Below are 57671 nucleotides of genomic sequence, written 5' to 3' on the forward strand. Positions count from 1 at the left end.
GTGACCTGAGTAGCCGAACGCAGCCAACAACGCTGCGGCACAAAGTGTGAAGAGTATTTAGTCTTCTTTCTCTTTAAGAGGGAGCAAAGCCCTAATCGCAAACCCACCACGCTCACTCTTATGGATCTCAATGCTCCCTTCATGAGCATCGACAATTCGGCGAATAATCGCTAGCCCTAGCCCTGTGCCTTTGTTGCTACGAGCTTTTTCACCCTGTACAAATGGCTGGAACAGGCGATGAATGTCTTCTTCTTTGATACCTGCACCGTCATCTTCGACTTGGAACCAAACGGAGTCTTCCGTTTTTCCACTACTGACTTTGATCCAGCCATTACCATAGCGGTAAGCGTTAACAATCATATTGGTAATCGCGCGTTTAATTGCTAATGGGTTACCATTAACAATCATTGAGCCAGGCTCAAGTGCGGTTTCAATTTCACCGATGACATTACTTTCTGAGTTCACCGCTTCCATTAAAATAGCGTTAAGGTCACAGAATTCCATATCCATTTCTTGACCAGTTTTCAGATAAGACATGAATTGGCCGATGATCGCATCACACTCTTCTATATCTTTATTAATAGATTCAGCCAGATAGCTATCTTCTGGGCTCATCATTTCTGTCGCTAAACGAATACGGGTTAAGGGAGTTCTTAGGTCATGACTTACCCCTGCCATTAAGACAGTTCGGTCATTTTCTAAGGTTTTAATCCCTGCAGCCATGTGGTTAAAAGAACGAATAGCGGCTCTAACCTCAGTGGCGCCTTTTTCCTGCATTGGGGGTAAAATTACCCCTTTGCCGACTTCACCTGCGTGGTATTCCAATTCAAGCAACGGCTTGTTCTGGTAGCGTATATACAACCATACCCCTGCAAAAATGGTGAGAAAAATTGTTAATGTATAGCGAAAAACAAGGGAGAACTGGTTTTGGCCGATTTCAGTCAGTGGAACTCGCACCCAAATATCAGGTGCGAGATAAGACGTTAGCCATAGAATGGGGTATTCTCGGCCTAATTCAAGGTGAACACTCGCCTTACCACCAATATATTCCGACATATGTTCACTTAGAAAATCATACTCTTTTGCCCAATTCAGTCCTTCTTCCATCGCCGCTGAATGTGCATAAAAGGTAATTCCTAATTCATTGTAGATTTTCTTACGCAACGCGGGAGATACCCGCACTGAGGTTCCATCTTGTAGAACCATTTTCTCTGTCATTAATGTTCTTACTTCGTATGCCAGTACCTTGTTGAATTGCTGTAAGCTAGGCATTACAACAAAATTCAACACGACCATATAACTGGTTACGAGACTCGCAAACAGTAAGGCTACAAATAAAAATAACGAGCGAGAAAATGTACTACGCCTTGAGAACCTCAGTCGCTTCATGCTTTACTTCCATCAGGAACAAACACATAGCCCAAGCCCCAAACCGTCTGGATATAACGAGGGTGTGCTGGGTCTTCTTCAACCATGCGGCGTAAACGTGAAATTTGAACATCGATTGAACGTTCCATCGCACTGTATTCACGACCTCGCGCTAAGCTCATTAACTTGTCACGAGATAACGGTTCCCTTGGGTAAGAAACCAACACTTTTAACACCGCGAATTCACCGCTGGTTAATGGCATATTCTCATCACCTTGGAACATTTCTCGTGTCCCAAGATTTAATTTAAATTTACCAAAAGTAATTATCGCATCATCTTGAGATGGCGCACCCGGTAATTCATTAGCTTGGCGACGTAAAACCGCACGAATACGAGCTAGCAATTCCCGTGGATTAAAAGGTTTTGGAATATAGTCGTCCGCACCGATTTCTAAGCCAACGATGCGATCAACTTCTTCGCCTTTCGCTGTTACCATAATAATAGGAATTGGGTTATTTTGACTACGTAAGCGACGGCAAATTGATAAGCCATCTTCACCCGGTAGCATTAGATCTAAGACGATCAGATGAATAGATTCTCTTGTCAGGATTCTGTCCATCTGTTCTGCGTTCGCGGCACTCCTTACCTGAAAACCCTGCTCAGTGAGGTAACGTTCCAGCAGTGCACGTAAACGCATATCATCATCGACGACAAGAACCTTATAACTTTCCTGCATTTTGTAGCCCTCAAGATGTGCATCTTTCAAATTATTTTTTTAATGAATGTAAGTAAAACAATATTAATGCTCACTAATTTACCACTAACGTAGGATTTAATGAATCATTTTACACTTCAGGTGGTTAGTGGCTGGTAGCTTATTTCTAACACAAAATAAGTCACCTGCCCTCCTGGCGTATTTACTGTTATTTCATCATCAACCTGTTTACCTATCAAGGCTCGTGCTACGGGAGAATCAATTGAAATCCATTGTTTTGTAGGGTTGAATTCATCAGCACCGACGATACGGAATATTCTGATATTTTCATTTTCATCTTCTAGTTTAACCCATGCTCCAAAAAACACACGGCCTTCTTGGCGAGGATCAGGCTCGATAATCCTTAATTGATCCAATCTTTTGGATAAGAAACGGATGCGTCTATCAATTTCGCGCAACCTTTTTTTGCCGTAAATATATTCTGCATTTTCTGAGCGATCCCCTTGAGCTGCGGCCTCTGAAACAGATTGAGTAACCCGAGGACGTTCTTCCTTCCACAGGTATTTCAGCTCTTTATCTAATGCATCCCAACCTTCACGTGTAATTAAAAGACTTTTAGTCATAACCTTTGAATATTAATCAGTGAAACCATAATTATAGTATTTTATAGAACATAATCTGAGACTTTCCTACCAATAGGCTCAAATTCAGTCTGGAAATTCTCGTTACCACCAAGTATAACAGTGCAGTAAATTTTTTAACTGTTCTTTCAGTAGGTATTTAAACTCGACATGAATGAAACTCTAAGCCAAATTATTGCAGCGGAACTGCAAGCCCAGCCGAAACAGGTTTTTTCTGCCATCACACTATTAGATGAAGGGAATACTGTCCCGTTTATTGCACGTTACCGTAAAGAGGTTACCGGTGGGTTGGACGATACTCAGCTTCGCCAGCTAGAAAGCCGTTTAGGGTACTTGCGCGAATTAAATGACCGTAAACAAACCATTCTCAAATCGATAGAAGAGCAAGGTAAATTGACTCCAGAGCTTGCCTCCGCTATCAACACTACGCTTAATAAAACCGAACTTGAAGACCTGTATCTTCCTTATAAACCGAAACGTCGCACCCGTGGGCAAATTGCTATCGAAGCAGGGCTTGAGCCTTTAGCGGACACCTTATGGAATGACCCTAGCCAATCACCTGACGAACTTGCAAAAACGTATATCGATGCAGATAAAGGTGTTGCTGATGTCAAAGCCGCCTTAGATGGTGCTCGTTATATCCTTATGGAGCGTTTCGCCGAAGATGCGGCACTTTTAGCGAAAGTTCGTGACTATATTTGGAAAAATGCCCACCTTGTTTCTGTTGTTGCAGAAGGTAAGCAAGAAGAAGGGGTAAAATTTAGTGACTATTTTGAGCATCACGAGCCTGTTGCTCAAGTCCCTTCTCACCGAGCTCTTGCGATGTTCCGTGGTCGTAACGAAGGAATTTTACAACTTTCATTAAACTGTGATCCGCAGTTCGATGAACCGCCAAAAGAAAGTTACTGCGAAGAAATTATCACCCGCCATTTAGATATTCGTTTAAATAATGCTCCGGCTGACCAATGGCGTAAAGCCGTGATCAGCTGGACATGGCGTGTCAAAGTATTACTGCACTTAGAAACAGAGGTCATGAGCTCACTGCGCGAAAAAGCTGAAGAGGAAGCTATTAACGTGTTTGCTCGTAACCTTAGTGACTTACTGATGGCGGCGCCAGCGGGAATGCGTGCCACCATGGGCTTAGATCCAGGTTTACGTACTGGGGTGAAAGTCGCAGTTGTGGATGCGACAGGTAAATTAATTGCGACGGATACGATTTATCCGCATACCGGACAAGCCGCAAAAGCGGCAACCATCGTTGCGGCACTTTGCCAAAAACATAACGTCGAATTAGTAGCGATTGGTAACGGCACCGCTTCTCGTGAAACGGAACGTTTCTTTGCTGAAGTACAAAAACAGTACCCTGAAGTCACTGCACAAAAAGTTATTGTCAGCGAAGCTGGCGCTTCTGTTTATTCCGCTTCTGAACTTGCGGCTTTGGAGTTTCCTAGCTTAGATGTGTCTTTACGTGGTGCCGTATCTATTGCTCGTCGCCTACAAGACCCGCTTGCTGAATTAGTGAAAATTGACCCTAAATCCATTGGGGTTGGCCAATATCAGCATGATGTTAGCCAAACTCAGTTAGCGCGTAAACTCGATGCGGTCGTCGAGGACTGTGTAAACTCCGTTGGTGTTGATTTGAATACCGCTTCTGTTGCCTTACTGACTCGCGTTGCCGGTTTAAGCAAAATGATTGCACAAAACGTGGTGGACTGGCGCGACCAGAATGGCCAGTTTAGTGATAGAAAACAGTTACTCAAAGTTGCACGCCTTGGGCCAAAAGCCTTTGAACAATGTGCGGGCTTCTTACGTATCACCAATGGTGAAAACCCGTTAGATGCTTCTACTGTTCACCCTGAAGCTTACCCGATTGTTGAAAAAATTCTTGAGTCTGTCCGCCAGCCGCTCAAAGAAATTATGGGTAACTCACAGGTGCTTAATGCCTTGAGCCCACGTGACTTTACTACTGAGCAATTCGGGGTTCCAACTGTCACTGATATCATTAAAGAACTGGAAAAACCGGGTCGTGACCCACGTCCTGAGTTTAAAACTGCCACCTTCGCAGAAGGTGTAGAAACGATGAATGACCTGACTTCTGGCATGATATTAGAAGGCGCAGTCACTAATGTGACCAACTTCGGTGCTTTTGTGGATATTGGTGTTCACCAAGACGGTTTAGTTCATATTTCTTCACTTTCAAATAGTTATGTCGAAGACCCACACAAGGTGGTGAAAGCGGGCGACATTGTTAAAGTAAAAGTGTTAGATGTTGATATTGCACGCAAACGTATCGCTTTAACGATGCGTATAGATGAGCAAGCGGGGGATTCTAATAGTTCTCCTCGCCGTGCCGCCCCTGAACAGGAAAAAAATACGCGTAAAACACCTCAATCAAGAGGAAGTTCACGCCAAAACAACGCATCTTCAGGTAATAGTGCCATGAGTGATGCCCTTGCTGCTGCATTTGGCAAGAAACGTTAACTCTGTTAATAGGCATCGCAATGTACCTGTTGTGGTGCCTATTTCAATAAATAATGCTGTAATTAATTACCCCAGCCAATATATTAGGCATAATTAAACCCTCTCCCCCGTTTACCCCACCATTATTTTTGCTAACGAAACACCGCAAACTCAATGCTTCGTTGATCCATATCAAGTCAAATTGACGAAAAAAGAGGCTAAATATAATAAAAGGTGGATGATTATGATTCTCATTGTTAATTAGATTTATTGTTGTTTGGTGGTCTCGTTACCTGAGCAATTGTAATCATTAACAATTGTCATCGATATCATTATGAATTAAATGATTAGGAAGACACTATGGCAATACTTCCTCAATGCAGCTACAAAATACTTGGTTTCTCCCCAGAAATCAGTCCTGCATACCGACAAAAACTGCTTTCACTCGGTTTACTTCCGGGTTCTGTCTTTAAAGTGGTGCGTTTAGCGCCTTTTGGCGATCCTGTACAAATAGAAACTCATCGTGTCAGCTTAGTGCTACGCAAAAAGGATCTCGCCCTACTCAACCTAGATGAAGCGACCACCGCTTAAGTATTTCTTTTTTATTATTGGCAAACACTATGAAACGTTTAACCATCGGCTTAATTGGTAACCCCAATGCAGGCAAAACGACCTTATTCAACCAGCTCACAGGGTCAAGACAGCGTGTCGGTAACTGGGCTGGGGTCACTGTTGAACGAAAAGTCGGTCGCTTCCATACAGATGACCATAAAATCGAGCTCGTTGACCTACCTGGCACCTATTCTCTGACCACGATTTCTGAACAAACCTCTCTCGACGAACAAATCGCCTGCTACTTTATTTTAAGTGGTGAGGCAGACATGCTCATTAATGTTGTCGATGCGTCTAATTTAGAACGTAACCTTTATCTGACATTACAATTAGTCGAGTTAGGCGTTCCATGTATTGTCGCCTTGAATATGTTGGATATCGCTCAAAGCCAACATATTGATATTAATATCGCTGAATTAGAAAAACAGCTCGGCTGCCCTGTGATCCCAATGGTTTCAACTCGAGCAACTGGTATCGATAAACTGAAAAAAGCCATTGATACACATCCACAAAATAGCCAGCAAGCCCTTGTGGAATATCCACCCCAATTATTACAGGCAGTGGATTCATTATCTGAACAAATTTCAGCACAACAATTTAGCCACCAGCAACGCCGCTGGTTAGCATTACAGATCCTCGAAGGGGATATTTATAGTCGCCAACGCGCTGAAGTATCTGAAGGGCAATTACTGGCGATACGCCAAACACTGAAAGAAAGCTTAAACGAAGAACCTGAATTACTCATTGCCGACGCACGTTATCAATCTATTGCCACAATTTGCAATGCTGCGATTAACAATAGTGCCGCTGAACCAAATCGACTAACACAATCACTGGATAAATTTATTCTGAGCCGTTGGCTCGGCGTACCAATTTTCTTGTTTGTGATGTATTTGATGTTCGTCTTAGCCATCAACATTGGCGGCGCCTTACAACCCTTCTTTGAAGGCGCATCAGAAGCGATATTTATCCATGGAATTCAATGGTTAGGAGATTATTTCAGCTTCCCTGATTGGCTAACTATTTTCCTTGCTCAAGGTGTTGGTGGCGGTATTAACACGGTTTTACCGTTAGTGCCACAAATCGGGATGATGTACCTGTTCCTTTCAATACTGGAAGACTCGGGCTATATGGCGCGAGCGGCTTTCGTAATGGACCGCCTCATGCAAGCACTAGGTTTACCGGGTAAATCCTTCGTACCTTTGATTGTCGGTTTTGGTTGTAACGTACCATCCATTATGGGTGCCCGCACGTTAGACGCACCCCGTGAAAGACTAATTACTGTATTAATGGCTCCGTTTATGTCTTGTGGGGCAAGACTGGCCATTTTCGCCGTTTTTGCTGCCGCTTTCTTTGGCAAAAATGGGGCAAGTGTGGTCTTTTCTCTCTATATTTTAGGGATTGTTGTCGCTATCTTAACTGGGTTACTACTAAAACATACCCTCATGCGTGGCGAAGCCTCTCCATTTATCATGGAACTTCCGGTTTACCATGTGCCACACATCAAAACACTACTGATTCAAACATGGCAACGCCTCAAAGGCTTCGTGGTACGTGCAGGTAAAGTCATTATCGTTGCCAGTATCTTTATTGGTGCATTAAATAGCTTTTCTTTCTCTGGTAAGCCTGTTGATAATATTAATGACTCCGCACTGGCTTCTGTCAGTAAAGTCATAACCCCTGCTTTACAACCTATTGGCGTGCATGCTGATAACTGGCAAGCGACCGTTGGGTTGATTACCGGGGCAATGGCCAAAGAGGTGGTAGTGGGAACACTAAACACCCTGTATACCGCTGAAGCCATTACATCTGAGCCGTTTGATGCAGAATCTTTCAATTTATGGGAAGAACTGGGAGATGCGGTTTCTGAAACTTGGGATAGCTTAAAAGAAACCTTTACCTTAAGCGCGTTATCAAACCCTATCGAAGCTAGTAAAGGCGATGGAGAGATGGAATCCGGCTCAATGGGAACCATGGCAGCAAAATTTGGTTCAGGAATTGCAGCTTACAGCTACCTCATCTTCGTCTTGCTGTATGTGCCTTGCGTCTCGGTGATGGGGGCTATCGCACGTGAAACCAATAAAAGCTGGATGAGTTTCTCCATTCTGTGGGGTTTAAATGTGGCTTATAGTCTTGCAGCTCTATTTTACCAAACAGCGACTTTCAGCGAACACCCACAAAGTAGCTTGATTACCATTACTGCGGTTATCCTGTTCAACCTTGCCTTGTTTATATTCTTACGTCGCATGCGTAGCCGCGTAACCTTGAATATCAAGAGCAAAACCGCAGAGCAATGCTCTGGCTGTTCAAGAGATGCTTGCCACTAAGGAATGAAACGATGACCAGCTTGCTACAAATAAGAGATTTAATCGCCTTATATGGGCAAGCTGACATCGCACTACTTAGTGAGCAGCTAAATACGCCAATCCCATTAATTAAAGCAATGGTTGAGAAGCTAGTCAGTTTAGAAAAAATTGAACAAGTCGATATCAGTGCTTGTTTAACAGGCAGTAGCTGTAAAGGTTGCCCTGAAAGCACTGATTGCGCTCATTTTGTGTATAAAATCAAATAATAGAGACACCACAAAAAATCAGCCCCAAATTAGGCTGATTTTTTTTATTTATTCCTCGGTACGACTTTGAAAATCCAACAAGTATTCGCAAAACTCATCAGGATGAGAAATAAATGGCGCGTGAGCGCTATTGCGCATAATCACGGATGGCGAATTCGGATACAGCTCATCTAAAATAGGCACTATTTTGCGCGGTACCAAGCCATCGAGATAACCATAAATGCGCAAGAAAGGAATAGGTAACTGTTTTAATTCATCCCGCAAATCTTCGGTACGTAATGATTCAAGCCCTGCATTTAGTGTTTCAACAGTTGGAATAGGCTGCTCAAGTACCACAGATTTCAAAGTTTTTGCATCATTTCTTGCACTTTCAGTGCCTAAAGTTTGCAATGCTAAAAAACGCTCGACGGTGCGATGAAAATCAGCCGAAAGTTGCTGCTCGAAACCTAATAAAACCTCTGGCCGGATCCCTGCCCAACCGTTTTCTTCTGCTTTAAAGCATGGGGAAGAAGCAACGGTAATTAACCCTTTGACTTCATAAGGATGGTCAAGCGCAATACGGCTTGCAGCTAGCCCACCAAGTGACCAACCGAGCCAAATCGCGTTTTTAGGGGCTTGCTCCCACAAAATATTCGCCATCGATTGAATATTCATGGGGGAGAACCCTTGGCTACGTCCGTACCCCGGCAAGTCAACCAAATGAACCCGAAAGTGCGAAGCGATTCGCGGAATAATTGTTTGCCAGACTTGTGCATTCAATCCCCATCCGTGCAGCAACACAAGATCTTGTTTACCTTCACCAACGGTCTGCCAATATAACTTTGCCATCGTTACACTCTCTTCATTCATTTATTCGTCAACTCGTTTAACAGGACTCTACTATGCTAACAATGGAGGGGGGCTGCTGGCTATGCCATCAATCACTAAAATTACCTCATCAAGGTGTTTGTAGTTTTTGTCTCGAAGGATTGCCTAAAATGCCAACCTGCTGTTTGCGCTGTGCTTTACCCTGTGAACAGCCTACCATAGAGTGCGGTCGCTGCCTAAAAACCCCTCCTACATGGCAGAGAATTATCACTGTAACCCCATACCAAGCCGCTTTGCGCATGTTAATCCATCGGTTTAAATTTCAAAAACAACCTCAACTTGCTTTTACTCTAGCTCGTATCTTTGCGTTATTTTGGCTCACGGGTTACCGCCAACAAAAATGGCACAAACCGGACTTAATTGTCACAATTCCATTGCATCGCCGCCGTCTGTGGTGGAGAGGATTTGACCACATGGCATTAATAGGCGAAAATTTATCCAGATGGTTAAATATCCCCTATTCGCAAAATTCATTATCGCGTAGTCGTGCTACACTGGCACAGACAACACTAAAACGTGAGTATCGCCGAAACAACCTAAAGGGAGCATTTACCTTAAACGACTCGGTTTCAAACCTACATGTTGCTGTTATTGATGATGTTATTACAACAGGTTCCACGATGAATGCCGCAGCACAATTGTTGATTTGTGCGGGAGCACGTACTGTTGATGCATGGTCACTGTGTCGCACCTTGTAGGAAAGGGGTAAATGGGCGTATTATAACCAACTAAAGCAGTCAACTATTATTGAGCAAATGATTATGATTAATATTACTGAAGCAGCACAGGCTCATTTTGCCAAGTTGTTGGAAAATCAAGAGCCAGGAACTCAAATCCGTGTTTTTGTTATCAACCCAGGCACACCAACCGCAGAATGCGGTGTGTCATACTGCCCTCCGGGTGCCGTTGAAGCAACAGATAAAGAACTAAAGTTCGAGAAATTATCTGCTTATGTTGATGAAATTAGCGCTCCATTCTTGGATGATGCCGAGATTGACTTCGTTACCGACCAACTCGGCTCACAACTGACGTTAAAAGCGCCGAACGCCAAAATGCGTAAAGTCTCTGATGACGCACCATTAATTGAGCGTGTTGAGTATGTTTTACAGTCACAAATTAACCCACAACTTGCCAGCCACGGTGGCCGTGTTTCCCTGATGGAAATCACCGATGAAGGCTTTGCAATTCTGCAATTTGGTGGCGGGTGTAACGGTTGTTCAATGGTCGATGTCACGCTTAAAGAAGGTATCGAAAAAGAACTTCTCAAAATGTTTGAAGGTGAGCTAAAAGGCGTTAAAGACCTGACTGAACACCAACGTGGCGAGCACTCTTTCTACTAATCAATACCACGAATATTTGGCACTCTGTTTTTACGAGTGCCTATTATTTAACCTTTAATGGGTTGTTACCTACTGTATTCGGTATTTTATGGACCATTTTGAAACACTAACACCAGAACAAGCCTATCAACATTGGTTAGACGGCACGGCCATACTGGTAGATGTACGAGACCCACAAAGTTTCCGTGCAGGCCATGCGAGTGGAGCCTATCACCTCACCAATGAGTCACTGAGCCAATTTTTAGAACAAACGGATTACGAACAACCTGTTATGGTGATGTGCTACCATGGGCACAGTAGCCAAGGTGCTGCACAATATCTGATCAACATTGGCTTTGAATCTGTATATAGCATCAATGGTGGATTTGAAGCATGGTTAAGGGAATATCCACAAGCCGTTACGGCTCTCTAGATGAGAAAACGCATTCATGATCCACATCACCTCCTTTGCTAATCCCAGAATGGCGCAAGCCTTTGTTGACTATATGGCTAGCAAAAATATTCACTTAAAAATAAAGCCATCACAGGAACAAGCTGTCTTTGAGCTTTGGCTAGAAGATGAGCAACTTCAACCTCAAGTCCAAAAAGAATTAGATATTTTTCTACAAGACCCAAATCACCCTCGCTACCTAGAAGCCAGTTGGCACACGGGAAGCGCAGATACCCAGTTTCAATATCGCAATTACCTAACTTGGGGTTACCTTAAAGAACAATCTGGCCCTTTAACTATCGCTGTTATTTTGTTGTCGATTGTTGTATATCTTTGGGTAGAAATGACTGATGCACGAGAAGTTCTACGTTATTTGGCATGGCCTATTGGCGACCAACAAACGGAACTTTGGCGTTGGTTTAGTCCTGCATTGGTGCACTTTTCGCTATCACATATTGGTTTCAACCTTGCGCTCTGGTGGTTTTTAGCTGGGCAAGTAGAACGAAAGCTCGGAACGGGTAAATTATTCACTATCTTACTGGTCTCAGCGCTGTTTAGTAACTGGGGGCAGTCGCTGTTTAGTGAAAACAACTTTGGCGGCTTATCTGGTGTCGTCTATGCCCTTGTCAGCTATGTGTGGTTAACGGGTGAACGTCGTCCCGAAAGTGGCATCAGTGTTCCTCGAGGGTTAATGATATTCTCGATTATCTGGCTTTTTTTCGGTTACTTCGATGTTTTAGGTATGCATATTGCCAATGCCGCACATACTTCAGGGTTAATTATCGGCTTATTGATGGGAGTATGGGATAATAGGCACAGTTTTAAACACCAGAGCTCCAGATAAAACATTTTAATAATTAGAGGCTAACGCTGTGAAACAAACCCAGAGACATGATGCAATAGTTGAGCTTGTGCGTCTTCAGGGATATGTCAGTACTGAAGAACTCGTCGAACACTTTGAGGTTAGCCCTCAAACGATCCGTCGAGACCTCAATGACCTCGCTGAACAGAATAAAATTCAGCGGCACCACGGTGGCGCAGCACTGCCTTCAAGTTCTGTGAATGCAGCTTATAATGACCGTAAAATCATGTGGTCAGATGAAAAAGCGCGTATCGCGCAGCATGTTGCAAGCCAGATCCCTGATGGTGCGACACTATTTATTGATATTGGTACAACCCCTGAAGCGGTTGCTCATGCGCTGGTTAACCATAAAAACCTACGTGTGGTGACCAATAATCTTAACGTCGCTACCTTGCTGATGCCAAAAGAAGACTTCCGCCTAATTTTAGCGGGAGGTGAAGTACGATCACGGGATGGCGGTATTGTCGGTGAAGCGACCCTCGATTTTATTTCCCAATTTAGGTTAGATTACGGCATTTTAGGTATCAGTGGTATTGATATGGATGGCTCATTACTTGAGTTCGATTACCACGAAGTTCGTACCAAACGCGCGATTATTGAAAATTCACGTTGTGTCATGCTTGTCACCGATCATTCTAAATTTGGTCGTAACGCGATGGTTAATTTGGGTAATATGAATCTAATTGACTATTTATTTACTGATAAACAGCCACCAGACAGCATTCTCAAAGTGATTGAGCAACATAATGTTCAATTAGAGCTTTGTTAATCAAATAGTTACCTTCATGATGGTAGTCCCAGCTACCATCATGTTCATTAGTCCCCTTCCCCACCATAGTCCCCCACCTTACAGGTGTTTTTTTCTTTTTCGCGCGAAACCCTCTTTTCCCTCTTGTAAATAACAATACTTTATATGTGGGTATTGAAAAAAAATTGTTACCAATATCACGCAGTTGTTATTTTTTTCATTAATAATAGTTGGCATCACTATCTATTTTGACTACAATCAAATGAGCGAAAACGAACATTATTGAAAGCGTTTCGAACATCTCAGGGGGATGCATGGAAACTAAAGACTTGATTGTCATCGGCGGCGGGATCAACGGCGCTGGAATTGCAGCAGATGCTGCAGGTCGTGGATTATCGGTATTACTGCTCGAAGCTCAAGACTTGGCAAGTGCGACTTCATCTGCGAGTTCTAAACTCATTCATGGTGGCTTACGTTATTTAGAGCATTATGAATTTAGATTAGTCAGCGAAGCTTTGGCAGAACGTGAAGTGCTATTACGATTAGCACCGCATATTGCCTTCCCAATGCGCTTCCGCTTACCTCATCAGCCTCATTTACGTCCAGCTTGGATGATCCGTATTGGCCTATTCTTATATGACCATTTAGGCAAACGTGTCAGCTTACCAAGTAGTAAGGGGCTGAAATTCAACCAAAACTCTGTACTAAAACCTGAACTAACAAAAGGTTTTGAATATTCCGATTGTTGGGTTGATGATGCGCGTTTAGTTGTGTTAAACGCTCAAGAAGTGGTACGTAAGAGTGGTGAGGTTCGTACTCGCACAAAAGTGACTCGCGCTTACCGTGAAAACGGCTTATGGGTTGTTGAGGCTCAGGACTTACGTACAGGCGAAACCCATACATGGAAAGCAAAAGGGCTGGTTAACGCCACAGGGCCTTGGGTAAAAGAGTTCTTTGATGATGGGCTGAAATTAAAATCACCTTACGGTATTCGCCTAATCAAAGGGAGCCATATTGTCGTTCCGCGTGCTCATGATGAACCACAAGCGTACATCTTACAAAATGAAGATAACCGTATTGTATTTGTTATCCCGTGGATGGATGAATTTTCTATCATCGGCACCACTGACGTAGAATACAAAGGCGACCCGAAAGACGTCAAAATTGATGAAAACGAAGTTAACTATTTACTGAAAGTGTATAACGACCACTTCAAAAAACAGTTAACCGTGAGTGACATTGTTTGGGACTATTCAGGTGTTCGCCCACTATGCGACGATGAATCGGACTCACCACAAGCCATTACTCGTGATTACACATTGGATATTCACGATGAACAAGGCCAAGCGCCATTGTTATCTGTATTTGGCGGTAAATTAACCACTTACCGTAAATTAGCGGAAGCTGCTGTGAATAAGTTAGCGACTTACTATCCAAATGCAGGTGGCCCATGGACTAAAAATGGTCAGTTACCAGGTGGCGATATCGAAGGTTGTGACCGTGATGGTTATGCACGTGTATTGCGTCAACATTATCAATGGCTTCCTGAAGGTTTAGCGCTACGCTTTGCCAGAACCTACGGTAGCAACAGTAAGTTAATCCTTGAAGGTGCAAATTCACTCAGCGACCTCGGTGAAGCCTTCTCTGCGAATGTCTATGAAGCAGAATTACGTTACTTAGTCAAACATGAGTGGGTAACAGAATTGGATGATGCCATTTGGCGTCGCACTAAATTGGGTATGTGGCTGAATGAAGAAGAAAAACAGCGCATTGCTCAGTGGTTAGCAAAAAATGGGTTGTCAGAGCACACCTCTGCATAATCGTAAAAATCTCGTTGTTATAAAATCTCGTTGTTAATGGAAAAGGCCAGTTGCAATTGTTGACTGGCTTTTTCTATTTTTAGTTTGTACGACTTTCAGAAAAACCCCAATCACGATAATTTGCACAAATCAATTCCATCTGTTTATAATGTACGCGACCTTACTTCTCACCCAACTTCGCAGGTACGCCTCACGATGAACTAAGCACTGCCAGAAAATATTTTCTAATACCCTTTTGGTATTCATTTTTCTGTTCCTGGCAGGCAACCGCTTTCATCGACACTTCTTGATAAGTCAACGACGTTGTCTGTCCTCATTATTTTGGAGGTGCATATGACGATAGCTTGTCACTTTTCACAGCTCAATATTGAATTTAACCAAACCGCCCTTTTTCCACCGATAAGCGGGACGTTGTCATGCCAAAAAAATGCTCTAATTGGCCATAATGGCAGAGGAAAATCGGTTTTAATGCGTATTCTTGCTAACCAATTGCGCCCTACACAAGGGAATGTACATTGGAACCTCCCCTTTATCTATGTTGAGCAGTTAACTCGGCTAACGGGCGAAACACTCGTCGATGCCTTAGGCATCAAGGAACTTTATCATGCATTTTCACGCATTGAGGCAGGAAATGGTTCTTTGGCAGATTTTGAACTAACGGAAGATAAATGGCATTTACCTTCCCAATGGCAAAGTTTATTGGACTCTGCTGGGCTAGCTATCTCAATGGAAGCTCCTATCTCCCATTTAAGTGGGGGTGAACGTACCCGTCTAGCCCTTTGCCGTGCATTTCTTCATCAAGATCACTTTTTGCTACTTGATGAGCCGGATAACCATTTAGATACGCAAAGTCGGCAATGGCTCAGCCAAAAGCTTACTGAGCATCGGGCTGGCTGCCTAGTTATCTCTCACAACAGAACTCTGTTAGGCGAAATGGATGCTATTTTTGAATTAACGGAAAAAGGCTTACACGAATATGGGGGAAATTATGCGTTATACGATACCCAAAAAAACTTGGAAATTGCCGCAATTGATGCACAAAGTGAACGCTTAGAAAAACGTATTCACCAAGAGAAAAAGCAGCAACAGGCCACATTACAAAAAGCCGCTCAACGCAAGAAACAGGGGGAAAAAATTCGCTATGGTGGGTCGCAATCCTTACTGCTACTTGATATGCAAAAGAACCGTGCAGAGAAAAGGCAATCAAATGTCGCAGAACGGCACCAACGGGTTATGGATAATCTGCAAAGCCAACAACAGGAAAACCAAGAAAGAGCTCGCCATATCAAGCCGCAAAAAATGACGATTAACTATCAAAATGAAGGTAATAAAGTCACAATTTTTGCTTCTGACTTGCGTTTGCCCTACGGTTATTCATCACCACTTTCATTCACCATATACAGTGGAGAACATTGGCATATTCAAGGGCGTAATGGCTGTGGTAAGTCAACACTACTTAAAGTGCTTGCTGGCCTATTGCCATCATCTTCAGGAGAGTGCCGCCTAAGCGGTGAATTTTGCTATTTAGACCAACACCTCAACTTACTCGATAAGACATTACCTGTCGCTGAAGCACTTCATCAATACCAACCGTTGTTTACTGTAGAGCAGTGGCGCACGCAATTAGGTATGCTGCGAATACGAGGAGATAAATCATTACTGCCACTACAGCAGCTCAGTGGTGGTGAGCAGTTAAAAGCAACACTACTGGCGCTCACGCATAGCCCGAACCCACCCGCTATTTTATTACTCGATGAACCGGATAACCATTTAGACTTGGATTCAAAACAACTACTTGAAGCGCTATTGCAGGACTACCAAGGAACACTCTTACTGGTTTCTCACGATGACGCCTTTATTGCAAACTGCAATATAACCCATACGCTAAATCTTTCTGATAAATAACTGTCTACTAGGCCACTGCCTAATTAGGTGTGGCCATCTGCTTTAATGGATAAACGTATTTTTGACGCGATGAGAAACTAAAAAGTAGGGGATCCATAACACACAATAGAAGCTGCCATTTATAGCGGTAATAATATTTGAGTAGTTAATTTCCAAACCAAATATATATGGGAACACAAAACGAGCAACTAATACCATTAAAGTAAACAGTACCATGGTGGTGATAAACAGCCACTTCGCCTGTTTTTTCCATTTAACCGCAGCGATAAACGTCCAAAGAAATAGAGCAATTAAAACACCATAACCTAGTTGCAAGAGGTAAAAACCTGTCGCAAAGCCTGAAATATAAAAATCAGAATCCGCTTCAGTTGCCAATGACCATGCAGTTTGTACTTGCGAGATTTCTTGCAATAGCATCGTGACCGTTTTGTACAACATATAAAACAGACCAATAACCGGTAAAATTAACCATCCACTGAGTCCCTGTAACGGCTTTTTAACTACCGGCTGAGCCTCTGGTGATATTATTGCTGGCTCTGTTTGCGTGGTTGATTGCTGAATATCCATTCAAATAACCTTTATTTACTATTTACTTTGCATTTTTTCTTCAAGAAATGCCTTGAGTACAATTGCTTGATTATGTTCTGTATTTTTAGCACTGTATAACAGTGTTAAGTCACCTTGTTTTGCTTGTGAAACCAATACCTGCCAAGCTGTTGTGTTATTAAGTTCCTGCTGATATCGCTCGATAAATTGAGCAAACTGATCTGTGTTCTGATGAAACCATTTTCGTAACTCATTGGAAGGTGCAACGTCTTTATTCCAAGAGTCGTGGTATAAGTCTGTTTTTTTTATTCCTCTTGGCCACAGTCTATCGATAAGCACGCGATAACCATCATTATCGTCAACAGGGTCATAAACTCGTTTGCATTTAATCATCATTTACCTACCCAATAAGTAAACCGCAGCATTTTATTTATTAATTTACAAAAGTATTTTTAACACGCCTTGAAACTAAAAAATACGGTATCCAAATGGCACAAGCAATTAGAGCCCGAAAAATATCTTTGATATCGGAGGCTTCAACCTCTAAATCCAATAAAATACTTGCGAGTATAATATCCGTAACCGTCAAAACTAAAGAAAAGATCTGGAAAAAAATATAAATTTTAATTGTGAGTTTTTTCTTTGTAAAAAAGACATAACTTAGGAAAAGTAAGGTGGCGTATAAAATAACGTTACCTAAAACTTCAAAGTAGATTAGCTCTTTAAATAATGGAATAAATGAACTTGATTGTGGGTCTGTTAATTCAATCCAATATTCAATCACTTGAGCATTTTGCTCATAAATCGAAAAAGGCAAAATAATCAAGGACAATATTATCCCTAACATGGGTAAAATAAGCCATCCACCAATGCCTTTTAATTCCTGCCTTGGTTGTGGTGATGGTACCGAAGTGCCATGAGATGAACTGTGACCTTCAGTTTTCATTTACACTTCCTTATTAAACAGACAAATAATATCAATACAAAATAAATAGCCCTGTATAAGATAGCATACCTACTCAACAAAAAATGAGTAACTAAATGCGCTAATTCACAATTATATTGCTAATAAAGAACAATCTGACAAGGCCATCATTATGCAAATATTTACCGCACAGTTACCACTTCCTACCAATTACCTTTATGGTGATTTTTTTGCTTTTCATTTAAGAGATCAACACAATGTCGCGGAAATAGTAGAAGAAAATACATTACATAAAGGCATAATATGGCAACAACATGCAACAAAAATGACATTGGAACTTAAAAAACAACAAGCAACGATTTCATTAGCGATTGATTCTCCATCTATCATTATCAATGAGCAAGATTTACTAACGCTGGCACAGCATGTACTTGGTTTGAAACAAAATATTGATGAGTTCGAAAAACGCTACCTTGAAACCCCAATACTTGGACAGCTCATTGAAAAACAAAGAGGATTACGAATTTATCAATCTGCTAGTGCATTTGAAGCGTTAGTTTGGGCTATTATTGGGCAACAAATTAGTGTCCATGCAGCTATCGCCATTCGTCGGCGATTTATCCAAGCCGTGGGGATTCAACATGCTTCAGGTATTTGGTGTTTCCCCGATGTTCCACAAGTCAGGTTAGTTGATGACGAAATACTGCGCCAAACGGGTTTTTCAAAGGGAAAAATTATCGCCCTCAGAGCTCTTTGTGACGCCATCGAAAATCAACAAATTGATTTATCACAGCACGTGACTCATTCCAATGCGAATCAAATAACTGAACAATTATTACAAATCAAAGGTATTGGACCTTGGACTGTGAGCTATGCTTTACTTAGAGGATTCAACTATTTAGATGGCTCTTTACATGGAGATGTGGCGGTAAGACGTAATTTGCAAACATTACTTGCGAAATTAGAACAGCCCTCCGCCAAAGAAACGGAAAAATGGTTGGAACAATTTTCCCCATGGCGTGCACTGGTTGCCGCCCATTTGTGGCGTAGCCAGTCAGCCGCAGGTTATTGAATAGTTTTAAAAAGCCCACTTCAATAACCTGAAATGGGCTTTCCTACTATTCACAATAATGATTTAACGTAACCAGTTCGTTTTCACTAATTGAACGACTTCATCACCGCGACCACTCATAATCGCTTTTAACATATACAAGCTAAAACCTTTCGCTTCTTGTGCCGCAATTTCTGGTGGCATCGACAGCTCTTGTTTGGCGGTTAGGACATCAACCACCACTGGCCCATCATGGGCAAAAGCTTCTTTTAATGCACCGTCTAGATCTTCACTTTTTTCAACACGGATCCCTTTGATACCCGCAGCATTCGCAATCGCTGCAAAGTTAGGGTTATGTAAATCCGTTCCCGCTGTTAAGAAACCAGCCACTTTCATTTCCATGGCAACAAAACCGAGCACCCCATTGTTATGAATGATGATTTTTACCGGTAATTGCATTTGAGAAAGAGAGATAAAGTCCCCCATTAGCATACTGAAACCGCCGTCGCCACACATTGCAACCACTTGACGTTTTTTATCAACGGCCTGCGCACCAATAGCTTGTGGCATCGCATTCGCCATTGACCCGTGGTTAAAAGAGCCAATTAAACGGCGCTTACCGTTCATTTTCAAGTAGCGCGCAGCCCATACTGTCGGGGTTCCAACGTCACAGGTGAAAATCGCGTCATCAGCAGCTAATTCACTAATTTTTGTTGCAAGATACTGAGGATGTATTAACCCCTCATGACCCGGTTTAGCGAGGTCATCTAACCCTTTTCGAGCCTCTGCATAATGTTTTAAAGCGCCATCAAGGTGTTTTGTATCTTGTTTAGCCTCTAAATGTGGCTGTAATGCATCTAATGTTGCTTTGATATCACCAATCAGCCCCATATCAATATGGCAGTGGGAGCCCAAGCTACCTGCATTAATATCAACCTGAATAATTTTAGCTTCGCTTGGGTAGAAAGGACGGTATGGAAATTGTGTCCCTAACAAAACAACCGTATCTGCATTCATCATTGCGTGGTAACCTGATGAAAAACCTATTAAGCCTGTCATCCCAACGCTGTATGGGTTATCCCATTCAATATGTTCTTTACCACGTAACGCATGTACTACCGGTGCTTTTAGTGTTTCTGCTAGTTTAACCACTTCATCATGGGCACCTGCGCAGCCATTACCACAGAATAACGTGATATTCTTAGACTGATTCAGCAATTCAGCGAGTTTTTCGATTTCACTTCGCTGAGGCATAATCAGTGGCGCTTGTGGTTGATACCATGTTTCTTTCGCGGACTCTGGCGCATCTTTTAGCGCAATATCACCTGGTATCACAACGACTGATACCCCTTTATTCAGAATCGCTTTACGCATAGCGATACCAAGAACTTGTGGAATTTGCTCAGGGTTAGAGACCATTTCACAATAATGGCTGCACTCGCGGAATAATTCAGTTGGATGGGTTTCTTGGAAATAATTACTACCAATTTCGCTAGATGGAATATGAGCGGCGATTGCCAACACGGGCACTCGATTACGATGGCAATCATACAGCCCATTAATAAGGTGCATATTTCCCGGCCCACAAGAGCCTGCACATACGGCTAAATTACCAGTTAGCTGAGCTTCTGAACCCGCAGCAAAGGCAGCGACTTCCTCATGGCGAGTTCCTAGCCACTCAATAGCGCCTTGACGACGCAAGCTGTCGGTTAAGCCATTCAACGAGTCTCCTGTAACGCCCCAAATACGTTTAACACCTGCATTATCAAGTACTTTTGCAATATAGGATGCAACACTCTGTTTTTTCATAATGGCACTCTTTTAAGTCGGATGTGATACCCTTGATATCTTGCAGCTCAAAATATGAAAGGTACTTTTAGAAACATAACAACATTCAAAGTAGAATCTTGTCATACTCGCGTATATCAAACCCAATATCGATAATAGATTGATTGTAACTAAGTAAATTCCTCATTCCTACTCATCAAATTAAATATAAAATAGAACAGCACAATCCACCGTTATTATCAAAAGAAGAGGATAGCAACAAGATAAATAAATAGGCGAGTTATTAACAACTTAAGCAAAACAAGAACATCATAAAAAGATGGAGTTATCTACATATATTATTCATCACAGTCACACCATTGTTTCCACCATATTAAATCAATAACCTTATATATTTATGACAGACTAAAACTCACCAAAAAAACATATACTAAATTGATTTAAAACAATTTATATTCACCTAATTGATCCCCAAAGTTCTATTTTTTCAAGTATTAAATTCAATCGTTATATTACCAATATAAAATCCCAATAAGGCGCATGAATCAGTATAAAGCACCTGCATTTTACATTTGTTCGATATTAATGTAGTATTAGTACTGTATTTTTTAACTCAAGGTGACTTTTTTGCTGTATTTTAAAGACAGACACTCTCATTATTCTACCCATTACATACCTATTTTAGCCTGTTATTTCAGCGCGACATAAAAACACTAAAAACTTATCTATTGCGTAAACAACGTCTATTCTAAATAATAAGGTTTTATATTTTCCGATGTATGAAAACCCATATCTTAAGTGCTGTTGTTTCGATTATTGAAATTAAAATAAGAGGATGGTTTCATGAGATTCAAGAAGAAAAAAGAAAAACCGTTAAATATTAGTGATATTACTATTATTGATGACGGTAAACTCAAAAAAGCAATTACCGCGGCTTCGCTGGGTAATGCGATGGAATGGTTTGATTTTGGGGTATACGGTTTCTTAGCCTATGTTCTAGGTCAGGTTTTCTTTCCGGACGCATCACCGAGCGTACAGATGATTGCCGCATTAGCCACTTTCTCCGTGCCTTTCTTAGTTAGGCCATTAGGTGGTGTCGTTTTTGGTATTTTAGGTGACAAATACGGCCGTCAAAAAGTCCTTTCGATGACAATTATCATCATGGCAGTCAGTACCTTCTGTATTGGTTTGATTCCATCATATGAAAGCATTGGTATCTGGGCACCCATTCTGTTATTAATTGCTAAGTTAGCTCAAGGTTTCTCGGTAGGTGGTGAATATTCTGGTGCAGCAATCTTTGTTGCTGAATACTCACCAGACCGTAAACGTGGTTTTATGGGAAGTTGGTTAGACTTTGGCTCTATCGCCGGTTTTGTCTTAGGTGCGGGTGTCGTAGTACTCATTTCCAGTATCGTTGGGGAAGCTAACTTCCATGATTGGGGCTGGAGAATTCCGTTCTTCTTAGCATTACCGTTAGGGATCATCGGGTTATATCTACGTCATTCACTAGAAGAAACCCCTGCTTTCCAACAACATGTCGAATCGTTAGAAAAGCAAGATAAAGCCAATATTCAAAACCCACCAAAAATCTCAGTACGTGAAGTCGCAACTAAGTATTGGAAAAGCTTGATGATTTGTGTTGGCTTAGTTATCGCAACTAACGTCACTTACTATATGTTGTTGACCTACATGCCAAGTTATTTGTCACACAATCTGAATTACTCTACTGACCATGGCGTGCTAATTATTATTGCAATTATGATTGGTATGTTATTTGTTCAACCGATTATCGGTTTAACCAGTGATAAAATTGGTCGCCGCCCATTTGTTATTACCGGTAGTGTCGGTCTGATTTTATTGGCATACCCTGCATTTATGTTAATCAACAGTGGTTCTGTTGGCTTAATTTTCCTAGGTTTATTAATTTTAGCGGTGCTATTGAACTGTTTTACAGGGGTTATGGCTTCCATTTTACCCGCGATTTTCCCGACACATATTCGTTACAGTGCGTTAGCTATTGCCTTTAACATTTCAGTATTAATTGCCGGTGCGACACCGACTGTTGCGGCATGGTTGGTCGAATCAACCACTGACTTATATATGCCAGCTTATTACTTAATCGTGATTGCTTTAATTGGTTTATATACGGGTATCAGAATGCCAGAAACGGCGAATAAACCATTACGCGGGGCAACACCTGCTGCATCAGATAAAGCCGAGGCAAAAGAAATTCTTAGCGAGCACTTTGACAATATTGAGCAGAAAGTTGAAGATATTGACCAACAAATTGCTGAGCTTGAGAAAAAACGCCAATCCTTAATCAATCAGCATCCTAAATTAGATTAAATATGAAAGGGCCGTTTACCGGCCCTTTCAGGTTGTTGACAAAGCGGGATAAAAGCGTGGTTTTTCCCACTTTGTGTTATCAGCCGAAAATCAATAAATTGATTTTCCTAGTTTATTTTCAAAACCTATTGTTTTGATTCCAACAAAACTTCAACCAAGGAGGGAGGCGATGGCAGCCAAACAAGTTTGTCATCTTATCTGGTTTCGTAATGATCTACGGGTCACTGATAACAAAGCACTTTCCTCCGCCTGCGCAGACCCAAATGCAAAGGTAATCGCCCTTTTTACGGCAACCCCTAAGCAGTGGCAACAACATGATATGGCTGAACGGCAAATTTCATTCATTCACCAGAATCTTGTTGAACTGCAGAATTCACTCGCAGAGCTTGGTATTCCACTGGTTTGCCAAACAGTTAACCATTTCACCGATGCGGCACAATGGGTACTTGATTACGCAAAGGCGCAACAGGCTGATGCCTTATTTTTTAATCGGCAATATGAATGGAACGAAAAACAACGGGACGAATGGTTAATCAACCAGCCACATGGGTTACATATTCATGCTTTCGATGACTATTTATTACTGCCCCCCGGCTCCGTAACTACCCAAAAAGGTGAGATGTATCAAGTCTATACCCCTTTTCGCCGTGCCTTCCTCACCCAACTTACCGTGACAGATTGCCGTTCACTGCGAGCCCCTGAAAAACGAGCGGCCGCTATCAACATCGATAAGGCTTTGCCATTATTTCCGCACCAGCCAATTGAAGACTCCCAGCAATTTCCTGCCAGTGAAAAATCTGCTTTAACGCGACTCAGGCAGTTTTGTTCCCTGAAAGTCGGCGATTATCAAAACGATAGAGATATTCCCTCTATTGATGGTACCAGCCAATTATCACCTTATCTCGCGGTGGGGGTGCTATCCCCTCGCCAATGCTTCAACCGATTACAAGCAGAGAACCCCCAAGTGTTAGATCACCCTGATAGTGGGGCGTTCACGTGGTTAAATGAGTTAGTCTGGCGTGAATTTTATTCACATCTTTTAGTCACGTTTCCACGTCTATGCCACCACCAACCATTTATTGAATGGACGCAACACATTCATTGGAATGATTCTTCAACGGATTTTGCAGCGTGGAAAACGGGGCAAACGGGTTACCCTATTGTTGATGCAGCTATGCGCCAACTGAATGCAACGGGTTGGATGCATAACCGCCTACGAATGATTGTGGCTAACTTTTTAGTCAAAGACTTACTGATTGATTGGCGCAAAGGTGAAAAATACTTTATGAGCCAACTACTTGATGGCAGTCTAGCCGCAAATAACGGCGGTTGGCAGTGGTCAGCCTCTACTGGCGTTGATGCCTCCCCTTGGTTTCGTATCTTTAACCCAACCACTCAAGGGAAAAAGTTTGATGCGCAAGGGGCTTTTATTCGCCATTGGTTGCCCGAATTGCAGCAAGTCCCCGACAAATATATTCATACACCTCATGAATGGGCTGTGATCAGCAACACTGCGCTTAATTACCCAGAGCCGATTGTTGACCATAAACAAGCTCGGTTAGCGACTTTGGCTGCGTTTGAGGCAGGTAAACGTAATAGTTTGAAGCAATAAATCGTTTAAAATACGATAAATAGCAAAGTTATTATTTGCTTTAAGAACTACTATAACGCTTCAATCATAAGGAGCAGATATGAGCGTTATTTTACAAGTTGATTTTCCGTATCAGGGGCCATGGGGTGATGAAATGGCATCCGCAATGAATGATTTGGCGGAATCAATTAACCAAGAGCCGGGCTTTATTTGGAAGATTTGGACTGAAAACCAACAAACACAAATGGCAGGTGGTGTGTATTTGTTTGCTTCAGAAGCTGATGCACAAGCTTACCTCACCAAACACAGCGCACGATTAAAATCCTTTGGTGTTCCTGATGTTCGCGGTGAGATTTTTGCGGTAAATAACGCGCTTAGCCAATTAAACCAAGCGCAGTTTTTAGCGCAATAATTTTTAACGCAATAATTTTTAGCGCAATAAATAGCTATTGCCACTGAAATTCAAACAACATCACATCTGAGGTAAATGAGCCATCTGCTTGTACTGCAAAGTGGCTTTTTACCTCATCACTTAATGTTCCTTGGTAGTGGCGGATAGCCTCAACGAGTGCCTTTGGTGTACGCATCCGTTCGACCCAACTGGTAAATTCCAGCGCTAAACGGAAACTTTGTACTCGTTGGACAAATAGCCCTGCATTATTAAACATACCAGACCATTCTCCAGCGGAATAATCACGAATGTGTGAAGTATCCCGAAGCACTTCGACAGTTTGTAAGTAAATATCCAATAATGGATGCCCCGGTGATACCACATCAATAAAGATGCCTTTTCCACCCGCTTTGAGCACTCGGCGCACCTCACGTAGTGCTTGTTCCACATCGTGCCAATGGTGTGCTGAATAACGGCTAATCACTCGGTCAAAACAATTGTCATCAAACGGTAGAGACTCCGCAGTCCCTTTGCAGGTAGTGATATTGTTTAATTCACGTTCTTGTGCATTTTTAGCCACAACATTGAGCATTGAGTCCGATAAATCATAAGCCGTCACTGACTTTACCAACGGCGCTGCATGGAAACTGGCGTGCCCTGCTCCACAGCCAAGGTCAAGCACGTCCTCGCCCTGACAGCCTTGTAGCAATTGTTGCAAAACAAGTAAGTCCTCACCTTGTGCATGAACTTGGCTGGTTAAATACGAGTTTGCTTGCTGGTCAAATTGTTGATAAACCGCTTGGTGGTGCGTTTTCATCTTTGTTTCCCTACATTCAGTTGCTAGTAACTCATCACAACAGAAAATGATTGAAAATGCACCTATTAGCTCAATAATTAATTCATATCGTATAATGACTAATGAAAATCACCTACACGACGCTCCACCAGCGTTAAAATACTGTACAACGCCACAACGGTATCATCCTGATTAAACACTTGCACATCCCATTCAACAACACCATTGGGTTTATCTTCAGCAAGTTTTTGCGTTTTTTTGATCTTTTTCTTGCACGTTAGGCGAACTTGTATGGTGTCTCCGATTTTCACCGGTTCAATAAAACGCAAGCTTTCCATGCCATAATTGGCGATTACGGGCCCAACACCTGCATCGACAAATAACCCTGCAGCGGCTGAAACGACAAAATAGCCGTGCGCAATTCGTTCACCAAATAACGACTGTGCTGCGCCAATTTTATCGACGTGAACATAAAAATTATCACCGCTGAGACAAGCAAAATTAGCAATATCGGCCTCTGTAACGGTACGCCTTGCAGTCAGTAATGTGTCGCCAATCGCTAAGTCTTCAAAATGTTTACGGAATGGATGAACCACATCAGCGATAGTGTCTGCCCCGCGAATCCATTGCTTGGTAATGGCTGTTAGCATCGAAGGGCTGCCTTGGATGGCAGTACGCTGCATATAGTGTTTGACTGCTCTCAACCCACCAAGCTCCTCACCACCACCTGCACGACCTGGGCCGCCGTGTACCAGTAACGGAAGCGGAGAACCGTGGCCTGTAGACTCCGCGGCGGATGCTTCGTTTAAAATTAGCATCCGCCCATGTGCCCGCGCACTCGCACGAATGACCGTTTGCGCGACTTGTGCATCAGCAGTGACTAACGTCCCCGCAAGGCTACCTCCACCTAAAATCGCCAACTGCACTGCCTGTTCGATATTGTCATAGTTCATTAATGTGGCGACAGGGCCAAAAGCTTCAATTTCATGTACCGCAGTCGAATTAAAAGGCTCTGCACAATACAACAACGTTGGTGGATAGAAAGCCCCGTACTGGCTATCTGCTCCAATAACATCCAGCTTTTCGAATTGCCCACCACATAGGACTTCACAGCCATGGTCACGTAAATAATTCACCTTTTCTTGTACGTCTTGGCGCTGTTCTAAGTTAATCAATGCGCCCATTCTAACCCCTTCCACCGCAGGATCGCCCACTGTTGTGGCAGATAAACGTTTCAATAATGCCTGCTTCACATTTTCGAGCTGGTTTTTCGGCACAATAATGCGACGAATCGCGGTACACTTCTGTCCCGCTTTCGCTGTCATTTCACGAACGACTTCTTTAATAAATAAAGCAAATTCAGGCTGTTCTGGCTGGACGTCATCACCTAAAATTGCACAATTCAGTGAATCCGCTTCCATTGTAAAAGGCACTGATTTGGCAATGATACATGGATGCGATTTTAGTTTTTGCCCTGTACTAGCCGACCCTGTAAAAGTCACCACATCTTCAAAATCGAGGTGTTCAAACATATCGCCAACACCACCGCAAACCAGTTGAATTGCGCCATCAGGTACCAGGCCGCTATCCACCATTAACTTCACCATCGCCTGTGTTAACTGTGCTGAGGCGGTTGCTGGTTTGATAATAGCAGGCATGCCAGCAAGCCATGTTGGAGCCAGTTTTTCTAACATACCCCAGCACGGGAAGTTAAATGCATTAATGTGCAGGGCAACGCCACGGCGAGATGTTAAAATATGATGGCCAATAAATTGCCCTTGTTTTGATAACGGGATCATTTCATCTTCAGGCCAAATCGTGTCATCTGGTAGCTCACGGTTAGCGAGCCCCGAATAAGAAAACAATGTGGCAATTCCCCCTTCAATATCCACCCAGCTATCCGCTTTGGTTGCGCCAGTTTGTGCCGAAATCGCATATAACTGCGCTTTATGTTCCAATAGGTATTTTGCTAGGGCCTTAAGCATTTGCCCGCGTTGCTGGAATGTCATCGCTGACAATATTTCGCCCCCCACTTGGCGGCCATATTGCAAACTTTCTGCTAACGGCAACCCTTCAGTCGTCACCGTATATAAGGTTTCATTCGTTAGCGCATGGTGAATTTTTCGCCCTTCGCCCCCACCTTGTACCCATTTTCCCATAATGTAACTTGTTAAATGCTGCATATTCCTCTCCAGAAATAAAAAACATCAATTCAAATCAGATGACAAATATGTATCATAAAAATAATCATAGAAGCTAATTTAAATTTAACAAATTAAGAACAATTTTATATAAAATGCCTATTTTTATTAAAACCACACAAAAAACAACAAATATAACTCATTGTTTTTAATTTAATTTTACTTATTGATTGTGAAGTGCATCGCAAAACAAGGTTAATGAATATTGATCTTTATGTTAACAATTCCTAGCATTGATGTTAAATAAACATGATTCACTATTTTAATAAAAAATAACATTAACGAATCACTTAATGGAAAGATCAATGAGCGAGCATAATCAGGCTAACTTCGAAGCCAAAATCGAAGCAGATATTTCCATCGAGCCCAAGGACTGGATGCCCGATGCGTATCGGCAAAACCTTATCCGCCAAATTGGTCAGCATGCCCATTCAGAAGTCGTCGGCATGCTACCAGAAGCGAATTGGCTGACACGAGCACCGACACTCCGCCGTAAAGCGATTTTACTGGCCAAAATTCAAGATGAAGCAGGCCATGGTTTATACCTGTATAGCGCTGCCGAAACCCTTGGTTGCTCTCGTCAAGATATCTACCAAAAGCTACTTGATGAAAAAATGAAATATTCCTCCATTTTTAACTACCCGACATTAAGTTGGGCAGACGTAGGAGTGATTGGATGGCTTGTCGATGGAGCGGCAATTGTGAACCAAGTTGCATTATGCCGTGCCTCTTATGGCCCTTATGCACGAGCAATGGTGAAAATCTGTAAAGAAGAAAGTTTTCACCAACGCCAAGGTTATGAAGCTGTTATGGCACTTGCAGAAGGCACCGATGAGCAAAAAGCGATGCTGCAAGATGCGATAAACCGCTTTTGGTGGCCCGTTCTCACGATGTTCGGCCCCAATGATTCGGACTCCCCGCACAGCGCTCAAAGCATGGCTTGGAAAATCAAACGCTTCAGTAATGATGAGCTACGGCAAAAGTTTGTTGATAACACCGTTCCGCAAGTGGAAGCGTTAGGTATGACGATCCCTGACCCTGATCTGGTTTGGGATGAAGAACTTGGTCATTACCGCTTTGGTGAAATCGACTGGGAAGAGTTTTATCAAGTTATTAAAGGCAATGGCATTTGTAATCACGAGCGCCTTAGCGCTAAGCGCAAAGGGTGGGAAGACGGCGCATGGGTACGTGAAGGTGCAATGGCACATAGCCGCAAACAAAAATCCGTTAAAACGGCGGCTTAATCACTGACCATTTTACAAAAAGGAAAACACCATGAGCAATCAAGATTGGCCTTTATATGAAGTTTTTGTCCGTAGTAAGCAAGGGCTTGCGCATCGTCATGTCGGCAGTTTACATGCGGCTGATGACCAAATGGCACTGGAGAATGCCCGCGATGCATATACAAGGCGTAGCGAAGGCTGCTCAATTTGGGTAGTGAAGGCCGCACATTTAATTGCCTCACAGCCCGAAGATAAAAGCACCTTCTTCGACCCTGCGGATACCAAAGTCTATCGTCACCCAACCTTCTATACCATCCCTGATGGTATCAAAAACATGTAAGGAGCTTGCCATGAACCAACAAGAACAGCTCCACCATTACACATTACGACTTGGCGATACCCCCTTAATTTTAGCGCAGCGCCTGTGCGAATGGTGCGGCCATGCCCCTGAGCTCGAAATTGACCTTGCGTTATCCAATATCGGCTTAGATTTGCTAGGGCAAGCGCGTAACTTTTTGAACTATGCCGCGCAATTAAAAGGAACTGAGTGCGATGAAGACACCCTTGCTTTTTTGCGCGATGAACAAGAATTCAGCAATTTATTACTGGTTGAGCAACCCAACAATGGCTTTGATGACACTTTAGTGCGCCAATTTTTTATGGATGCTTATCATGTTCCATTATATGAAGCGCTAATTCATAGCCGTGATGAACAACTGTCTGCCATTGCTGAGAAATCCCTCAAAGAAGCCGTTTATCACTTGCGTTTTAGCCGTGGTTGGATGATCCGTTTAGGGGATGGCAGTGAAGAAAGTCATCAACGAATCCAACGTTCAGTCAATGAGTTATGGCGTTTTACTGGCGAACTTTTCCATGCTGATGACGTTGAAATCGCACTTAGCGAATTAGGCATCGCCGTTGACCCACGTTCTTTACAAGCCGCATGGTTAAACACCATTAACGAAACATTCACTGAAGCGACCCTCACTGTGCCGGAGAAAAAAGCGTATCGCTTAGGCGGCAAGCAAGGCAGCCATACTGAACATTTGGGCTTGTTATTAACACAATTGCAGTTTGTGCAACGCGCTTACCCGAACTGCCAGTGGTGATGCTATGGAACAGAGACTGCAACATTGCGAACTTCAATCGCCCCAGGTTCACCAGATCTGGCAACAGCTCCACCAAATACCCGATCCTGAACTACCCGCACTCTCTATTACTGATCTTGGCATGATCCGCAATGTGCTACCTGCGGCTCAGGGTTGGAAAGTTATTTTTACACCTACCTATTCAGGTTGCCCAGCAACTGAATTTTTACTCAATGAAATTAAAACTGTTCTAGGTAATGCGGGTTTTTCAAATATCGATATCGAAATTCTGTTAACCCCTGCGTGGACAACAGATTGGATGAACCAAGATGCAAAAAGACGCTTGCGTGAATTCGGTATCGCACCACCACAAGGTACGTCCTGCGAGCACCCAGAACACAAAGGTGCGGTTCGTTGCCCACGTTGTGACAGCGAGCAGACCGAAAAAATTAGTGAATTTGGTTCCACTGCATGCAAGGCATTGTATCGATGCACTGAATGCTTAGAACCGTTTGATTACTTTAAATGTATTTAGGGGCACCTATATGACTGTATTTCATCGTTTAAGTATTGCTGCCATTGAGCGTGACACCCCTGATGCTGTCGCCATTACTTTTAACGTACCCGATGCATTACGAGAGCAATATCATTACCGCCCGGGGCAACACCTCACATTAAAAGCCTCTATTAATGGTGAAAACCTACGTCGCTGTTATTCCATTTGCAGCTCACCGGATGAAAACACGCTAAAAATTGGGGTGAAAGCCATTTACGAGGGGCGTTTCTCTAATTTCGTTAACCAAGAGCTACAAGTTGGCGATAGCCTTGATGTGATGGTTCCGCAAGGGCAATTTGGCTATCAGCCAGAAGCAGATAACCACGCACACTACCTTGCCGTCGCTGCTGGCTCTGGGATCACACCATTGCTCTCCATTATTAAAGCCACATTACAAACTGAACCCAAAAGCAGTTTTGTGTTGATTTATGGTAATCGAAATAGCCGCTCAGTGATGTTTAAAGAAAGCATCGCAGACCTAAAAAACCGTTTTGCAACACGTTTCCAAGTTCTCTACTTATTCAGCCAAGAACAGCAAGATAGCGAACTACTCAGCGGCAGGATTAGCCAACAACAGCTCAGCGCCTTAAATAACACCTTATTAAATTTTAAACAATTTGATCGGGCGTTTATTTGTGGGCCCGACAGCATGATGGATGAGGTGCATGACACTTTAGTCGGCTATGGCATGCCAAAGGAATATGTTCACACCGAGCGTTTCAATACTTCAGGCGCTAAATTCAAACCCGCAACAGCTATGACTAGCGAAACACGTCAAGTCAGTATTCACCTTGATGGTAGAACGATGGATATCGCCATGGATAGCCAAGACGACAGTATTTTGGATGCCGCACTGCGCCAAGGTGCGGATTTGCCCTACGCCTGTAAAGGGGGCGTTTGCGCAACCTGCAAATGTAAATTGCGCTCTGGTGAAGTGGAAATGGGGGTCAATTACAGCCTCGAGCCCGACCAAATCGCTGCGGGGTACATTCTTAGCTGCCAAGCGTGGCCAAAAGGCGATGGTGTTGTTTTAGACTTTGACGTGTAGGAGCTGTAATGGAAAACCACTGGATTTTGTCACAACAACATAACCGCGTTTTGACACTCACGTTAAACCGCCCTGAAGTACGTAATGCCCTGAGCACCGCCTGCTTAGAGTTGCTCGTTCAGCACCTCGAACAAGCACAAATAAATGATGAGGTCGGTGCGATCGTAATCACCGGAAATCCACGTTTTTTCGCAGCCGGTGCCGACCTTAAAGAACTACAGCAACAAACCGTTGCGAATGCGATCACCGATAAACGCCCACAAGTTTGGCGCAGGTTATCCATGATATCAAAACCTATTATTACTGCTGCAAATGGTTATGCACTAGGGGCAGGTTTTGAATTATTACTCGCCAGCGACATCATCATTGCCGGTGAGTCCGCTCGCTTCGGCTTACCCGAAATTACTCTGGGTTTAATGCCAGGTGCGGGAGGAACGCAGCGTTTAATCCGCGCGGTGGGCAAATCCCTCGCCATGCAAATGGTACTAACGGGTGAACCAATCAGTGCAAAACACGCGTTGCAAGCAGGGTTAATCAGTGAGATTTGTGTGGATGAATTGGTGGTAGAACGCGCCCAAAAACTGGCAGAGCGCATCGCGATGCATGCACCTTTAGCCGTACAAGCCGCGAAAGCATCACTGGTGCATTCTCAAGAAAACCACCTTACTGAGGGGTTACAGCTTGAGCGCCAATATTTTGTGACTTTAGCGGGTACGAATGATCGACGTGAAGGGATCGAGGCATTCTTCGAAAAACGAAAACCCCAGTTTACAGGACAATAATCATGACCAATGAAGCAATGATCCTCACTACTTTAGAAAATGGGGTTCTCACCGTCACTCTCAACCGCCCCGATAGGCTGAATAGTTTTAACGATGAAATGCATCGTCAGCTCAGTGAAGCAATCAAAATAGCAGAACGCGATGAAACCGTACGCTGTTTAGTGATCACTGGCGCAGGCCGTGGATTTTGTGCCGGACAAGATCTGAATGATCGCAATGTGAGCGTAGGTAGTGAAGTTCCTGATCTCGGTTTCTCTGTTGAAACTTATTATAACCCCTTGATCCGTCGCCTAACCGCATTACCAAAACCAATTATTTGTGCGGTCAATGGTGTTGCAGCGGGTGCAGGCGCCGCCATTGCACTCGCTGGTGATATTGTCATTGCCGCAAAAAGTGCCAGTTTTATTCAATCTTTTTGCCGCCTTGGCTTGGTTCCTGACTCAGGGGGGAGTTGGTTTTTACCTCAATTAGTCGGCCATGCACGGGCAATGGGGATGGCATTATTAGGCGATAAAATAAGTGCGGAGCAAGCATTACAGTGGGGAATGATTTGGCAAGTCACTGAAAATGAAGAACTCACTAATACCACTCAACAGCTTGCGCAACACCTTGCGACCCAACCCACTTATGGCTTAGGGCTTATCAAAAAAGCCATTTATGCCGCGGCAACTAATACTCTTGATGAGCAACTCAACCTTGAGCGCGACTTACAGCGCCTTGGCGGGAGAAGTGAAGATTATCGCGAAGGAGTTAGTGCTTTTTTAAATAAACGTGAACCACAGTTTAAAGGAAGATAATCATGACCTTACCTTTGAATTTAGCCATCAATACCGTCGCCGTTATTGGCGCAGGCACTATGGGTATTGGTATTGCGCAAGTTGCCGCGAGCGCGGGTTTACGTGTCTTGTTGTTTGATGTTAACCAAGAGGTTTTACGTCACTCCCTTACCGAAATGACTCAACGGCTCAATAAGCGCGTGGAGCAAGGAAAAGCCCAAGCTGTAGCAACAAAAGAACTGCTTAACTGCATTAGCGTTGCGCAAAGTTTACCTGAGCTCTCAGAAGCACAATTGGTAATAGAAGCTGTTGCTGAAAAACTTGAGGTAAAGCAAACCATTTTCAGTGAACTTGAAGGCATTTGTAACGAAAAAACCATTTTTGCTAGTAATACTTCATCGTTATCAATTACCGCAATCGGTAGACAATTAACTCATCCAGAGCGTCTTGCAGGGTTACACTTTTTTAATCCTGCTCCCGTGATGAAATTGGTTGAAGTGATCCGCGGACTAGAAACATCAGATACGGTGATAAAACAGCTAAAAGAATTGACGCTATCATTTGGAAAAGTGCCTGTGATTTGCCGTTCCACCCCCGGTTTTATTGTCAACCGCGTAGCTCGGCCTTTTTACGCAGAAACAATGCGCGCCCTTGAAGAACAAATTGCGTCCCCTGCCACATTAGACAGCGCCATACGTGACGCCGGTGGTTTCGCTATGGGGCCATTACAACTAACAGATTTAATTGGTCATGATGTGAACTATGCGGTGACTGAATCGGTATTTCAGGCCTTTGGGTATGACCCACGCTTTCAAACCTCATTAATGCAATTGGAATTAGTCCAAGCGGGTCATTTAGGCCGTAAATCGAAGCAAGGATTTTATCATTATGATGATAATAAACCCCAGCCTTTACCTTTAGTCGCAGAAAAAATTCACCTTGACCAGCCTCTAAACATAAAAGCTCATGGCGATTGGCAGATATTTCCTGAGTTTGCGCAGCTTTTAACTGAAAATGGGATCTCTCTCGAAGGATTAACACAACATTCCGAACAATTCCCAACACTTATTGTTAATGACGTTATTATTATGTTAACGAATGGTGAATTGGCATCATCACATGCGCAAATACAAAAACAAGCGGTCGTACATTTTGATTTGTCAGCAAATTACCTTACAGCAAAAGCCATCACGATAAGCTGTGCAGCACAAAATAATACGCAGCAAAACCAACAAGCAATCGCATTTTTTCAATCATTAGGCAAACACGTGATTGTATTACCAGACTACCCTGCGCTGTTAACCATGAGAACGGTCGCGATGTTGTGCAATGAGGCGTTAGATATCGTCAATAAGGGAATAGCAACTGCGTTAGATACCGATAATGCCATGTGTTTTGGTGTGAATTACCCCAAAGGCCCACTCGCTTGGGGGATGCAACTTGGCTGGCAACGCGTGCTGTCCGTACTTGAAAATTTAGCAGAGTTTTATGGCGACAGCCGTTATCGGCCAAACCCACTTTTAAGGCAATTAGCAGCCGGTTATCAATCTTTATCTTTCAAGGAGCAACCATGATTTCACTGCCAAACGATACGCTGGCCCAGCAATCAGCTCACATTATGTACCGTGATGATGCATGTGCAAAAGCTATGGGTATGTCCATTGAAAAAGTCGAAGAAGGCTTTGCGCAATTGAAGATGCCTATCACAGCACAAATGCTTAATGGCCATAAAACCTGCCACGGCGGGCAATTATTTAGCCTTGCCGACACTGCATTTGCCTACGCCTGTAATAGCCAAGGGCATGCCGCTGTTGCCTCAATGTGTTCCATTGATTTTATTCGTCCCGGTTTTGAAGGTGACTTACTGACTGCCACTGCCACGATGAAACACCAAGGCAAACGTAACGGCTTATATGAAGTCGAGATAACTAACCAAGATGGCAAAACACTCGCTCTATTTCACGGTCGCTCTCATCGGTTAGGCCATCGTTTAACAGGAGAACAATCATGATAGATGCGTTTATTTGTGATGGTGTCCGCACCCCAATTGGCCGTTACGGTGGCGCTTTATCACCATTACGTCCTGATGACCTTGCCACAGTACCATTAAAAGCCTTAATGGAAAGGCACCCGCAACTCGATTGGTCATTAACTGACGACATCATTTTAGGTTGCGCAAACCAAGCAGGAGAAGACAACCGTAATGTAGCTCGCATGGCAGGACTGTTATCCGGGCTCCCTGTTTCAGTTTCTGGTACCACCATTAACCGCCTATGTGGTTCTGGGCTAGATGCCATTGCATTAGCGGCAAGAAGTATCAAATCTGGTGAGTCCGGGCTCATGATTGCCGGAGGCGTCGAGTCCATGAGCCGAGCGCCGTTTGTCATGGGCAAACAAGAATCTGCATTCTCACGCCAAGCGCAAGTATTTGATACCACTATTGGCTGGCGCTTTATCAACCCGCTGATGGAACAACAGTTTTCCACAGATTCGATGCCAGAAACTGCGGAAAATGTGGCTGAAACCTACCAAATTAGCCGTGAAGACCAAGATGCTTTTGCATTACGCAGTCAACAGCGTACTGAAACTGCCAAAGTTAACGGTATTTTTGCGCAAGAAATCATCCCTGTCACGGTTAAACAACGTAAAAATGAATACGTCGTCAGTGAAGACGAGCATCCAAGAGCAGAAACGACATTTGAACAATTACAAAAACTAAAAACCCCGTTTCGCGATAACGGGACTGTAACAGCAGGTAATGCTTCTGGTGTTAATGATGGAGCTGCCGCACTGATTATCGCATCCAACACTATTGCCAAGCAGCAAGGGCTAACACCACGGGCTCGTATCATCGCTACAGCCACTTGCGGCGTTGAGCCAAGATTGATGGGGATCGGTCCACTTCCTGCCTCGCAAAAAGTATTAAAAATGGCAGGGCTCACCATCGAACAAATGGATGTTATTGAACTAAACGAAGCCTTTGCCGCTCAAGCACTCGCCGTTTTAAGGGGGCTTGGTTTACCTGATGATGCCTCACACGTTAACCCTAACGGGGGAGCCATTTCGCTAGGCCATCCACTTGGAATGAGTGGAGCAAGGCTTGTTATTGCTGCGATTAATGAACTTCATCGGAAACAAGGTCGTTATGCGCTCTGCACTATGTGTATTGGTGTTGGGCAAGGCATAGCAATGATTATTGAACGAGTCTGAACAACGTCTTAATACAAATAAAAGCAGCCTGAAAACCCGACACCTGCTCAGGCAAATACCAGAAACGTCATTTATTCACGTGAACTGGTGACCATAATAATTATGAGGACAGGCAATTATGAGCAATATACAAGATAGCATCGACCCAATTGAATTTGCATCGCGGGATGAGATCGAGTCTTTACAGTACTCTAGAATGAAGTGGACACTCACTCACGCCTATGAAAACGTCCCCATGTATCGTAAAAAATTCGATGATGCGGGTGTACACCCTGACGATTTCAAACAACTGAGTGATATCGAAAAATTCCCTTACACGACCAAACAGGATTTACGTGAAAACTACCCATTTAGCACCTTTGCCGTGCCAATGGACCAAATCATCCGTATTCACGCCTCTTCGGGAACGACTGGCCGCCCAACGGTGGTGGGTTACACCCAACGAGATATCGATAACTGGGCTGACCTGATCGCACGTAGTTTACGTTCAGCAGGCACTGTCCGAGGCGATAAAGTCCATGTTGCTTACGGCTATGGTTTATTCACCGGAGGCCTAGGTGCCCACTATGGTGCGGAGCGCCTAGGAGCCGCAGTTATTCCTATGTCTGGTGGGCAAACTGAAAAACAAGCGCAACTAATCGCGGATTTCAAACCCGATGTGATCATGGTAACTCCATCGTACTGCTTAAGTATTATTGATGAACTTGAGAAAATCATGGGCGGAGATGCTAGTAAGTGCTCACTTAGATTAGGTGTCTTTGGCGCTGAACCTTGGACAGAATCTCTCAGAACAGAAATTGAAACCCGCCTTGGTATCAAAGCGTTAGACATTTACGGTTTATCTGAAGTCATGGGGCCTGGTGTCGCTATGGAGTGTGCAGACTCAGGAGAGAGTGGCCCAACTATCTGGGAAGACCATTTTTATCCCGAAATTATTTCCCCCAATACCTTAAAAACATTAGGAGCGGGTGAACATGGTGAGTTAGTGTTTACTACCCTGACAAAGGAAGCTATGCCTGTGATTCGTTACCGAACTCGCGACCTCACCCACCTTATGCAGGGGGTAAATCGTAATATGCGTCGAATTGGTAAAATCACCGGTCGTTCAGATGACATGATGATTATTCGCGGCGTAAATGTGTTCCCTTCTCAGATTGAAGAACAAATTATGCAGTTTAAGGAGCTTTCTCCCCACTATCAGTTAGAGATTGGTCGCCAAGGCAATATGGACAACTTATCTGTCCGTGTTGAGCTCAAACACCCTGAACAACTCACTTATGATGAACGCTGTAATATCTGCCACCATTTAAAGCACCGAATCAAATCCATGGTTGGCATTAGCACCCGTATTAGTATTGTAAATTGCGGCGATATCCCTCGTTCTCAAGGCAAAGCCGAACGAGTAATTGATACTAGAATTGCGATTTAATTCAAATTATTAAGGCATATTGGAGTGAACTACTCTGATATGCCTTAATCTCTGAGAAAGTGTTCAAAACAGGTAATGGAAGACAACCTTTAAATTTATGTCTACTATTCAGTAAGCCTTCTGATACATAAATTTTATAGATGAAATATAAATGGAAAATAAACTTAGCCAATTCATACAACATGCAATAGCAAGCCAGCCCATTAGTGGTACGTCTCTCATTAGCTCACTCTATGGTGATGCTTTGCACCATCGTGGTGGTGAAGTGTGGCTAGGAAGCTTAACTAAGCTGTTAGAACCGATGGGCTTTACTGACCGCTTTGTTCGAACCTCCGTTTTCCGTTTACAAAAAGAAGGTTGGCTCGATGTAGAAAAAATCGGCCGTCGCAGCTATTACCGCATTTCTGAGCGCGGACAAAGTCGATTTCGCCGTGCAGAAAATAAAATTTACCTCGCAGGGCAGCCTGATTGGGATGGAAAGTGGGACTTACTACTCCTCGAAGCGGCTGATAAAGACGAAAAAATTAGGCTAAAAAAGGAACTGAGTTGGCTCGGTTTCGGGCAATTTAACACGTCACTCATGGCGGCACCAAGCTGTGCACAAAGTGATGTACCGACATTACTCAATGAACTCAATGCCACGGAAAATGCCATTTATTTTCATGCCGATTACCCCTATAGCCGCTCAGAAAAAAACCTCAAAGAACTGGTTTCACACGCTTGGTCTTTGCAAGAAATTTCAGAGCATTACCATCAGTTTATTTCCTTATTTAGGCCACTTGCACTACTCCTTAAAGAAAATACTGACGCACAGATTTCCCCTGAACACTGCTTTCAGCTACGTTTGTTACTGATCCACTTCTACCGACGTGTCACGCTTAAAGACCCGTTATTACCTGATGAACTCCTTCCTACACAATGGGAAGGCCATATTGCTCGCCATCTTTGCACCAATATTTATCAACGCATTGATCAAGCGGCAACCCAATATGTTTCTGAACAGTGCGAAACGACGGTTGGCGAACTGCCTCAGCCATCCAGCGCTTATTATCGCCGCTTTGGTGGAGTACTCAGAGATATAGCCGCCTAAATACACATTACAGGAGCCTGTATGCCTTTTTATCAAATCGATGGTATTACGCCCGTCGTAAGCCCTGAAAGTTTTGTGCACCCTACTGCTGTGGTGATTGGTGATGTTATTATTGGCAAAAATGTCTATATTGGCCCAAACGCCAGCTTACGTGGGGACTTTGGTCGCTTGATCATTAAAGATGGTGCCAATGTGCAAGATAATTGTGTCATGCACGGTTTCCCGCAATATGAAACGATCGTCGAGGAAAATGGGCACATTGGTCATGGGGCAATTTTGCATGGCTGCCATATCAAACGTAATGCGCTAGTCGGGATGAATAGTGTAATTATGGATGGAGCCGTAATTGGCGAAAATTCCATAGTGGGCGCATGCGCATTCGTCAAAGCTGAAGCTATCTTTCCAGAAAATAGTTTAATTGTCGGCACTCCAGCCAAAGTCTTGCGCGCTTTATCAGACAAAGAAATTGCCTGGAAAACCAGCGGAACTAAAGATTATCAAAACTTAGTCACACGCTGCTTAAACACCTTTAAAGAAGTCGAACCACTCAAAGAAATCGAAACGAACCGACCCACTCTAAGTTTCGAGAATGTGATCCCTAAATCCCAGTTATAAGCTAGATGGGGCTAAAATACGTAGCCCCATCCATTAATTATTTCGCATTACTGCCAAATGGTGGCTTAGCAAACCAAACGGTAATAATCAGCGCAATAAATACCCAACCGCATAACCAGAAAATCTCATTTGCAGCAATAATTAACCCTTGGCTAGTAATTTGCTGGGCAATAAAACCGGAAGTCTGTTCGGTACTCAGCCCATGAGCGGCCATTTCTTGATACATCCCTAAAGATTCAGGATTGTAATCGGTAATAAATTCCGTTAATTGGCTATGATGCACGGCTTCTCTATCACTCCACAGCGTTGTGGTAATGGAAGTCCCTATTGAACCCGCTAAGGTACGGAAGAAGTTAGCTAAACTCGACGCGGAAGCGAGTTTTTCCGGCGGTAAACCTGAAAGTGTCAATGTAGTCAGTGGCATAAAGAAACAAGCCACTGCCATCCCTTGTACCAATTGCGGCCAAACCACAGCAGAAAAGCCCATACTAGGTTCAAAAGTATATGCACGCCAGAAGAAGCAAATTGCATAGAATACAAAGCTAAAGGTCACTATCCAGCGAATATCGAGAAAATCAGATAATTTTGCCACTGGAGCCGAGAACAACACAGGCAATAAGCCAATGGGCGCCAATGCGAGCCCTGCCCATGTTGCCGTATAGCCATAAACTTCCTGTAAAAGTTGCGGCAACAAGACAATAGCACCGAAATAGGCCATATATGCCAAGCTGACAGAAATCGTTCCGATGGTAAAATTGCGCGATTTAAATAACGATAATTCGACAATTGGGTTTTTATCTGTGAGTTCCCAAATAACGAGGAATACCAACGCAATCGCTGAAACAACGGCTAAGATAACAATTTCATTAGACGCCAACCATCCCAGTTCCTTACCTTTGTCGAGCAGAACTTGTAAGCAACCAACTCCCACAGAAAGTAGTGCCAAACCAATCACATTGAATGGCACTTTCACAACCGTCGACTCCATCCCTTTTAGGATAATTGAGCCGACAATAATGACGAAAATGCCTAAAGGCACATTCATAAAGAATATCCAGCCCCAATGGAAATTATCACTAATATAACCACCAAAAATAGGACCGAATACTGGGGCTAAAATAATCGTCATCGACCAAAATGCTAACGCCATATTTTGCATTTTTGGCGGATAGCAACGCATGATAAGACTTTGCGAAAGCGGGATCACTGGCCCGGCGACGGCCCCTTGCAATACGCGGTATAAAATCAGCATACCAAGGCTATCGGAAAACCCACAAAGTAATGAAAATAATGTGAAAAGTGCCGTTGCCCATAAGAAAACACGGATTTCACCAAAACGCTTCGCTAAGTAACCAGAAATGGCAATTGAAATCGCATTCGATACGCCGAAAGAGGTAATCACCCATGTCCCTTGAGACATAGAAACCCCAAGGTCACCGGCAATAGTCGGGATAGCCACGTTAGCAATCGTGGAATCAAGCACCTGCATGAAGGTCGCAAGGGACAACGCAATGGTTGCCCATACCAGTTTTGCACCCTTAAGTGGTTGAATATCTGCCACAACGGCTCCTTTCAAGCTAGTCTGCGTTATCGCTGATAATGGTGTCGATGATGTGGTCGACATCACTTAAGTTTAAGACCAACACATCACTTTCAAATGCTGGTGCTGTACGCTGGACTTCCGCTAAAACAGGGCCATTCTGGTCTTTAATATCTATGGTGACATTCATGGATAACCCAATGCGTAATGGGTGCTTCGCCACCTGCTCAGGGTCTAATTCAACGCGTACAGGCAAGCGCTGTACGACTTTAATCCAGTTCCCTGTCGCGTTTTGGGCGGGTAATAATGAGAAAGCACTGCCGGTTCCCATATCAAGCCCGACAACGGTACCGTTATAAACGATATCATCTCCGTAAAAATCACTGTTAATCGTCACGGGTTGCCCAATACGGACTTTTTCCAGTTGGGTTTCTTTGAAGTTTGCATCTACCCAAACAGGCTGGACAGGCACAATGGCCATTAAAGAGCTCTGTGGACTGACTTGAGAACCAACTTGAACATTACGCCGTGAAACATACCCCGTCATCGGGCTTTTAATTTCAGTACGTTGTAAGTTTATCCACGCACTGCGTACGCTATCAGCCGCTTGCTGAATTGCTGGTTGTTTTTTGAGCTCTGTATTACGCAACAATGCACGATTGGCATTGTATTGTTGAATAGAAATATCCAGAGCTGCCTGAGCAAGTTGCACCGCTTCTTGGGAGTGCTGTAGGTCTTCCTTCGAAATGGTACCGCTGCGGCCTAAAGCCACACGACGTTGATAATCTTTTTGCGCTTGCGCAAGTGTCACCCGGTTTTTTTGAATTTGCGCTTGATACTCATCACCATTGATATAGAGCTCTTTGGTTTTGCGCACGGTTGTTGCTAAATCATGTTTGGCTTGTTCGAATGCTAAGCGGGCGTTAGTTTTATCTAATACAACGAGTACATCACCCGCCTTTACCAAGTCGGTGTTTTCAAAGTTAACTTGAGTAACATTACCCGTTGTTTGCGCAACTATCGGGATTTGCAAGCCAGATACATAGGCATCATCGGTATATTCTTGAAAGCGTAAAACTAAAAACCAATAAGCACCGTAGGCTACAAATAATAGAATGATAATTATTGTGGCTATCACCATCCATATTGTTCTGCGTTTTTCATTCGTCGTTTTTTGATTATGTGTTTCTGAATGGGTATCTTGACTCATAATAACTCTCAAGTTCTGAAATCAATATTAATTCTTCCTATATATTTACGAACTATATGTAATAAAGCAATAGCTAATAATTTACAATCAAATTAATCCCAACAAAAAACCATTAATTCATTGATATAAAACAACTAATTAAAAGCAAATCAAATCAAGCATTAAATTGATGTTTATTATCAATTTAATCAAAATCATTCTTAATTAGATTGAAAGTGAAAATTAAAAATATATTAAATAATATTTACTCGTAATAAAAATCAATCACTCAATTATCGACATTCTTTTTTAGATGTGACGCCCCTATTTATTAGGCTATATTTATGATTTCTTAACTTGGAGTTTTCATTTTTGGTCACGGGCTGCCGCTTGCTTTTTAATACCACTGATTGTCTCGATTTTCATTTTTGTCCTCATCAATACAACATTAATAAACTCAATACGGTGCTTAACAGAGTAACGAAGTACGTTGGTAATTGCTGGCCTTTCGGGCAGCTTTTATCTCTTTACCAGTACTTAATATTATTCATTGGGTTAACGAGGATATCCCAAAGGATACGGGCTAATTTTGAATGTATGTTTCATATAACTCAAATTTTTTTAGTGAACGTTGGCACTAGAGTAGATTTACACACCGATAAACACCATAAACCAAAGTTAAGCCTTAATTTTTCGTCACGCTTGGTCAAAACGGTAAAAGGGGGGAAACACCGTAAGTGAAAATTCTTAGCTGAGATCAAATATTGCTCATAAATTAGCTAGCTCATTATTTATTTTTGATATGTTTTAGTGATAATATTCGCAAACAATATAATTATCATTCTCATTTATATTTACTAGGGATAACTATGACTTTGCAATATCACTACACCCTTATTGCCGCCGGTGTTTGTGCGGCTTTATCTTCATTTAGCGCTACAGCAGCAGACAATAAAACAGATACCATGGTCGTCAGTGCGTCAGGCTTCTCGCAACAACTGCGTGATGCTCCTGCTAGTGTGACCGTGATCAGTGCAGACCAATTACAAAATAAACCTGTCCGTGACCTCGCCGATGCCGTTAAAGACGTGGAAGGGGTGAGTATCGTTGGTGCTGCCAACAAACAAGATATTAATATCCGTGGCTTACCCGGCGAATATACTTTGATATTGGTCGATGGACGTCGTCAAAACAGCCGTGAATCACGTCCAAATGGGAGCGGTGGTTTTGAAGCGGGCTTTATGCCACCTGTCGAAGCGATTGAACGCATCGAAGTGATCCGTGGTCCTATGTCCTCCCTGTATGGTTCTGATGCGATGGGTGGTGTTATCAATATCATCACCAAAAAAGTGACCAATGAATGGCATGGTAGCGTCACAACGGGTGCGATTATCCAAGAAAATAGTGATAGCGGTAATTCAACCGACGGTAACTTCTACCTATCTGGCCCATTAATTCAAGATAAACTCGGCCTGCAATTGTATGGTGGTGGTAACTACCGTCAGGAAGATAAAATCTTAGAAGGTCATCATCAACGTGATAACCGCAGCTTAACAGCCAAATTAACCTTTACACCACAAGAGAACCAAACGTTCTTATTAGAAGCGGGTCGTAGCACCCAAGAGAAAACATCGACACCAGGTAAATCTGGATCTGAATATGAAATTCGTGGTGGGGACAAGCAATATAATTCCAAAGAAGAGTGGCATAATGACCGCAACCATGCAGCTCTGACTTATAAAGGTGAGTGGGATTCTTTTAATACTGAGCTCAGTGTTTACCAAGAAAAAACCAAACGTAAAATAAAATCCCAAGACCGTAATCAAACAACAGGGCATTGGGAAGGCGGTTATGAAGACCGCGTACCCGAAATTACCAATACCGTTGTTGATGGAAAAGTGGTGGCTTTCCTGCCGGACAACATCTTAACCGTCGGCGGGCAATATCAGTACTCAAAACTCAAAGACAGCTCCTTGGTCTCAAAAGGCGTAATGGAAAAAACCAGTATGTCAGTCGATCAATCAGCACTGTTTGTCGAAAATGAATTTACCGCAACGGATGATCTGATCTTAACCGGTGGACTACGTTTAGATCACCACGAAACTTATGGCAACCATTGGAACCCAAGGGGTTATGCCGTTTATTATCTGACGGATGAGATCACAATTAAAGGGGGCGTTTCTTCAGCTTTCCGTGCACCTACATTACGTGAAATCAGTAAAGGCTATGGCACCTCTACCCAAGGTGGTAACGGGATTATCTACGGTAATCCAGACCTCAAACCGGAAAAAAGTGTTAGTGAAGAAATCAGTATTGCCTATAACCATGAATCTGGCTTTAATGCGAGCTTAACGTTCTTTAATACCGACTTCAAAAACAAGCTAACTAGCTACTCACTTAATCAAGCCGATCCTAACCACCCTAACCTCACGTTATATACCTACGATAATGTGGGTAAAGCGAACATCAAAGGTGTTGAAGTTGCAACAGGTATTCCTATCGCACAGGATTGGAACCTCAACCTAAATTACACATACACCGATTCCGAACGTAAAAGTGATGATGAGAAATTAGGTAACGGTATTTCCTTAAAAGGTTATCCATTGGATAAAACACCAAAACATATTGCTAATGCGAAATTGGATTGGAACTTCAATGAAGATCTCACTTTATACACACGTGCGCATTATGAAGGAAAACAGGTGTGGGCAGCACAACGTAATGGTTCTAAAGTGCCTCGCTATCGTAGTGGCTATACCACTATGGATGTCGGCGCAACCTATCAATTATTTAAAAACACTAAACTGAACTTTGCGGTGCTAAATATTGGTAATGAAAAAGGACCTAAAATTGATAAAGTTGATGGCAACTGGGATGTTGAAGACGGACGCCGTTATTGGGCGAACGTTAACGTTAGTTTCTAATTAACTCTGAGGGTATGCCTGTTTCAGGTATACCCTCAAAACCTTTAAATAGACTCAATAAATGAATAAAATCATATTAAGTGGCATATTACTGTGTATGACCAGTTCCGCATTTTCCCGCCCAAGCCAAACCATTCCACCCTTGGATAAAACTGTCAGCCAATTTTACGATATCCAACAAACGGATATGACCTACGGTGACCGTGCGCTGCGCATTTACAGTGCGGTACCCTATAATGTCACCGCACAACGCCCTGTCCTGTATATGCTTGATGGCAATGGTTTATACCCCAAAGCGGTTAATCGCGCAGTTGAAAAGCTGCCAGCGGATAAACTACCGATTATTATTGGGATTGGTTACCCCATTGACGAAGCCTTTCCAAAAGCATGGCGAACTTACGACTATACCCCACCCGTTGCCGGTGAAGATTTTAAACAAGGGGGCGGCTCCCCTGCGCTATACCAATATTTAACTGACACAGTCCGCCCATGGGCAGAACAACGGTTTCCTATTGATAAAAGCAAGCAAACCCTATTTGGCCATTCATTTGGCGGATTATTTACCTTGATGGCATACCAACAACAGCCGGATGATTTCCAGTTTTATGTTTCTGCCAGCCCGTCATTATGGTGGGGCAAAGGAAGTATGGTGGATTTAGCAAAATTGACAGCTAAACAGGCCAGTTCCCCCCTGTTTGTGACTTTAGGTGGTTTAGAAGAGAGCCCTGATTTATCCAAACTCAGCACCGAACAGGTGAAAAATTACCAAATGCGCAAAAGTTGGATTAGCACACGCCAAGTTTGCACTGAAATTGCAAACCACCAAAGGCACTGTGAATTTATGTTGTTCGACGGCAAAAACCACGGTTCAGTGATCCCTGACGCCATCGATAAAGCCCTTGATGTCGCTAGCCAATAATACTAATTGATGGGTTTTAGGAGATCGCTGTAGAGGTCTGCTAGAACCCCCTTTTCGCCAAATTCTTTGCGGATCCACTGCGTCACAAGCCCAGTAGCTGAATGTTGTGTGGCTAATAGCATATGGGAATCTTGTCGTGGGTTCTGAATTTGTTTTGTTACCAACAAACCATGTTTAACATGGTCTTTGATCATATAATCGGGTAAAAAGCCAATCCCTTCACCGAGTATCTGACACTGGCATTTAGTATTAAAATCAGGAACTTGAATTGCCTCTTGCCCATGTAGTAGCCAGCCCACCCGCTTATTAATGGTATGCGCGGTATCCTCTACCATAATATTTGGATAAAGACGCAACTGGCTCTCAGCGATGGGCTCTGGCATCAGCGCCAAAGGGTGAGTTGCCGCTATAGCAAATTGCCAGTGAATCGCACCAATTTCAGTGTAGTCAATTCCACCGCCATCCATCAAAGTACCCGGAGCGCCAATCGCAATATCCGCATGGTTATTAATAATGGCATCCCAAACCCCATTGTACACTTCTGTTGTCACTGTAATGTGGCAGGTAGCAAACTGTTTTTTTAATATTTGCAATAACCTAGCGGTATGATACGGCGTATATAATAACTGATTAATACAAATACGTACCCGCGCTTCAATACCTTGCTCAATAGAATAAATACTTTTTTGAATGGAATGGAAATTATTAAGCAAGTCGGTTGCTTTGCGGTAAAAATAATAACCGGCTTCGGTGAGTTCAATATTACGGGTATTACGAATAAATAACGCCACATCTAAATAGGTTTCGATACGTTTGATGGTATAACTCACCGCGGAGGTGGTCACGCCTAATTCTTCCGCTGCTTTACTAAAACTCGCAAACTTCGCCGCTGTTGTGTAAGTCAGTAAGTTTTCTTCCGTAAAAATTGAGTTCATACCCACCGCCAAAAATGTTTAAAATTTAGACAAATTATATTTTTATGTGAATAAAATTCAATAACGTAAAAATCAGATTATTTTTCGAGCACTTTTTTATAGCTTAACAGAATTATTAACAACTGGAATAGATTAAATTTGATATGCATTTTCGCCAAGTAAAAACCACACCTTTAAAGTAACTATTAATATTCGAAATACCTAATATTATTGAATTAAATAGGCAAACCAAGTATTAACATTCGATACGATTGCGATCAATAAAATTACAAATTTAACAAATTAAAAACTTTCAATTTGATGTCTATCACAGAACTGAGTAAATCATGATTTTCGATTTTAATTAACAAAGAAAATCACACAATTCGGGTCAAAAAACAGCCATAAACTATCAAATAACGATTAAAAAGAATGCTCACACGCACAAAAAAGCCGGATTATTGAATTTAATTCAACAATCAAACGCCTCATTGATGAATTAAATTTAAACGGATTCTTTTTATTAATGACAATTGCTATGCTCTAATCATTATATATTCGAAGTCACCTTTAAATTGTCTTTATCTATGTTGGTAATAAAAACCAACCTAAGGGGAAAATGATGACCGCTAGTACTCTCGCTCACGATTTTTTAACCGCCGCTGAACAAGGACAATTAGAAATATTAAAAAGTTGTCTTGAAAAAGGTGTAGATATTAATACCACCAACCGTCAGGGCCGTACAGCTATCGTCAATGCCAGCCTAAATAAACATTATGAATGTGTTTCTTTTCTGATTAATGCAGGGGCGGATATTAATAAACAAGACCAAACGTGTTTTAACCCTTTCTTATTAAGTTGTCTTAATAATGACCTCACTTTATTGCGTATTGTCTTGCCTGCAAAACCAAATTTAGATTTATTGACCCGTTTTGGTGGTGTGGGAATTACACCTGCTAGTGAAAAAGGCCATGTAGAAATTGTTCGTGAATTACTTGAAAAAACCGATATTAATGTCAACCACACCAACTTTGTAGGTTGGACACCACTATTAGAAGCTATCGTACTCAACGACGGTGGCGAAAAACAGCAGCAAATCGTTAAATTGCTATTAGACCATGGCGCAAACCCTCACATGACTGATAAATATGGTAAAAAACCATTAGAGCTAGCACGTGAAAAAGGCTATAACGAGATTGCTGAGTTACTGATTGCAGCTGGAGCCTAGCGAAATCATAGACTCTAAATAGGATAAGGAGGCATGTGAACGCATCCATATCTCATCGGCAAAGGTTATACGGGCTAACGGCTGATACACATTTTCTCAATCTGTTAAATCAGCCACAACCCCAAGGAACGGTAGAACAAGTATTTAATAAAGCCATTAACTTTTCTATTGATAATGTACTTTATACTTTGCTTTGTTCTCAATTAGATAATGCACCAAATAGTTGCCGATTAATCAATAAAGACTTTTCTCTTTTCGATATTAAAGAAGGAGAGACTATTAATTTATCGAATAAAGAAATATTGATTGGTAGTCATTATTTAATATCATTTTCTTTATGTAAAGAATGGCGGCAACCAGTTATCAACTTTAGTGATAACGAACTAAAGAAATCAAATTATTTATTATATATCGAAGAACAAATAAGTAATTTGGATTTAATCTTAACTGAAAATAAAAATTCTCTATTTAAATATCAGGGAGATAATTTTTTTTATCTCTCTATGACAGAGCAATTGGTTCAATTACGCTCTGAATTGATTGAGTCAATAATTAAGAAAAATAAAGAAAATATTATTTATGTGATCCGCCAGTTTGTTGGATTAGGTATCGGGCTAACACCTTCAGGAGATGATTACTTAGTTGGGTTAATGGCATTTTTATTATTAACCGGTCACCCGGCTGCCACTTTTTACCCTGAGTTTTATCAAGGAATAACCCAAAGCTTAAGCCAGACGACACCTATCAGTGCCATCACATTAGAAAAAGCATTAAACCGAGAATATCGCGAAAATATGCAGCAATTAATTCAATCATTAGTTGATGCGAAAGAAACACATATTTATCCACAATTTTTAGAGATTTTAAATATCGGGTCGAGTTCTGGCAGCGACATGCTATTTGGCTTGCGAGATGCCCTGTATATCACCCATTATTTCGGAGAAAACTATGTCGACTAAAGTTGTCATAAAAAAGAATACCTATTTTGATTCCGTATCACTGATGTCTATTTCAACAAAAGCCAATCAACTCGACAATGTTGAGCAAGCGTTTGTCGCAATGGCAACAGAGATGAACAAAGGTGTTTTACGTAATTTAGGGTTACTAACACCTGAATTGGAAGAGGCCAAAAATGGCGATTTAATGATTGTCATTAAAGGCCCAAGCGATGAAGCTAACGAAGCCACATTAATTGCTATCGAAGATCTATTTAATAAGAAAAACCAAGGCGGCGGGCAGCATGAAGCCAAATACGCCACCATTAATTCAGCGAAAACACATATCCCAGATGCCAACCTTGCCGTCATTTCAGTAAATGGTCAGTTTGCTGCCCGTGAAGCACGCATTGCGTTAGAAAATGACCTCAATGTCATGCTATTTTCCGATAACGTCTCTATTGAAGATGAACTCGCACTTAAACAGCTGGCTAGCAAAAAAGGCTTACTGATGATGGGCCCTGACTGCGGAACTGCCATTATCAATGGAACCGCGCTGTGCTTTGGTAATAGCGTTCGCCGTGGCAGCATTGGCATCATCGGTGCATCCGGTACGGGTAGTCAAGAACTTAGCGTCCGCATACACGAATTTGGCGCAGGGGTTTCCCAATTAATTGGTACTGGTGGTCGCGATTTAAGCGAGAAAATTGGCGGTATCATGATGATTGACGCCCTGAAAATGCTTGATGCCGATGATGAAACCCAAGTTATCGCATTGATCTCTAAGCCACCAGCTCCTAACGTTGCGAAAAAAGTGTTAGAACAAGCGGAAAAATGCCACAAACCGGTTGTTGTGTGTTTCTTAGGTAGCCAACCACTACCAGAAGACAAACCCGGTCTAACCTTTGCTCAGGGCACCAAAGAAGCCGCACTGAAAGCCGTTCTATTAACCGGTATTCGCAAAGAAGATTTAGATTTACACCCTCTTAATTTACCACTTATTGACGAAGTCAGAGCAAAACTGAAACCTGAGCAGAAATATATTCGTGGCTTATTCTGTGGTGGAACGCTATGTGATGAAGCCATGTTTGCGGCATTGGAAAAATACGATGATGTTTACAGCAATATTCAGCCAAACCCTGATTATCGCTTAAAAGACCTCAACAAAAGTATTGCGCACACTTTCCTCGACTTTGGTGATGACGACTTTACCAACGGTAAACCGCACCCAATGATCGACCCTACCAACCGCATTGAACGCTTATTACAAGAGGCTCGCGACCCTGAAGTTGGCGTCATTATGATGGACTTCGTTTTGGGCTTTGGTTCTCACGAAGACCCAGTAGGCGTGATGATCGACGCAATTAAAGAAGCGAAGAATATTGCCAAACAAGATGGGCGTGAATTAGAAATTTTAGGCTATGTGCTGGGTACTGACCAAGACACACCGTCGATGGATGCGCAGGTCAAAATGCTAACAGATGCCGGCGTTATCTGGGCAAGTAGCAGCACCAATACCGGTTTATTAGGGCGTGAGTTTGTATGGAAAGGGGAGAAAGCATAATGACTTCATTATTTAAGCAGCCATTAAATGTCATCAATGTTGGCATCGAAATGTTCAGTGATGACCTAAAAAAACAACATGTTCCAGTTACGCATTTAAACTGGACTCCTCCCGGACAAGGCAACGTTGCGGTTATCCGCGCCCTCGACCAAATTGAAGGTAATGCCGCACTACAAGAAAAAATTGCGGCCGCCAATGCCCAAGCGCTTGAGCGCATTATTCAATCTCAACCTGTGTTAATCGGTTACGACCAAGCGATTAATGTGGTTCCGGGCATGACCAAAAATACTATCCTACACGCAGGCCCACCGGTTGCTTGGAAAGATATGTGTGGCGCGATGAAAGGTGCGGTGACGGGAGCGCTGGTTTTTGAAGGCTTAGCGAAAGACTTAGCCGATGCAGAACGTGTTGCGGCCTCGGGGGATATCATTTTCTCCCCTTGCCATGAACACGATTGTGTAGGTTCGATGGCTGGTGTCACTTCAGCATCGATGTTTATGCATATCGTTGAAAATAAAACCTATGGCAACCGTGCATTCACTAACCTCAGTGAGCAAATGGCGAAAATCCTGCGCATGGGTGCCAATGACCAAAGTGTAATAGACCGTTTAAATTGGATGCGTGATGTATTAGGCCCAATGCTGCGCGACGCAATGAAAATCGTTGGTGAAATCGACCTGCGTTTGATGCTTGCTCAAGCACTGCATATGGGCGATGAGTGCCATAACCGCAACAATGCAGGGACAACCTTACTGATTCAAGCGCTTACAACAGGGATCATTCAAACTGATTTCTCTGTCGCCCAGCAAAAAGAAGTATTTGATTTTGTTGCAAGCAGCGATTACTTCTCCGGCCCAACGTGGATGGCGATGTGTAAAGCATCAATGGATGCGGCTCACGGTATCGAATACAGCACTGTTGTCACGACCATGGCGCGTAATGGCTATGAATTTGGTTTACGCATTAGTGGACTACCAGATCAATGGTTCACAGGGCCTTCTCAGCAAGTTATCGGCCCAATGTTTGCAGGCTACAAACCTGAAGACTCTGGTTTAGATATCGGTGACTCCGCAATCACAGAAACCTACGGTATTGGCGGTTTTGCTATGGCAACAGCGCCAGCTATTGTGGCACTCGTTGGCGGTACGGTAGAAGAAGCGGTCGATTTCTCTCGCCAAATGCGTGAAATCACCTTAGGTGAGAACCCGAACGTGACTATTCCATTACTGGGCTTTATGGGTATCCCTACAGCTATTGATATTACGAAGGTTTCAGCCAGTGGTATTTTACCTGTTATCAACACAGCCATTGCCCATAAAGATGCGGGCATCGGTATGATTGGGGCAGGTATTGTTCACCCACCGTTTGATTGCTTTGAAAAAGCCATGTTGGCCTACGCACAGAAATATGCTTAGTTTTCAATCATAAAAAAGACGCCCAACTCCGGTTGGGCAATAAAAATAAAACGTGAACCCTGATTAATTTTATTTGAAAAACAGTGCTGTAACTCAAAATGTAGGGGTATACCCTAAATAATTTGAATTGCAGCTAGGCGGCAAGTAAATGAGTCCCTAGGAGCATACACAAGTATGTGACTAGGGTGAATGAACGCAGCCAACAACGCTGCGGTTCAAAGTATGACGGGTATGGGAGTATTTTATGAATATACTAAATATCAAATGGAAACGTGGGGATTTGGCCGCCTACTTTGGCTTAATGACCAATAACCTAACCAACCTACTCACCATGATGGGTCTCTTGATTTTCGTTGTCGGCATCCCATCAGAAATTGTTTACGGCCGTATCGCACCAGCCTTTGGTTTCGCTGTTTTACTTGCCAGCGTGAGCTATGCTTACTTTGGCCAGCAAATGATAAAGCAAACTGGACGCAATGATGTCACCGCTTTACCATCAGGGCCCAGTGCGCCTTCTATCTTTACGGTGACGTTCTTAGTCATCATGCCTGTCTACCAAACAACACAGAATGCTGAATTTGCGATCCAAATTGCGCTGGTTTGGTGTTTTGTCGAATCAATGATCCTCGTCGGTGGTTCTTTCTTAGGTGAAACCATCCGTAAGATGATCCCACGCACCGTACTGTTATCCTGTTTGTCCGGTTTAGGATTACTGTTACTAGCGATGAACCCGATGCTGCAAGCATTTGAAGCACCAACGGTTTCATTCATTGTGCTGTTATTAATTTTCATTAACTGGTTTGGTAAAAAACCGATTTTTGCTCGCATCCCAACTGGCTTATTGCTGCTAATTGCCGGTACGGTATTGGCATGGGTTTCTGGCTTGCAAAGTGCGGAAGCAATCAAAGACTCAATGGCATCATTTGGTTTCAACCCGCCGGGCATCCATATTGATAGCTTCTTCCAAGGCCTGCCACACGCTCTGCCTTACTTAGCGTCTGCGGTACCACTTGGCTTAGCAAACTATATCTTCGACCTTGAAAATATTGAAAGTGCGCATGCTGCAGGTGATGAATATAATACTCGTAAGGTCATGTTAGCTAACGGTTTATCGTCTACAGTTGGCTGTTTTATGGGTAACCCATTCCCTGTCACTGTTTACGTCGGCCATGCGGGTTGGAAAGCCATGGGCGCTAGTGTGGGTTATACCCTAGCATCCGGTATCACTATGTTTATCGTCCCATTATTCGGTATCGGCGCTTTTATGTTAGCTATCATTCCAATGACCGCTATCGTGCCAATACTGGTGTTTATCGGGGTCGTCACCGCCAACCAAGTTGTGCGAGAAACGCCAAAAATTGAAGTTCCCGTTATCTTTATCTGTCTATTCCCATGGATTGCTAACTGGGCATTGACGATGGTTAATAGTGTCATGGGCGCGGCGGGCACCTCTGCGAGTGCAATTGGTGTTGAAACCTTGCTACACAAAGGTGTTTATTACCAAGGTCTAGTTCATTTAGGTAACGGTGCGCCGTTAGCCAGTATGTTATGGGGCTGTATTGCTATCTTTGCTATCCTCAACCAACCACTGCGTGGAGCCATTGCTGCTGCAGCGGGAGCAATATTAGTATTCTTCGGAATTATTCACTCCCCAGCGGTCGGAATTGCTACTGGTTCAACCTTGATGTTTGTTTACGCATACCTCATGATGGCAGCTTTATTTGTACTCAAACACTTTTTAGATAGCCGGAAATCGGTGGAAGAACAACAAGCTGAAAAATCTGAGAAACTCAGTAAGTCAGTGTAACTAAGCCAACCTTTTATAGTAGGTGTGCGCTGTACACCTACTATCAGCTAAATCTCTGTCTCAGGAAATATTAACAATGAAAGAACTCGTGGTTGTTGCCATCGGGGGCAACAGTATTATCAAAGATAACAACAGCCAGTCTATCGAAGCTCAAGAAAAAGCCGTTCAAGAAGTCGCACATCATATTAGTGACATGCTTGAAGGTAATTACAACATTGTTTTGACCCATGGAAATGGACCTCAAGTTGGATTAGATTTGCGCCGTGCAGAAATTGCACACGAAACCGAAGGTTTACCTTTAACACCGCTGGCTAACTGTGTGGCAGATACTCAAGGTGGAATTGGCTATTTAGTTCAACAAGCTTTGACTAACGTCTTAGCAAAACGCCATAACCGCCAAGCAATTACGGTAGTGACACAAGTTGAAGTCGATAAAAACGACCCAAACTTTAGCGCGCCAACCAAGCCGATTGGGGCATTTTTTACTGAGCAACAAGCTCAGCAATTACAGCAAGAAAACCCAAACTGGCATTTTGTTGAAGACTCTGGTCGCGGTTACCGCCGTGTGGTGGCCTCCCCCGAACCAAAACGTGTGATTGAATCACAAGCGATCCGCACTTTAACAGAACACAATTATGTGGTGGTTGCTGCAGGTGGTGGCGGTATTCCAGTCATTGATAACGGCAATGGTGGCTACAAAAGTGTTGACGCGGTGATTGATAAAGACCTCTCAACAACTTTACTGGCGAAAGAGCTCAATGCCGATATTTTAATTATCACCACAGGTGTCGAAAAAGTGTGTATTCACTTCGGCAAACCTGAACAAAAAGCGCTTGGCGAAACCAGCACTAGCGACATGCAACGCTACATGGAAGAAGGCCATTTCCCAGCGGGTAGCATGTTACCGAAGATTGAAGCTAGCCTATCGTTTATTGCTAATGGCGGTAAACGTGTGATCATCACCACCCCTGAAAAGCTACCAGAAGCCTTACGCGGTGAAACGGGAACCCATATTGTTCAAGGGTAAGTTTCTATAATCTGGATCATGCGAATTTTTTGTTAGTCGCAAACCGCAATATTCCTCAGATCGTTTGATGACGATCTGAGTGGGTAAGTGTCGCTTAAAAACAGGAAATTCGACAGTAAATGGATATCACTAGGAGTTTCTATGAAAGCAGAAAAATCATCAGGCAGAAGAGAGTTCCTTTCCACCAGCGCTAAAGTCGCAGCCGCTTGCACTTTATTCGGCGCGGTATCGGGCTTTGCCTCCGCTCAAGACCAAACTAGCCAAAAAGCAGGCCAGTCCAGTATTACGGATAAACATTATTACCTCGATGACGTATTACTCGAAACTGGCTTTAATTACCAAGATTCAACGGTCGTCGGCACCCAAACCGCATTACACACTGTAGAAATCCGGGACGGTAAAATTGCAGCCGTTTTACCGAATAAACAGCATGCTGATGGCACATTAAATGCCTATAGTGCGCAAGGCAAACTGATGCTACCAGCCTTTCGTGACATGCATATCCACCTTGATAAAACCTTCTATGGCGGGCCATGGCAAGCGCCACAGTCACGTGAAGGCAAAACCATTATGGATATGATCGCATTAGAGCAAAAATTGCTACCTGAGTTACAACCTTTCACGGAAGAAAGAGCGAATGCGCTGATCGCACTGATCCAATCCCAAGGATCGACCATTGCTCGTAGCCATTGTAATATCGAGCCCGTTTCCGGTTTAAAAAATTTAGAAGCCTTACAAAAAGTGCTTGGTGAACACCAACAAGACCTAACTTGCGAAATCGTCGCCTTTCCGCAACATGGTTTATTACATTCCAAGTCAGAGGGTTTAATGCGTGAAGCCATGCAAGCGGGCGCTCATTACGTTGGCGGTTTAGACCCAACCAATGTAGATAGCGCGATGGAAAAGTCTCTCGATTCGATGTTCAAAATTGCATTGGACTACAACAAAGGCGTGGATATTCATCTGCATGAAACGAGCCCTGCAGGCGTTGCCGCTATCAATTATATGATTAAAACGGTGGATGAAAACCGCAGCTTACGCGGTAAAGTGACCATCAGCCATGCCTTTGCACTGGCAACGCTCACCCCTGAACAAGCGGAAAAAACGGCAAAACAGTTGGCTGAGCAGCAAATCACCATTGCCTCTACCGTCCCGATCGGCACACTGCATATGCCACTGAAAACACTAAATAAAAATGGGGTGTTTGTGATGACCGGAACGGATAGTGTGATTGACCATTGGTCGCCCTTTGGCCTAGGCGATATGCTAGAAAAAGCCAATTTATACGCGCAGCTTTATACTCGCCCTGATGAGCTATCGCTGTCCCGTTCACTGGCCATCGCAACAGGTAATATTCTACCGTTAGATGAAAAAGGCCAACAAGTGTGGCCAGCTAAAGGCGATGACGCCAGCTTTGTGCTGCTTGATGCATCTTGTTCTGCTGAGGCAGTCGCACGGATTTCCCCAAGGTTCGCGACTTTTCATAAAGGCCATTTAGCCCACGGAATGATGCCGAAGTCTGCTTCATAGTGATAAGAGAATAGCGTCTATAGGCGCTATTCTTTCATGTCACACTATTTTTTCAGTTTAAGCGTATTAAAGATTAAATCTAATAAACCTGAGTTATCTACGGATTGCAGCACAGTAATTGGCTTTGTTTTTGGTTCAGGAACCCCGACCCGTAAGCGCAGTGCGTCATAGCAAAAGCTTTTACCGCGCAGCACTCCCTGAAGCTCAATACCTACGTGCTTTTTATCATAAGTCACCAGGCTCTTATCCAATAACCATGCTACGGTTAACACATCATGTATCCAACACCCTGCTAAATGGCGTGTCGCACGTGAATAGTCCATCCACGGTCGCATTGTTGCCACAAGAAAACGGCTCAGTGGTGTACCAATTTGAGCAAGCTTATCAAGATCCTCATGCACCATTTGCGTTTGTACGGTGACATCCATTGGCACTAAAGTCAGATTTGCTCCACTATTAAGCACCGCGTAGGCCGCTTCAGGGTCGATGCCAAAATTAGTGTCTTTCAAGTACCCCGGCACGTTAAAAACCGCCCCCATGATTACTATCTCTGCCACGTTTTTAGCCATGTCAGGAAACAACTGCATTGCTATTGCGATATTGGTTAATGGGCCAATGGCAATAATCGTGACTTGTTTTGGGTTCTGGCAAACTAACTCGCCAATACGTAACGCGGCTTCTGGGATAGACTTCGGTAAGCTAGGTATGGATGGAAGGCCATCCCATAGGTGCGTAAGTTGCGCTCGTTCAGCGCCGTTATCGAGTAGTTCACGCCATGGTGCGCTAGTTTCAACCAACGCTGACGACGCACCACGATAAACAGGAATATTTTCACCCAGTGAATGAACTAAATGACTAGCAACGTCAAAGCCAATTTCGCTAGGTG

At 43.1% G+C, this 57671-nt stretch carries 51 protein-coding genes (1 of these 51 running past the window's edge); 37 read left to right on the plus strand and 14 right to left on the minus strand.

All coding sequences use genetic code 11. The features are described from left to right. Nucleotides 1-57 precede the first annotated feature (57 nt). From envZ to greB, 3 genes are all read right to left on the minus strand, one after another. Nucleotides 58-1389 (minus strand): two-component system sensor histidine kinase EnvZ, encoded by a 1332-nt coding sequence (gene envZ, locus PR834_RS16545; protein WP_036958604.1) that lies wholly within the window; start codon nt 1387-1389, stop codon nt 58-60. Continuing rightward, nucleotides 1386-2105 carry an osmolarity response regulator transcription factor OmpR gene (ompR, locus tag PR834_RS16550; protein ID WP_004266122.1) on the minus strand — a complete coding sequence of 240 codons (720 nt, stop codon included), beginning with the start codon at nt 2103-2105 and terminating at the stop codon, nt 1386-1388. Before ompR ends, envZ begins: the two co-directional genes overlap by 4 nt. A gap of 116 nt (nt 2106-2221) precedes the next feature. Further along, nucleotides 2222-2707, minus strand: coding sequence for a transcription elongation factor GreB (gene greB / locus PR834_RS16555; protein ID WP_004262861.1), 486 nt, complete (start codon nt 2705-2707; stop codon nt 2222-2224). Nucleotides 2708-2875: 168 nt separating this feature from the next. Here greB and PR834_RS16560 point away from each other — a divergent pair, with 168 nt between their 5' ends. The 4 genes from PR834_RS16560 (at nt 2876) to PR834_RS16575 (ending at nt 8369) form a co-directional block, all read left to right on the plus strand. Beyond that, nucleotides 2876-5206: a Tex family protein gene (locus PR834_RS16560; RefSeq protein ID WP_272536791.1), complete on the plus strand. Its 2331-nt coding sequence runs from the start codon at nt 2876-2878 to the stop codon at nt 5204-5206. A 339-nt stretch (nt 5207-5545) separates the two neighbouring features. Then, complete coding sequence (gene feoA / locus PR834_RS16565; RefSeq protein WP_004262866.1) at nt 5546-5776, plus strand: ferrous iron transporter A; 231 nt, start codon at nt 5546-5548, stop codon at nt 5774-5776. Between the two features lie 29 nt (nt 5777-5805). After that, complete coding sequence (feoB, locus tag PR834_RS16570) at nt 5806-8124, plus strand: Fe(2+) transporter permease subunit FeoB (RefSeq protein WP_004262869.1); 2319 nt, start codon at nt 5806-5808, stop codon at nt 8122-8124. Between the two features lie 11 nt (nt 8125-8135). Then, the gene (locus PR834_RS16575) at nt 8136-8369 is read left to right on the plus strand and encodes a FeoC-like transcriptional regulator (protein ID WP_004262872.1); all 234 of its coding nucleotides are present in this window, start codon (nt 8136-8138) and stop codon (nt 8367-8369) included. Between the two features lie 48 nt (nt 8370-8417). On the opposite strand, the gene bioH is transcribed toward PR834_RS16575, so the two are convergent. After that, the gene (gene bioH, locus PR834_RS16580) at nt 8418-9197 is read right to left on the minus strand and encodes a pimeloyl-ACP methyl ester esterase BioH (RefSeq protein ID WP_272536792.1); all 780 of its coding nucleotides are present in this window, start codon (nt 9195-9197) and stop codon (nt 8418-8420) included. Between the two features lie 53 nt (nt 9198-9250). On the opposite strand from bioH, the gene PR834_RS16585 reads away from it, so the two are divergent. The 7 genes from PR834_RS16585 to PR834_RS16615 all read left to right on the plus strand — a co-directional run bounded on the left by PR834_RS16585 (nt 9251) and on the right by PR834_RS16615 (nt 16341). Further along, a complete protein-coding gene (locus PR834_RS16585; protein WP_136134111.1) occupies nt 9251-9934 on the plus strand; it encodes a DNA utilization protein GntX in 684 nt (227 codons plus the stop codon). A gap of 63 nt (nt 9935-9997) precedes the next feature. After that, entirely contained in the window at nt 9998-10576 is a 579-nt protein-coding gene (nfuA, locus tag PR834_RS16590) for a Fe-S biogenesis protein NfuA (RefSeq protein WP_004266130.1), read from the plus strand. An 88-nt stretch (nt 10577-10664) separates the two neighbouring features. Continuing rightward, nucleotides 10665-10988, plus strand: a complete 324-nt coding sequence (gene glpE, locus PR834_RS16595) for a thiosulfate sulfurtransferase GlpE (RefSeq protein ID WP_004262879.1) — start codon at nt 10665-10667, stop codon at nt 10986-10988. 16 nt (nt 10989-11004) lie between these two features. Continuing rightward, a complete protein-coding gene (gene glpG / locus PR834_RS16600; RefSeq protein ID WP_036958607.1) occupies nt 11005-11850 on the plus strand; it encodes a rhomboid family intramembrane serine protease GlpG in 846 nt (281 codons plus the stop codon). Between the two features lie 28 nt (nt 11851-11878). Further along, nucleotides 11879-12637 carry a DeoR/GlpR family transcriptional regulator gene (locus tag PR834_RS16605; RefSeq protein ID WP_004262881.1) on the plus strand — a complete coding sequence of 253 codons (759 nt, stop codon included), beginning with the start codon at nt 11879-11881 and terminating at the stop codon, nt 12635-12637. 293 nt (nt 12638-12930) lie between these two features. Next, entirely contained in the window at nt 12931-14436 is a 1506-nt protein-coding gene (gene glpD / locus PR834_RS16610; RefSeq protein WP_112307981.1) for a glycerol-3-phosphate dehydrogenase, read from the plus strand. Between the two features lie 333 nt (nt 14437-14769). Beyond that, nucleotides 14770-16341, plus strand: coding sequence for an ATP-binding cassette domain-containing protein (locus tag PR834_RS16615; protein WP_112307982.1), 1572 nt, complete (start codon nt 14770-14772; stop codon nt 16339-16341). Between the two features lie 42 nt (nt 16342-16383). On the opposite strand, the gene PR834_RS16620 is transcribed toward PR834_RS16615, so the two are convergent. The 3 genes from PR834_RS16620 to PR834_RS16630 are packed head-to-tail and all read right to left on the minus strand — an operon-like array spanning nt 16384 to nt 17833. Further along, a complete protein-coding gene (locus PR834_RS16620) occupies nt 16384-16908 on the minus strand; it encodes a DUF2569 family protein (RefSeq protein ID WP_004262888.1) in 525 nt (174 codons plus the stop codon). 18 nt (nt 16909-16926) lie between these two features. Next, a complete protein-coding gene (locus PR834_RS16625; RefSeq protein WP_094960900.1) occupies nt 16927-17280 on the minus strand; it encodes a DUF488 domain-containing protein in 354 nt (117 codons plus the stop codon). A 40-nt stretch (nt 17281-17320) separates the two neighbouring features. After that, nucleotides 17321-17833 carry a DUF2569 domain-containing protein gene (locus PR834_RS16630; protein ID WP_004262890.1) on the minus strand — a complete coding sequence of 171 codons (513 nt, stop codon included), beginning with the start codon at nt 17831-17833 and terminating at the stop codon, nt 17321-17323. A gap of 151 nt (nt 17834-17984) precedes the next feature. Here PR834_RS16630 and PR834_RS16635 point away from each other — a divergent pair, with 151 nt between their 5' ends. Continuing rightward, complete coding sequence (locus tag PR834_RS16635; RefSeq protein WP_112307983.1) at nt 17985-18884, plus strand: DNA-3-methyladenine glycosylase family protein; 900 nt, start codon at nt 17985-17987, stop codon at nt 18882-18884. 63 nt (nt 18885-18947) lie between these two features. Here the strand turns inward: PR834_RS16635 and poxB are convergent, their stop codons facing one another. Continuing rightward, the gene (gene poxB, locus PR834_RS16640) at nt 18948-20672 is read right to left on the minus strand and encodes a ubiquinone-dependent pyruvate dehydrogenase (RefSeq protein ID WP_004262892.1); all 1725 of its coding nucleotides are present in this window, start codon (nt 20670-20672) and stop codon (nt 18948-18950) included. Nucleotides 20673-21494: 822 nt separating this feature from the next. Between poxB and proP the strand changes: the two genes are divergently transcribed. From proP to PR834_RS16655, 3 genes are all read left to right on the plus strand, one after another. Next, nucleotides 21495-22997, plus strand: a complete 1503-nt coding sequence (gene proP / locus PR834_RS16645) for a glycine betaine/L-proline transporter ProP (RefSeq protein WP_004262894.1) — start codon at nt 21495-21497, stop codon at nt 22995-22997. Nucleotides 22998-23166: 169 nt separating this feature from the next. Continuing rightward, a complete protein-coding gene (gene phrB, locus PR834_RS16650; protein WP_196724739.1) occupies nt 23167-24609 on the plus strand; it encodes a deoxyribodipyrimidine photo-lyase in 1443 nt (480 codons plus the stop codon). Between the two features lie 79 nt (nt 24610-24688). Next, nucleotides 24689-25000: a monooxygenase gene (locus tag PR834_RS16655; RefSeq protein ID WP_094960835.1), complete on the plus strand. Its 312-nt coding sequence runs from the start codon at nt 24689-24691 to the stop codon at nt 24998-25000. 34 nt (nt 25001-25034) lie between these two features. Here PR834_RS16655 and PR834_RS16660 read toward each other — a convergent pair whose 3' ends face one another. Continuing rightward, on the minus strand, nt 25035-25844 hold the full coding sequence (locus PR834_RS16660) for a class I SAM-dependent methyltransferase (protein ID WP_272536824.1): 810 nt from the start codon (nt 25842-25844) through the stop codon (nt 25035-25037). Between the two features lie 50 nt (nt 25845-25894). Next, nucleotides 25895-27958 carry a phenylacetic acid degradation bifunctional protein PaaZ gene (gene paaZ, locus PR834_RS16665; protein ID WP_272536793.1) on the minus strand — a complete coding sequence of 688 codons (2064 nt, stop codon included), beginning with the start codon at nt 27956-27958 and terminating at the stop codon, nt 25895-25897. 323 nt (nt 27959-28281) lie between these two features. On the opposite strand from paaZ, the gene paaA reads away from it, so the two are divergent. The 13 genes from paaA (at nt 28282) to paaY (ending at nt 39793) form a co-directional block, all read left to right on the plus strand. Then, the gene (gene paaA, locus PR834_RS16670; protein ID WP_094960837.1) at nt 28282-29220 is read left to right on the plus strand and encodes a 1,2-phenylacetyl-CoA epoxidase subunit PaaA; all 939 of its coding nucleotides are present in this window, start codon (nt 28282-28284) and stop codon (nt 29218-29220) included. 31 nt (nt 29221-29251) lie between these two features. Next, nucleotides 29252-29539, plus strand: a complete 288-nt coding sequence (gene paaB / locus PR834_RS16675; RefSeq protein WP_004262911.1) for a 1,2-phenylacetyl-CoA epoxidase subunit PaaB — start codon at nt 29252-29254, stop codon at nt 29537-29539. A 10-nt stretch (nt 29540-29549) separates the two neighbouring features. Further along, nucleotides 29550-30308, plus strand: coding sequence for a 1,2-phenylacetyl-CoA epoxidase subunit PaaC (gene paaC, locus PR834_RS16680; RefSeq protein ID WP_272525043.1), 759 nt, complete (start codon nt 29550-29552; stop codon nt 30306-30308). 4 nt (nt 30309-30312) lie between these two features. Next, entirely contained in the window at nt 30313-30822 is a 510-nt protein-coding gene (gene paaD, locus PR834_RS16685) for a 1,2-phenylacetyl-CoA epoxidase subunit PaaD (RefSeq protein ID WP_094960839.1), read from the plus strand. A 10-nt stretch (nt 30823-30832) separates the two neighbouring features. After that, nucleotides 30833-31891: a 1,2-phenylacetyl-CoA epoxidase subunit PaaE gene (paaE, locus tag PR834_RS16690; protein WP_112307988.1), complete on the plus strand. Its 1059-nt coding sequence runs from the start codon at nt 30833-30835 to the stop codon at nt 31889-31891. 8 nt (nt 31892-31899) lie between these two features. Continuing rightward, nucleotides 31900-32673 carry a 2,3-dehydroadipyl-CoA hydratase PaaF gene (gene paaF, locus PR834_RS16695; RefSeq protein WP_140171962.1) on the plus strand — a complete coding sequence of 258 codons (774 nt, stop codon included), beginning with the start codon at nt 31900-31902 and terminating at the stop codon, nt 32671-32673. Between the two features lie 2 nt (nt 32674-32675). Continuing rightward, nucleotides 32676-33470, plus strand: a complete 795-nt coding sequence (paaG, locus tag PR834_RS16700) for a 2-(1,2-epoxy-1,2-dihydrophenyl)acetyl-CoA isomerase PaaG (RefSeq protein WP_136134118.1) — start codon at nt 32676-32678, stop codon at nt 33468-33470. A gap of 2 nt (nt 33471-33472) precedes the next feature. Further along, nucleotides 33473-35023, plus strand: coding sequence for a 3-hydroxyacyl-CoA dehydrogenase (locus PR834_RS16705; protein ID WP_196724734.1), 1551 nt, complete (start codon nt 33473-33475; stop codon nt 35021-35023). Further along, nucleotides 35020-35460 (plus strand): hydroxyphenylacetyl-CoA thioesterase PaaI, encoded by a 441-nt coding sequence (gene paaI / locus PR834_RS16710; protein WP_004262926.1) that lies wholly within the window; start codon nt 35020-35022, stop codon nt 35458-35460. The genes PR834_RS16705 and paaI overlap by 4 nt, the downstream gene beginning before the upstream one ends. After that, entirely contained in the window at nt 35457-36659 is a 1203-nt protein-coding gene (gene pcaF, locus PR834_RS16715; protein WP_196724733.1) for a 3-oxoadipyl-CoA thiolase, read from the plus strand. Before paaI ends, pcaF begins: the two co-directional genes overlap by 4 nt. A gap of 118 nt (nt 36660-36777) precedes the next feature. Further along, complete coding sequence (gene paaK / locus PR834_RS16720; protein ID WP_094960845.1) at nt 36778-38088, plus strand: phenylacetate--CoA ligase PaaK; 1311 nt, start codon at nt 36778-36780, stop codon at nt 38086-38088. Between the two features lie 151 nt (nt 38089-38239). Beyond that, complete coding sequence (gene paaX / locus PR834_RS16725; RefSeq protein WP_004262932.1) at nt 38240-39178, plus strand: phenylacetic acid degradation operon negative regulatory protein PaaX; 939 nt, start codon at nt 38240-38242, stop codon at nt 39176-39178. Between the two features lie 21 nt (nt 39179-39199). After that, entirely contained in the window at nt 39200-39793 is a 594-nt protein-coding gene (gene paaY / locus PR834_RS16730) for a phenylacetic acid degradation protein PaaY (protein ID WP_004262936.1), read from the plus strand. 37 nt (nt 39794-39830) lie between these two features. Here paaY and PR834_RS16735 read toward each other — a convergent pair whose 3' ends face one another. Together PR834_RS16735 and emrA are read right to left on the minus strand one after the other, a co-directional pair. After that, nucleotides 39831-41354 carry a DHA2 family efflux MFS transporter permease subunit gene (locus PR834_RS16735; RefSeq protein WP_094960846.1) on the minus strand — a complete coding sequence of 508 codons (1524 nt, stop codon included), beginning with the start codon at nt 41352-41354 and terminating at the stop codon, nt 39831-39833. Between the two features lie 16 nt (nt 41355-41370). Beyond that, nucleotides 41371-42543 carry a multidrug efflux MFS transporter periplasmic adaptor subunit EmrA gene (emrA, locus tag PR834_RS16740; RefSeq protein WP_004262941.1) on the minus strand — a complete coding sequence of 391 codons (1173 nt, stop codon included), beginning with the start codon at nt 42541-42543 and terminating at the stop codon, nt 41371-41373. 848 nt (nt 42544-43391) lie between these two features. Between emrA and PR834_RS16745 the strand changes: the two genes are divergently transcribed. Next, nucleotides 43392-45446 carry a TonB-dependent receptor domain-containing protein gene (locus PR834_RS16745; RefSeq protein WP_110592703.1) on the plus strand — a complete coding sequence of 685 codons (2055 nt, stop codon included), beginning with the start codon at nt 43392-43394 and terminating at the stop codon, nt 45444-45446. 61 nt (nt 45447-45507) lie between these two features. After that, nucleotides 45508-46365, plus strand: coding sequence for an alpha/beta hydrolase (locus PR834_RS16750; RefSeq protein ID WP_272525046.1), 858 nt, complete (start codon nt 45508-45510; stop codon nt 46363-46365). 2 nt (nt 46366-46367) lie between these two features. On the opposite strand, the gene PR834_RS16755 is transcribed toward PR834_RS16750, so the two are convergent. Continuing rightward, the gene (locus tag PR834_RS16755; protein WP_004262950.1) at nt 46368-47300 is read right to left on the minus strand and encodes a LysR substrate-binding domain-containing protein; all 933 of its coding nucleotides are present in this window, start codon (nt 47298-47300) and stop codon (nt 46368-46370) included. 601 nt (nt 47301-47901) lie between these two features. Between PR834_RS16755 and PR834_RS16760 the strand changes: the two genes are divergently transcribed. From PR834_RS16760 to PR834_RS16790, 7 genes are all read left to right on the plus strand, one after another. After that, nucleotides 47902-48507 (plus strand): ankyrin repeat domain-containing protein, encoded by a 606-nt coding sequence (locus tag PR834_RS16760; RefSeq protein WP_036958612.1) that lies wholly within the window; start codon nt 47902-47904, stop codon nt 48505-48507. A gap of 35 nt (nt 48508-48542) precedes the next feature. Then, complete coding sequence (locus tag PR834_RS16765) at nt 48543-49466, plus strand: DUF2877 domain-containing protein (RefSeq protein WP_272525047.1); 924 nt, start codon at nt 48543-48545, stop codon at nt 49464-49466. Next, a complete protein-coding gene (fdrA, locus tag PR834_RS16770; protein ID WP_004262956.1) occupies nt 49456-51006 on the plus strand; it encodes an acyl-CoA synthetase FdrA in 1551 nt (516 codons plus the stop codon). Before PR834_RS16765 ends, fdrA begins: the two co-directional genes overlap by 11 nt. Next, nucleotides 51006-52421, plus strand: a complete 1416-nt coding sequence (locus PR834_RS16775; protein ID WP_272525048.1) for a DUF1116 domain-containing protein — start codon at nt 51006-51008, stop codon at nt 52419-52421. Before fdrA ends, PR834_RS16775 begins: the two co-directional genes overlap by 1 nt. A gap of 244 nt (nt 52422-52665) precedes the next feature. Beyond that, the gene (locus PR834_RS16780; RefSeq protein WP_004262962.1) at nt 52666-54228 is read left to right on the plus strand and encodes a hypothetical protein; all 1563 of its coding nucleotides are present in this window, start codon (nt 52666-52668) and stop codon (nt 54226-54228) included. A 76-nt stretch (nt 54229-54304) separates the two neighbouring features. After that, a complete protein-coding gene (locus PR834_RS16785; RefSeq protein ID WP_004262965.1) occupies nt 54305-55255 on the plus strand; it encodes a carbamate kinase family protein in 951 nt (316 codons plus the stop codon). A gap of 141 nt (nt 55256-55396) precedes the next feature. After that, on the plus strand, nt 55397-56785 hold the full coding sequence (locus PR834_RS16790; protein WP_272536794.1) for an amidohydrolase family protein: 1389 nt from the start codon (nt 55397-55399) through the stop codon (nt 56783-56785). 44 nt (nt 56786-56829) lie between these two features. Here PR834_RS16790 and PR834_RS16795 read toward each other — a convergent pair whose 3' ends face one another. Beyond that, nucleotides 56830-57671: the 3' portion of a nucleoside hydrolase gene (locus PR834_RS16795; protein ID WP_140171948.1), read on the minus strand. It continues 133 nt past the right edge of the window; 842 of the gene's 975 nt are visible here — the last part of the coding sequence; its start codon lies beyond the right edge, outside the window; its stop codon occupies nt 56830-56832.

The organism is Providencia sp. PROV182, from assembly GCF_028480325.1.
Lineage (GTDB): Bacteria > Pseudomonadota > Gammaproteobacteria > Enterobacterales > Enterobacteriaceae > Providencia > Providencia hangzhouensis.

Bases quoted from the DNA above. Each gene is read 5' to 3' on its own strand.
- envZ (WP_036958604.1), bottom strand. From the start codon at position 1,389: ATGAAGCGACTGAGGTTCTCAAGGCGTAGTACATTTTCTCGCTCGTTA.
- ompR (WP_004266122.1), bottom strand. From the start codon at position 2,105: ATGCAGGAAAGTTATAAGGTTCTTGTCGTCGATGATGATATGCGTTTA.
- greB (WP_004262861.1), bottom strand. From the start codon at position 2,707: ATGACTAAAAGTCTTTTAATTACACGTGAAGGTTGGGATGCATTAGAT.
- PR834_RS16560 (WP_272536791.1), top strand. From the start codon at position 2,876: ATGAATGAAACTCTAAGCCAAATTATTGCAGCGGAACTGCAAGCCCAG.
- feoA (WP_004262866.1), top strand. From the start codon at position 5,546: ATGGCAATACTTCCTCAATGCAGCTACAAAATACTTGGTTTCTCCCCA.
- feoB (WP_004262869.1), top strand. From the start codon at position 5,806: ATGAAACGTTTAACCATCGGCTTAATTGGTAACCCCAATGCAGGCAAA.
- PR834_RS16575 (WP_004262872.1), top strand. From the start codon at position 8,136: ATGACCAGCTTGCTACAAATAAGAGATTTAATCGCCTTATATGGGCAA.
- bioH (WP_272536792.1), bottom strand. From the start codon at position 9,197: ATGGCAAAGTTATATTGGCAGACCGTTGGTGAAGGTAAACAAGATCTT.
- PR834_RS16585 (WP_136134111.1), top strand. From the start codon at position 9,251: ATGCTAACAATGGAGGGGGGCTGCTGGCTATGCCATCAATCACTAAAA.
- nfuA (WP_004266130.1), top strand. From the start codon at position 9,998: ATGATTAATATTACTGAAGCAGCACAGGCTCATTTTGCCAAGTTGTTG.
- glpE (WP_004262879.1), top strand. From the start codon at position 10,665: ATGGACCATTTTGAAACACTAACACCAGAACAAGCCTATCAACATTGG.
- glpG (WP_036958607.1), top strand. From the start codon at position 11,005: ATGATCCACATCACCTCCTTTGCTAATCCCAGAATGGCGCAAGCCTTT.
- glpD (WP_112307981.1), top strand. From the start codon at position 12,931: ATGGAAACTAAAGACTTGATTGTCATCGGCGGCGGGATCAACGGCGCT.
- PR834_RS16615 (WP_112307982.1), top strand. From the start codon at position 14,770: ATGACGATAGCTTGTCACTTTTCACAGCTCAATATTGAATTTAACCAA.
- PR834_RS16620 (WP_004262888.1), bottom strand. From the start codon at position 16,908: ATGGATATTCAGCAATCAACCACGCAAACAGAGCCAGCAATAATATCA.
- PR834_RS16625 (WP_094960900.1), bottom strand. From the start codon at position 17,280: ATGATTAAATGCAAACGAGTTTATGACCCTGTTGACGATAATGATGGT.
- PR834_RS16630 (WP_004262890.1), bottom strand. From the start codon at position 17,833: ATGAAAACTGAAGGTCACAGTTCATCTCATGGCACTTCGGTACCATCA.
- PR834_RS16635 (WP_112307983.1), top strand. From the start codon at position 17,985: ATGCAAATATTTACCGCACAGTTACCACTTCCTACCAATTACCTTTAT.
- poxB (WP_004262892.1), bottom strand. From the start codon at position 20,672: ATGAAAAAACAGAGTGTTGCATCCTATATTGCAAAAGTACTTGATAAT.
- proP (WP_004262894.1), top strand. From the start codon at position 21,495: ATGAGATTCAAGAAGAAAAAAGAAAAACCGTTAAATATTAGTGATATT.
- phrB (WP_196724739.1), top strand. From the start codon at position 23,167: ATGGCAGCCAAACAAGTTTGTCATCTTATCTGGTTTCGTAATGATCTA.
- PR834_RS16655 (WP_094960835.1), top strand. From the start codon at position 24,689: ATGAGCGTTATTTTACAAGTTGATTTTCCGTATCAGGGGCCATGGGGT.
- paaZ (WP_272536793.1), bottom strand. From the start codon at position 27,958: ATGCAGCATTTAACAAGTTACATTATGGGAAAATGGGTACAAGGTGGG.
- paaA (WP_094960837.1), top strand. From the start codon at position 28,282: ATGAGCGAGCATAATCAGGCTAACTTCGAAGCCAAAATCGAAGCAGAT.
- paaB (WP_004262911.1), top strand. From the start codon at position 29,252: ATGAGCAATCAAGATTGGCCTTTATATGAAGTTTTTGTCCGTAGTAAG.
- paaC (WP_272525043.1), top strand. From the start codon at position 29,550: ATGAACCAACAAGAACAGCTCCACCATTACACATTACGACTTGGCGAT.
- paaD (WP_094960839.1), top strand. From the start codon at position 30,313: ATGGAACAGAGACTGCAACATTGCGAACTTCAATCGCCCCAGGTTCAC.
- paaE (WP_112307988.1), top strand. From the start codon at position 30,833: ATGACTGTATTTCATCGTTTAAGTATTGCTGCCATTGAGCGTGACACC.
- paaF (WP_140171962.1), top strand. From the start codon at position 31,900: ATGGAAAACCACTGGATTTTGTCACAACAACATAACCGCGTTTTGACA.
- paaG (WP_136134118.1), top strand. From the start codon at position 32,676: ATGACCAATGAAGCAATGATCCTCACTACTTTAGAAAATGGGGTTCTC.
- PR834_RS16705 (WP_196724734.1), top strand. From the start codon at position 33,473: ATGACCTTACCTTTGAATTTAGCCATCAATACCGTCGCCGTTATTGGC.
- paaI (WP_004262926.1), top strand. From the start codon at position 35,020: ATGATTTCACTGCCAAACGATACGCTGGCCCAGCAATCAGCTCACATT.
- pcaF (WP_196724733.1), top strand. From the start codon at position 35,457: ATGATAGATGCGTTTATTTGTGATGGTGTCCGCACCCCAATTGGCCGT.
- paaK (WP_094960845.1), top strand. From the start codon at position 36,778: ATGAGCAATATACAAGATAGCATCGACCCAATTGAATTTGCATCGCGG.
- paaX (WP_004262932.1), top strand. From the start codon at position 38,240: ATGGAAAATAAACTTAGCCAATTCATACAACATGCAATAGCAAGCCAG.
- paaY (WP_004262936.1), top strand. From the start codon at position 39,200: ATGCCTTTTTATCAAATCGATGGTATTACGCCCGTCGTAAGCCCTGAA.
- emrA (WP_004262941.1), bottom strand. From the start codon at position 42,543: ATGAGTCAAGATACCCATTCAGAAACACATAATCAAAAAACGACGAAT.
- PR834_RS16745 (WP_110592703.1), top strand. From the start codon at position 43,392: ATGACTTTGCAATATCACTACACCCTTATTGCCGCCGGTGTTTGTGCG.
- PR834_RS16750 (WP_272525046.1), top strand. From the start codon at position 45,508: ATGAATAAAATCATATTAAGTGGCATATTACTGTGTATGACCAGTTCC.
- PR834_RS16755 (WP_004262950.1), bottom strand. From the start codon at position 47,300: ATGAACTCAATTTTTACGGAAGAAAACTTACTGACTTACACAACAGCG.
- PR834_RS16760 (WP_036958612.1), top strand. From the start codon at position 47,902: ATGACCGCTAGTACTCTCGCTCACGATTTTTTAACCGCCGCTGAACAA.
- fdrA (WP_004262956.1), top strand. From the start codon at position 49,456: ATGTCGACTAAAGTTGTCATAAAAAAGAATACCTATTTTGATTCCGTA.
- PR834_RS16775 (WP_272525048.1), top strand. From the start codon at position 51,006: ATGACTTCATTATTTAAGCAGCCATTAAATGTCATCAATGTTGGCATC.
- PR834_RS16780 (WP_004262962.1), top strand. From the start codon at position 52,666: ATGAATATACTAAATATCAAATGGAAACGTGGGGATTTGGCCGCCTAC.
- PR834_RS16785 (WP_004262965.1), top strand. From the start codon at position 54,305: ATGAAAGAACTCGTGGTTGTTGCCATCGGGGGCAACAGTATTATCAAA.
- PR834_RS16790 (WP_272536794.1), top strand. From the start codon at position 55,397: ATGAAAGCAGAAAAATCATCAGGCAGAAGAGAGTTCCTTTCCACCAGC.